Origin of the sequence: Pseudalkalibacillus sp. R45, from assembly GCF_052246725.1 — a bacterium.
Taxonomy (GTDB): domain Bacteria; phylum Bacillota; class Bacilli; order Bacillales; family Fictibacillaceae; genus Pseudalkalibacillus.
In genome coordinates this window covers 1-57,671 of record NZ_JBQQCL010000022.1, presented here as the reverse complement: position 1 = coordinate 57,671, position 57,671 = coordinate 1, and the positions used below count along the sequence as shown (strand labels likewise).

Annotated in this window: 51 protein-coding genes, 10 pseudogenes and 1 riboswitch (1 of these 62 running past the window's edge); of the genes and pseudogenes, 17 read left to right on the top strand and 44 right to left on the bottom strand. The window is 38.7% G+C overall.

What is annotated here, in order from left to right:
• The 3 genes from ACTWQL_RS22225 to ACTWQL_RS22215 all read left to right on the top strand — a co-directional run.
• On the top strand, positions 1 to 40 hold the end of the coding sequence (locus ACTWQL_RS22225; protein ID WP_443144561.1) for a GNAT family N-acetyltransferase. Its footprint begins 524 nt before the window's first position; only the last 40 of its 564 coding nucleotides appear in the window; its start codon lies off the left edge, out of view; it ends in the stop codon at positions 38 to 40.
• A gap of 473 nt (positions 41 to 513) precedes the next feature.
• Positions 514 to 975, top strand: coding sequence for a hypothetical protein (locus ACTWQL_RS22220; RefSeq protein WP_443144560.1), 462 nt, complete (start codon positions 514 to 516; stop codon positions 973 to 975).
• Positions 976 to 1,250: 275 nt separating this feature from the next.
• A complete protein-coding gene (locus ACTWQL_RS22215) occupies positions 1,251 to 2,504 on the top strand; it encodes an MDR family MFS transporter (RefSeq protein WP_443144559.1) in 1,254 nt (417 codons plus the stop codon).
• 288 nt (positions 2,505 to 2,792) lie between these two features.
• Here the strand turns inward: ACTWQL_RS22215 and ACTWQL_RS22210 are convergent, their stop codons facing one another.
• The 4 genes and pseudogenes from ACTWQL_RS22210 to ACTWQL_RS22195 all read right to left on the bottom strand — a co-directional run.
• Positions 2,793 to 3,617: an inositol monophosphatase family protein gene (locus ACTWQL_RS22210; protein WP_443144570.1), complete on the bottom strand. Its 825-nt coding sequence runs from the start codon at positions 3,615 to 3,617 to the stop codon at positions 2,793 to 2,795.
• A 73-nt stretch (positions 3,618 to 3,690) separates the two neighbouring features.
• A pseudogene (locus tag ACTWQL_RS22205) lies at positions 3,691 to 4,521 on the bottom strand (IS256 family transposase).
• Positions 4,509 to 4,940 (bottom strand): transposase, encoded by a 432-nt coding sequence (locus tag ACTWQL_RS22200; RefSeq protein ID WP_443144558.1) that lies wholly within the window; start codon positions 4,938 to 4,940, stop codon positions 4,509 to 4,511. The pseudogene ACTWQL_RS22205 and the gene ACTWQL_RS22200 overlap by 13 nt, the downstream one beginning before the upstream one ends.
• Positions 4,941 to 5,052: 112 nt before the next feature.
• A pseudogene (locus ACTWQL_RS22195) lies at positions 5,053 to 6,090 on the bottom strand (oxidoreductase); the annotation flags it as partial.
• A 210-nt stretch (positions 6,091 to 6,300) separates the two neighbouring features.
• On the opposite strand from ACTWQL_RS22195, the gene ACTWQL_RS22190 reads away from it, so the two are divergent.
• Complete coding sequence (locus ACTWQL_RS22190) at positions 6,301 to 6,738, top strand: Lrp/AsnC family transcriptional regulator (protein ID WP_443144557.1); 438 nt, start codon at positions 6,301 to 6,303, stop codon at positions 6,736 to 6,738.
• A 243-nt stretch (positions 6,739 to 6,981) separates the two neighbouring features.
• Here the strand turns inward: ACTWQL_RS22190 and ACTWQL_RS22185 are convergent.
• Positions 6,982 to 7,272: pseudogene (locus ACTWQL_RS22185) on the bottom strand (group II intron maturase-specific domain-containing protein); the annotation flags it as partial.
• 1,250 nt (positions 7,273 to 8,522) lie between these two features.
• Positions 8,523 to 8,741: an MFS transporter gene (locus ACTWQL_RS22180; RefSeq protein WP_443144569.1), complete on the bottom strand. Its 219-nt coding sequence runs from the start codon at positions 8,739 to 8,741 to the stop codon at positions 8,523 to 8,525.
• Positions 8,742 to 8,778: 37 nt separating this feature from the next.
• Here ACTWQL_RS22180 and ACTWQL_RS22175 point away from each other — a divergent pair.
• Positions 8,779 to 9,077 (top strand): annotated as a pseudogene (locus ACTWQL_RS22175) (MFS transporter); the annotation flags it as partial.
• On the opposite strand, the pseudogene ACTWQL_RS22170 reads toward ACTWQL_RS22175, so the two are convergent.
• The 4 genes and pseudogenes from ACTWQL_RS22170 to ACTWQL_RS22155 all read right to left on the bottom strand — a co-directional run.
• Positions 9,072 to 9,212, bottom strand: a pseudogene (locus ACTWQL_RS22170) (MFS transporter); the annotation flags it as partial. The pseudogenes ACTWQL_RS22175 and ACTWQL_RS22170 sit on opposite strands and share 6 nt — an antisense overlap.
• A gap of 168 nt (positions 9,213 to 9,380) precedes the next feature.
• Positions 9,381 to 10,097 (bottom strand): SDR family oxidoreductase, encoded by a 717-nt coding sequence (locus ACTWQL_RS22165; RefSeq protein ID WP_443144556.1) that lies wholly within the window; start codon positions 10,095 to 10,097, stop codon positions 9,381 to 9,383.
• A 536-nt stretch (positions 10,098 to 10,633) separates the two neighbouring features.
• Positions 10,634 to 11,073, bottom strand: a pseudogene (locus ACTWQL_RS22160) (hypothetical protein); the annotation flags it as partial.
• A 384-nt stretch (positions 11,074 to 11,457) separates the two neighbouring features.
• The gene (locus tag ACTWQL_RS22155) at positions 11,458 to 12,831 is read right to left on the bottom strand and encodes a lipid II:glycine glycyltransferase FemX (protein WP_443144555.1); all 1,374 of its coding nucleotides are present in this window, start codon (positions 12,829 to 12,831) and stop codon (positions 11,458 to 11,460) included.
• Between the two features lie 159 nt (positions 12,832 to 12,990).
• Here ACTWQL_RS22155 and ACTWQL_RS22150 point away from each other — a divergent pair, with 159 nt between their 5' ends.
• Positions 12,991 to 13,668 (top strand): response regulator transcription factor, encoded by a 678-nt coding sequence (locus ACTWQL_RS22150; protein WP_443144554.1) that lies wholly within the window; start codon positions 12,991 to 12,993, stop codon positions 13,666 to 13,668.
• Positions 13,665 to 15,602 carry a HAMP domain-containing sensor histidine kinase gene (locus tag ACTWQL_RS22145; RefSeq protein WP_443144553.1) on the top strand — a complete coding sequence of 646 codons (1,938 nt, stop codon included), beginning with the start codon at positions 13,665 to 13,667 and terminating at the stop codon, positions 15,600 to 15,602. The genes ACTWQL_RS22150 and ACTWQL_RS22145 overlap by 4 nt, the downstream gene beginning before the upstream one ends.
• A gap of 213 nt (positions 15,603 to 15,815) precedes the next feature.
• Here ACTWQL_RS22145 and ACTWQL_RS22140 read toward each other — a convergent pair.
• Positions 15,816 to 16,103: pseudogene (locus ACTWQL_RS22140) on the bottom strand (transposase); the annotation flags it as partial.
• Positions 16,104 to 17,166: 1,063 nt separating this feature from the next.
• On the opposite strand from ACTWQL_RS22140, the gene ACTWQL_RS22135 reads away from it, so the two are divergent.
• Complete coding sequence (locus tag ACTWQL_RS22135) at positions 17,167 to 18,366, top strand: IS4 family transposase (protein WP_443144552.1); 1,200 nt, start codon at positions 17,167 to 17,169, stop codon at positions 18,364 to 18,366.
• Positions 18,367 to 18,511: 145 nt separating this feature from the next.
• On the opposite strand, the gene ACTWQL_RS22130 is transcribed toward ACTWQL_RS22135, so the two are convergent.
• Positions 18,512 to 18,787: a hypothetical protein gene (locus ACTWQL_RS22130; RefSeq protein ID WP_443144551.1), complete on the bottom strand. Its 276-nt coding sequence runs from the start codon at positions 18,785 to 18,787 to the stop codon at positions 18,512 to 18,514.
• A gap of 210 nt (positions 18,788 to 18,997) precedes the next feature.
• On the opposite strand from ACTWQL_RS22130, the gene ACTWQL_RS22125 reads away from it, so the two are divergent.
• Entirely contained in the window at positions 18,998 to 19,192 is a 195-nt protein-coding gene (locus ACTWQL_RS22125) for a hypothetical protein (RefSeq protein WP_443144550.1), read from the top strand.
• Positions 19,193 to 19,241: 49 nt separating this feature from the next.
• On the opposite strand, the gene ACTWQL_RS22120 is transcribed toward ACTWQL_RS22125, so the two are convergent.
• Positions 19,242 to 19,379, bottom strand: coding sequence for a JAB domain-containing protein (locus tag ACTWQL_RS22120; RefSeq protein WP_443144549.1), 138 nt, complete (start codon positions 19,377 to 19,379; stop codon positions 19,242 to 19,244).
• 61 nt (positions 19,380 to 19,440) lie between these two features.
• Positions 19,441 to 21,135 carry a dihydroxy-acid dehydratase gene (ilvD, locus tag ACTWQL_RS22115; protein WP_443144548.1) on the bottom strand — a complete coding sequence of 565 codons (1,695 nt, stop codon included), beginning with the start codon at positions 21,133 to 21,135 and terminating at the stop codon, positions 19,441 to 19,443.
• Positions 21,136 to 21,290: 155 nt separating this feature from the next.
• Here ilvD and ACTWQL_RS22110 point away from each other — a divergent pair, with 155 nt between their 5' ends.
• Both ACTWQL_RS22110 and ACTWQL_RS22105 read left to right on the top strand, forming a co-directional pair.
• Positions 21,291 to 21,497: a hypothetical protein gene (locus ACTWQL_RS22110; RefSeq protein WP_443144547.1), complete on the top strand. Its 207-nt coding sequence runs from the start codon at positions 21,291 to 21,293 to the stop codon at positions 21,495 to 21,497.
• A 310-nt stretch (positions 21,498 to 21,807) separates the two neighbouring features.
• A riboswitch (SAM riboswitch) is annotated at positions 21,808 to 21,918 on the top strand.
• 86 nt (positions 21,919 to 22,004) lie between these two features.
• Positions 22,005 to 22,466, top strand: a complete 462-nt coding sequence (locus tag ACTWQL_RS22105; protein WP_443144546.1) for an OsmC family protein — start codon at positions 22,005 to 22,007, stop codon at positions 22,464 to 22,466.
• Between the two features lie 66 nt (positions 22,467 to 22,532).
• On the opposite strand, the gene ACTWQL_RS22100 is transcribed toward ACTWQL_RS22105, so the two are convergent.
• From ACTWQL_RS22100 to ACTWQL_RS22090, 3 genes are all read right to left on the bottom strand, one after another.
• On the bottom strand, positions 22,533 to 23,045 hold the full coding sequence (locus ACTWQL_RS22100) for a YbaK/EbsC family protein (RefSeq protein WP_443144545.1): 513 nt from the start codon (positions 23,043 to 23,045) through the stop codon (positions 22,533 to 22,535).
• 141 nt (positions 23,046 to 23,186) lie between these two features.
• Positions 23,187 to 24,698: an acetyl-CoA hydrolase/transferase family protein gene (locus tag ACTWQL_RS22095; RefSeq protein WP_443144544.1), complete on the bottom strand. Its 1,512-nt coding sequence runs from the start codon at positions 24,696 to 24,698 to the stop codon at positions 23,187 to 23,189.
• 163 nt (positions 24,699 to 24,861) lie between these two features.
• Positions 24,862 to 25,506 (bottom strand): LytTR family DNA-binding domain-containing protein, encoded by a 645-nt coding sequence (locus ACTWQL_RS22090; RefSeq protein ID WP_443144543.1) that lies wholly within the window; start codon positions 25,504 to 25,506, stop codon positions 24,862 to 24,864.
• Between the two features lie 1,506 nt (positions 25,507 to 27,012).
• On the opposite strand from ACTWQL_RS22090, the pseudogene ACTWQL_RS22085 reads away from it, so the two are divergent.
• Positions 27,013 to 28,178, top strand: a pseudogene (locus tag ACTWQL_RS22085) (oxalate decarboxylase family bicupin).
• A gap of 480 nt (positions 28,179 to 28,658) precedes the next feature.
• Here ACTWQL_RS22085 and ACTWQL_RS22080 read toward each other — a convergent pair.
• From ACTWQL_RS22080 to ACTWQL_RS22070, 3 genes are all read right to left on the bottom strand, one after another.
• Complete coding sequence (locus ACTWQL_RS22080; RefSeq protein WP_443144542.1) at positions 28,659 to 29,030, bottom strand: PaaI family thioesterase; 372 nt, start codon at positions 29,028 to 29,030, stop codon at positions 28,659 to 28,661.
• A gap of 122 nt (positions 29,031 to 29,152) precedes the next feature.
• On the bottom strand, positions 29,153 to 29,437 hold the full coding sequence (locus ACTWQL_RS22075; RefSeq protein ID WP_443144541.1) for a hypothetical protein: 285 nt from the start codon (positions 29,435 to 29,437) through the stop codon (positions 29,153 to 29,155).
• Between the two features lie 567 nt (positions 29,438 to 30,004).
• Entirely contained in the window at positions 30,005 to 30,256 is a 252-nt protein-coding gene (locus tag ACTWQL_RS22070; RefSeq protein WP_443144540.1) for a hypothetical protein, read from the bottom strand.
• Positions 30,257 to 30,472: 216 nt separating this feature from the next.
• Here ACTWQL_RS22070 and ACTWQL_RS22065 point away from each other — a divergent pair, with 216 nt between their 5' ends.
• Together ACTWQL_RS22065 and ACTWQL_RS22060 are read left to right on the top strand one after the other, a co-directional pair.
• A complete protein-coding gene (locus ACTWQL_RS22065; protein ID WP_443144539.1) occupies positions 30,473 to 30,706 on the top strand; it encodes a DUF3891 family protein in 234 nt (77 codons plus the stop codon).
• A 29-nt stretch (positions 30,707 to 30,735) separates the two neighbouring features.
• A pseudogene (locus tag ACTWQL_RS22060) lies at positions 30,736 to 31,236 on the top strand (DUF3891 family protein).
• Between the two features lie 652 nt (positions 31,237 to 31,888).
• Here the strand turns inward: ACTWQL_RS22060 and purU are convergent.
• Complete coding sequence (gene purU, locus ACTWQL_RS22055; protein WP_443144538.1) at positions 31,889 to 32,788, bottom strand: formyltetrahydrofolate deformylase; 900 nt, start codon at positions 32,786 to 32,788, stop codon at positions 31,889 to 31,891.
• A 40-nt stretch (positions 32,789 to 32,828) separates the two neighbouring features.
• Between purU and ACTWQL_RS22050 the strand changes: the two genes are divergently transcribed.
• Positions 32,829 to 33,038 carry an iron-containing alcohol dehydrogenase gene (locus ACTWQL_RS22050; protein ID WP_443144537.1) on the top strand — a complete coding sequence of 70 codons (210 nt, stop codon included), beginning with the start codon at positions 32,829 to 32,831 and terminating at the stop codon, positions 33,036 to 33,038.
• Between the two features lie 357 nt (positions 33,039 to 33,395).
• Here the strand turns inward: ACTWQL_RS22050 and ACTWQL_RS22045 are convergent, their stop codons facing one another.
• The 9 genes from ACTWQL_RS22045 to ACTWQL_RS22005 form a co-directional block, all read right to left on the bottom strand.
• On the bottom strand, positions 33,396 to 34,367 hold the full coding sequence (locus ACTWQL_RS22045) for an NAD(P)H-dependent flavin oxidoreductase (protein ID WP_443144536.1): 972 nt from the start codon (positions 34,365 to 34,367) through the stop codon (positions 33,396 to 33,398).
• 498 nt (positions 34,368 to 34,865) lie between these two features.
• Positions 34,866 to 35,621 (bottom strand): response regulator transcription factor, encoded by a 756-nt coding sequence (locus tag ACTWQL_RS22040; RefSeq protein ID WP_443144568.1) that lies wholly within the window; start codon positions 35,619 to 35,621, stop codon positions 34,866 to 34,868.
• Positions 35,622 to 35,626: 5 nt separating this feature from the next.
• Positions 35,627 to 36,862, bottom strand: coding sequence for a sensor histidine kinase (locus ACTWQL_RS22035; protein WP_443144535.1), 1,236 nt, complete (start codon positions 36,860 to 36,862; stop codon positions 35,627 to 35,629).
• A 198-nt stretch (positions 36,863 to 37,060) separates the two neighbouring features.
• Positions 37,061 to 37,495: a GlcG/HbpS family heme-binding protein gene (locus tag ACTWQL_RS22030; protein WP_443144534.1), complete on the bottom strand. Its 435-nt coding sequence runs from the start codon at positions 37,493 to 37,495 to the stop codon at positions 37,061 to 37,063.
• Between the two features lie 18 nt (positions 37,496 to 37,513).
• Entirely contained in the window at positions 37,514 to 37,846 is a 333-nt protein-coding gene (locus ACTWQL_RS22025) for a glycerol dehydratase reactivase beta/small subunit family protein (protein WP_443144533.1), read from the bottom strand.
• Complete coding sequence (locus ACTWQL_RS22020; RefSeq protein WP_443144532.1) at positions 37,843 to 39,681, bottom strand: diol dehydratase reactivase subunit alpha; 1,839 nt, start codon at positions 39,679 to 39,681, stop codon at positions 37,843 to 37,845. Before ACTWQL_RS22020 ends, ACTWQL_RS22025 begins: the two co-directional genes overlap by 4 nt.
• A gap of 3 nt (positions 39,682 to 39,684) precedes the next feature.
• The gene (locus ACTWQL_RS22015; RefSeq protein ID WP_443144531.1) at positions 39,685 to 40,131 is read right to left on the bottom strand and encodes a diol dehydratase small subunit; all 447 of its coding nucleotides are present in this window, start codon (positions 40,129 to 40,131) and stop codon (positions 39,685 to 39,687) included.
• Positions 40,128 to 40,718, bottom strand: a complete 591-nt coding sequence (locus ACTWQL_RS22010) for a propanediol/glycerol family dehydratase medium subunit (RefSeq protein ID WP_443144530.1) — start codon at positions 40,716 to 40,718, stop codon at positions 40,128 to 40,130. Before ACTWQL_RS22010 ends, ACTWQL_RS22015 begins: the two co-directional genes overlap by 4 nt.
• Before the next feature lie 14 nt (positions 40,719 to 40,732).
• Positions 40,733 to 42,400 (bottom strand): propanediol/glycerol family dehydratase large subunit, encoded by a 1,668-nt coding sequence (locus ACTWQL_RS22005; protein WP_443144529.1) that lies wholly within the window; start codon positions 42,398 to 42,400, stop codon positions 40,733 to 40,735.
• 647 nt (positions 42,401 to 43,047) lie between these two features.
• Here ACTWQL_RS22005 and ACTWQL_RS22000 point away from each other — a divergent pair.
• Positions 43,048 to 44,001, top strand: a complete 954-nt coding sequence (locus ACTWQL_RS22000; protein ID WP_443144528.1) for a DNA/RNA non-specific endonuclease — start codon at positions 43,048 to 43,050, stop codon at positions 43,999 to 44,001.
• A gap of 233 nt (positions 44,002 to 44,234) precedes the next feature.
• Here ACTWQL_RS22000 and ACTWQL_RS21995 read toward each other — a convergent pair whose 3' ends face one another.
• From ACTWQL_RS21995 to ACTWQL_RS21945, 11 genes are all read right to left on the bottom strand, one after another.
• Positions 44,235 to 44,387, bottom strand: coding sequence for a hypothetical protein (locus ACTWQL_RS21995; protein ID WP_443144527.1), 153 nt, complete (start codon positions 44,385 to 44,387; stop codon positions 44,235 to 44,237).
• Between the two features lie 6 nt (positions 44,388 to 44,393).
• Positions 44,394 to 44,621 (bottom strand): hypothetical protein, encoded by a 228-nt coding sequence (locus ACTWQL_RS21990; protein ID WP_443144526.1) that lies wholly within the window; start codon positions 44,619 to 44,621, stop codon positions 44,394 to 44,396.
• Positions 44,622 to 45,194: 573 nt separating this feature from the next.
• Positions 45,195 to 45,689, bottom strand: coding sequence for a DinB family protein (locus ACTWQL_RS21985; RefSeq protein WP_443144525.1), 495 nt, complete (start codon positions 45,687 to 45,689; stop codon positions 45,195 to 45,197).
• A gap of 441 nt (positions 45,690 to 46,130) precedes the next feature.
• On the bottom strand, positions 46,131 to 46,598 hold the full coding sequence (locus tag ACTWQL_RS21980; protein ID WP_443144567.1) for an ArsI/CadI family heavy metal resistance metalloenzyme: 468 nt from the start codon (positions 46,596 to 46,598) through the stop codon (positions 46,131 to 46,133).
• A 17-nt stretch (positions 46,599 to 46,615) separates the two neighbouring features.
• A complete protein-coding gene (locus ACTWQL_RS21975; protein WP_443144524.1) occupies positions 46,616 to 47,173 on the bottom strand; it encodes an NAD(P)H-dependent oxidoreductase in 558 nt (185 codons plus the stop codon).
• A gap of 52 nt (positions 47,174 to 47,225) precedes the next feature.
• Complete coding sequence (locus ACTWQL_RS21970; protein WP_443144523.1) at positions 47,226 to 48,284, bottom strand: flavin-containing monooxygenase; 1,059 nt, start codon at positions 48,282 to 48,284, stop codon at positions 47,226 to 47,228.
• Positions 48,285 to 48,337: 53 nt separating this feature from the next.
• Positions 48,338 to 48,793: a MarR family winged helix-turn-helix transcriptional regulator gene (locus ACTWQL_RS21965; RefSeq protein ID WP_443144522.1), complete on the bottom strand. Its 456-nt coding sequence runs from the start codon at positions 48,791 to 48,793 to the stop codon at positions 48,338 to 48,340.
• A gap of 275 nt (positions 48,794 to 49,068) precedes the next feature.
• Positions 49,069 to 50,103, bottom strand: a complete 1,035-nt coding sequence (locus ACTWQL_RS21960) for a zinc-binding dehydrogenase (protein WP_443144521.1) — start codon at positions 50,101 to 50,103, stop codon at positions 49,069 to 49,071.
• A gap of 195 nt (positions 50,104 to 50,298) precedes the next feature.
• Complete coding sequence (locus ACTWQL_RS21955; protein WP_443144566.1) at positions 50,299 to 51,123, bottom strand: inositol monophosphatase family protein; 825 nt, start codon at positions 51,121 to 51,123, stop codon at positions 50,299 to 50,301.
• A gap of 168 nt (positions 51,124 to 51,291) precedes the next feature.
• Complete coding sequence (locus ACTWQL_RS21950; protein ID WP_443144520.1) at positions 51,292 to 51,477, bottom strand: PspC domain-containing protein; 186 nt, start codon at positions 51,475 to 51,477, stop codon at positions 51,292 to 51,294.
• Between the two features lie 194 nt (positions 51,478 to 51,671).
• Entirely contained in the window at positions 51,672 to 51,902 is a 231-nt protein-coding gene (locus ACTWQL_RS21945) for a hypothetical protein (protein ID WP_443144519.1), read from the bottom strand.
• 570 nt (positions 51,903 to 52,472) lie between these two features.
• Between ACTWQL_RS21945 and tatC the strand changes: the two are divergent.
• Positions 52,473 to 52,853 (top strand): annotated as a pseudogene (gene tatC / locus ACTWQL_RS21940) (twin-arginine translocase subunit TatC); the annotation flags it as partial.
• Positions 52,854 to 53,252: 399 nt separating this feature from the next.
• Here tatC and ACTWQL_RS21935 read toward each other — a convergent pair.
• Genes ACTWQL_RS21935 through ACTWQL_RS21925 form a run of 3 tightly spaced genes read right to left on the bottom strand, consistent with a single transcriptional unit; the run spans position 53,253 to position 57,184 of the window.
• Positions 53,253 to 53,423, bottom strand: coding sequence for a hypothetical protein (locus ACTWQL_RS21935; RefSeq protein ID WP_443144518.1), 171 nt, complete (start codon positions 53,421 to 53,423; stop codon positions 53,253 to 53,255).
• A 46-nt stretch (positions 53,424 to 53,469) separates the two neighbouring features.
• Positions 53,470 to 55,308 (bottom strand): ABC transporter ATP-binding protein, encoded by a 1,839-nt coding sequence (locus ACTWQL_RS21930; protein ID WP_443144517.1) that lies wholly within the window; start codon positions 55,306 to 55,308, stop codon positions 53,470 to 53,472.
• Positions 55,309 to 55,312: 4 nt separating this feature from the next.
• On the bottom strand, positions 55,313 to 57,184 hold the full coding sequence (locus ACTWQL_RS21925) for an ABC transporter ATP-binding protein (protein ID WP_443144516.1): 1,872 nt from the start codon (positions 57,182 to 57,184) through the stop codon (positions 55,313 to 55,315).
• Positions 57,185 to 57,671 lie beyond the last annotated feature (487 nt).

Genomic DNA, 57,671 nt, shown 5'->3' with positions numbered 1-57,671 from the left:
CCATCCAAAACGCCCCATAATGAGGTATGAAATAACCTGATTTCTTATGGAAGTGTACCGCTTTATGAAAACTGTGAAGACCGATTCCCTCGCTCTGGAAAAACGACTATGCACCGAGGAGGGTTTTTCATGAATGATGACTATCAATATCGAATAGAAAGTTTAACACGAAAACTTGAATTTATTAATCGCGAGGCTTGGAAATACGAGTCATTAAATAAATATAAGCATCCTTTTTATAAAACGTTATTCACAAAACTTTTTTCAAAAAAATTATAGCTAACCGTCATCTTGAAGACGGACTTGAATTTCAAAGTAATGGGAAGAAGAGAGGATTATGGTGACCAAAATTTTTGACCAACACCTACTTGATTTTTCGAGCATCAAAATGACTTCGTGGGAATAAGGAATTCTACGGAAGACGGTGATACGGATCACCATTATTTGACCTAACCGGTTTGATTCACTTGGCTGTTGTGATTATGCATAACAAAATTTATTGGAGGGATTAAGATGAGTGAAACATTAAGAAATTCGATTAAAACGATGGTAAAGGAAACATTCGAGGGACGGCTTAGTGAAGGAAGTATGTTCACAGAGTCACAGCCAAACAGCGGACTTTTCGGGACTCTTGATCAGTTAACTGCAAATGAGGCTTCAATTGCGGTTAAGGGGACGACGGTTGCCGCTCACGCTGACCATACCCGGTTTTATTTATGGGGAACGAATGCCATTCTGAAAGATGGCAAGCAGCCAAAAATGGATTGGGGAGAAAGTTGGAAAATTAATTTAGTGGATGAAAAGGGATGGAGTCGGATTCGGGAAGAATTACTACATGAATACTTAACATTTTTGGAAACACTCGATGTTATTGAATGGAATGAACTACTTACAAAAGAGGTATTAGGTTCTTTGGCTCATTCAGCATATCATCTTGGAGCTATTCGACAAATGTTAAAAGTAATCAAGGTGTAGCTTTTAAAATAATCCAACCGCCATTGTTCAACACATAGCCAAGGAAATGGTTGCAGATCCATCCCTGTATGCCCAGTTTTTGATTGGGATGGTCGGACGATTAAATACCATCGCACCCAAATTTGATTTCCTTTGGTTTCGGAATTTAAGGACTTAGAAGTCAACAGAAACTCAAGCAACAGGAATTACTGAAGAGTTGGTCTATCGTAAGTTGCTTGGAATCCTTAATCATGATGACTCCTAAAGCAAAATGACAAATAGAGAGAAGGTATACTATGCGATTCAGAGATTTTCACAAGAACATTAAGATCCGGATCGTTGAAACGTTCATGAGCGGCTTTGTCGGCAGTATGATTTTTCCGTTCATGTCCATTTATCTGGCTGTACATTTTGGCACCAAAATGGCGGGTCTGTTATTACTGTTCAATGTCTTCATAGGGCTCGGGAACAATTTCATCGGCGGCTATTTTGCTGAACAGTTCGGTCGAAAAAAGATCATGTTGTTTGCGGAAATATTCCGATTCGTCGCGTTTTTCATCATGATGATCTGTAACTCTCCATGGTTCTTTTCACCTATCATCACATTCATGATGATGACTGTGAACAGCATCTGTTGGGGGCTCGCAAGACCTGCCAATCAGGCGATGCTCATCGATGTGAGCACCCCGGAACAGCGAAAGCTGATGTACTCGATCACCTTCTGGGCAAGTAACCTATCCATCGCGATCGGTGGGATATTAGGCGCGTTCTTATTCAGAGATTACTTGTTCGAACTGTTCCTTGCACTAAGTTTTGTAACGGCGATCATAGTCGTTCTAGTCGCTTTCTTCATATCCGAGAGTTATGCACCAGTGAGTACGGTTCTGACACCTCAAGAGCATGTCCTACAGCTCTTTTCCAGTTATCAAAAAGTCCTTCAAGACCGACTGTTCGTTTTGTACGTCATTGCAGGGGTCCTGATTTTATCGATGGAATTCCAGTTGATGAACTACGTAGGAATTCGACTGAGTGAGGAAATGCCGACCCAGCAGTTTCTTTTCTGGAATATCGATGGAGTTCAGGCTATGGGCTTCTTACGAAGTGAAAATACGATCCTGGTTGTGTTGATGGCGCTTTTTGCAACAAGGCTGATCGAGCCATTCAAGGACAAATCCGTTTTAGTATGGAGCTGTTTCTTTTTTACAATAGGCTATGGAGTCATCGCTTACTCTAACAACATGACGCTTCTCTTGATCATGATGGTCGTCCTTACGGTCGGGGAAGTTTGCCGGGTACCGATTGAGCAATCTTATATGGCATCGATCCCTCCTAAAGATGCAAGAAGTTCATACATGGCGTTCGACGGGTTGAAGTATAACCTGGCGATGTTTATCGTTTCCATTACCGTTACGTTAGGAGCAATTCTTCCGACTGTCGTTATGGCGATTCTGATTACTGCCATCGGACTGACAGGAACACTCATCTACTTTTTCATCTCACCAGGACTCGATGCACGTAAAGAAGATGGGAAAATGAAGCAAGTAGTTTGATGGAAAGGCTCTTATAGTTAGACAGAACTCGTTTCAAGAAGCAGCCAAAATCAAATCCCCCGAGGGATTTTACCTCGGGAATAACATGAAAATTGGTACCAGAATGACTAAGGCTGATCTCGTTTTTCCTGCGATTTTTTTATGGTATAATTCAATTCAGACTCCGTAATAAATTTTCAAACTTAGAATTATATCTGATTAAATGTTGTTCAACAAAACTTTAAATAAAGAAAGAACTTTCCTTGTTACAGAAAAGCTCCCTTTAGTGGAATAAATCCTCTATGTTCTTTACGGTTCTTTTGTATTTGGCAAACGGAGTAAATGTAAAAGATCAATAAAGATATTTGGTGCTGAAAACAAGACATCATCACCATATAATTCTATCGGTATTCCATCGGGAACAGCGTTTACATGACCGGTTAATGCCCCAGCCTCACGGGCAATAAGTCCAGAAGCAGCCACATCCCATGGAGCGAGGCTCTCAGTATGACCATGCAGTTTTCCAGATGCCACATAGCAAATATCTATCGTAGGAGCTGCAAATCGTCTAATATCACGACAATTCGTACTTAGTATATTTACTCGGGATAGGGCAGACTTCAAATCATTTTTGTTATGCGGGAATCCAGTGCCAATTATCGCATCAGTTATTGACTCAGGGCTGTTGCATATTTTCAGCAATTCACCGTTACAGTAAGCACCTTGGTTCCGTATTCCTACGTATGTACAATTCAGATCGGGTGCGTATACTGCTCCTGCCCAAACAATGCCATCAAATGCAATTGCTATGGAAATACCGAAATGAGGAAGGTTATTAGCATAGTTCACTGTTCCGCCTAAAGGATCAATGATCCAAAGGGGACCATCAAAAGTAATATCCCCCCACCCATTTACTCGACTCTCTTCAGAGAGTATACGATGTTCAGGATAACACTGAGTAATCGCTTCTCGTATTATTTTATCTGACTCTAAATCTGCTGATGTTACAAGTTCACCATCATTTTTAAACATTTTATCCACAATACCTTCTTCACGAATCTCTACAACACGTTTACCAGCATTTCTTACAACCTTTTCAGCAAAATTCGCCCATTCATTAGCTTTTTGATTCATCAATTATGCACATTCCTCTCATTAGTTGGTTGTGTCAATAATTATTTGTAAACTGAGAACCCCCTGGAGTTATCTATTCATTTTTGACTGAGTTTGCCTTGTCCCTCAGGAGGCCTCCTGAGGGACAAGGCAATTTACTTTTTCGAAACCTCTGACATCTCCAGCGCATCGGTCGAACCGTAACGGAAGGTAAACTTCTTTTGAATTTGATCATGGGCGTTTTAAAACCATTCAACTTCCTGGAAGCCCATTCATCGTTATATTCACTCGCTGTCAGGTAGATGATTTTTTCAGCTGCCTCAAGGTTTGGGAGACTGTTCATCGTTTTGAGTCGTTTCCGTACTTCCTTATTTGTACGTTCGTTTAAGTTTGTCGTATAAATATATCGTTGAATTTCTTTTGGGTAATCCAAAAATATCAGGAAAACAGATACGTTTTCTTCCCAACCTTCTATTTCCCGAATATAGCGTTTTCCCCCATTTGTCCTTTACGGCTTGAAAAGCTTTTAGCGCTTCGTCGTAGTCTTGTGATTGAAAATAGTCTTTAGATCTTTACTAAAGGCAGACTGAGCCTTCTTACGTACCTTACTCAATGTCGTTCTCATTTGATGGACAATACATCGTTGCACATCAGCTTTTGGAAAGTAGGAACGGAAAGCCTCTTCGAGCCCAGGTACTCCTAATAGGATTTTCTGGATACCTCTTTGATTAAGATCATTTAAAATATCTCGCCAACCATTTGATGTTTCCCGACCGCCTACATAAAAACCAAGAATCTCCCGATGTCCATCTGGGGTGATTCCTAACGAGATATAAACAGCCTCTTTCCCTACCGTGTCTCGACGCACCTTCACAAACAAGGCATCAAGATAAAGGGCGAAGTATCGCTTCTTTAGGGGGGCCATGTTTTGACGTCATCCATGACTGCACATGTTACATTAGAGACTGTTCCTTGGGAATATTGATCACCCAAAAGGCTTTTCATGATCTTTCCCACTTGGCGTACACCTACACCGTGTTGATAGAGCTGGATAATTAATTCGTCAACAGCTACCATACGACGGTTATAGGGCTGAAACATCGCTGTTTGAAAGTCTCCATTACGGTCACGGGGGACTTCGAGATTTTCCACCTTCCCATACATTGTGTCTAGGGTTCGAGAGTAGTAGCCATTCCGTGCGTTGTTTTCTCCAATAGGTTCATTCTTCAATGCATTTTGAATTTCTTCTCGAAGAATCAATTCCGTTTTTTCTTTGAGTACTTCTTGTATCGCGATCTTAAGGATATTGGCAGTGTCTAAGTTCTCTGTGTTAGAATAAGACATGGACAAAGTGCTCCTCTCGTTAGGTTATTGTGGTGATAACTCAGAGAGTACTTTGTCCTTTTTTGTTTGTCAAAGACCTTACACATACTTTTATAAACCATCTGGCACTCTTTTATATAAGCACTGCAAGATGTTTTTTGCCATCATAGACTTCCAAAGATGATCCCATTTTCACTTTGGATACAAAGTCAGGATTGGCAAGTAGTGGCCGGCCGAATGCTGCAAGGTTGATGATACCCTTCTCAAGCGCATTATCTGCAAGAGAGGGATTTAGATTTCCTACTCCAATGATCGGGTCCTCCCAATACTTTCTAACAAGTTCATGTAGTGTTTGCCCATTTTTCAATACATTGTCAAAGTGATGGACGGAGGGGTGGAGAATTTTTATCCCCACTTCCCGGAACGCATCAATAAATGTTTGAACGGCAGTTTCTGGATCCTCCCACTTATACTCTGGTGCATCGTCTTTCAATTCCGAAAACCGGATAACGGTCCTGTCAGTCCCTGCTTCTTCCAGGACAGCATGAAGGACCTCTTTCATAAATATTAATCTTTGTGCTAAATCTCCGCCATACTCGTCAGTTCGTATATTGGAAATTTCTGAATTGAACTGATCGATCAGGTACCCATGAGCCCCGTGTACTTCCACACCGTCAAATCCAGCTTTCATCGTATTTTTAGCCGCTTTTGCGTATTGGCGTATGGTTTCTTTAATATCCGCTTTTGTCATTTCCTCAGGCACATCAAATGGTTTCCCATAACGATGCACATGTCCGTTTGCTTTGATGGCAGATGGAGCCTGCGGAGGGAAACCACCTGTCAGGTCAGAATGAGTCAATCTGCCAACATGCCACAATTGAGCGATTTTAGTACCGCCTTTTTCGTGAATAGCCTCCGTCACTTTCCTCCATCCTTTAACTTGTTCCTCAGTGTATAAACCCGGGAGATTGAAAGTACCGTTAGCACGAGGGCTGATGATGATTCCTTCGGTAATGATAAGGCCAATTCCATCAGCGGCTCTCTTTCTGTAATATTCAACTACATCTTTTCCTACCACTCCCGTTTTTTCATCTGCAAAACAGCGTGTCATTGGCGCCATCGTAATTCTATTTCTAAGTCTCCATCCACCGATTTGGATGGGTTTTAGTAAAGATGGATACATGTTCAGCATTGGATCTCCCCTCTTCATCATGGATTACATCAATAATAATGAAATCAGGGGGGATTTTACAGGTAATATTCAATAAATTTTACTTAGATTTGTTATAAAATATAGGAAATAATAAATTTTTACAAATGAATTATAGGTTCATAAAGTGCAAAGAAAGCTTTCATTAGGATATGAAAAGGAGGAAGAAATATGGATCAGACTGATAAGGATATTTTACTTACTCTCCAAAAACAAGCTCGACTTTCCATGACCGAATTAGGGAAGAAAGTCGCGATGTCACAGCCAGCGGTGACAGAGAGAGTGAAAAGACTTGAAGAAAATGAGGTGATTGACCATTACCGAGCGATGGTAAACCCTCAAAAAGTAAATAGACACACAACAGCTTTTTTATTGTTTCATACCAAAGACTGTGAGAAGTTCATTCAATTTTGTCAGGATTCCGATGATGTGATTGAAGTACATCGGATCAGTGGTCAATATAATTATCTGCTCAAGGTAGTTGCAGAATCCACGGAAACACTGGAATCCTTCATCAATGCAAGTGGCAAACACGGCGATTCCACGACTCTGATCGTTTTATCCTCACCTGTTAAAAACAAAAGTATCATGCCTATTACCAAGGAATAATGGTTATCAAAATTCAGCCCTCCATAACACAGCATTTAATAATATGAGCCCGACAGTTCCAAAACGGATGGTGTGCTACTGTTATTGGAGGGATTTTCTTGTGATTCAGTGTGAAAGGCGGGACAAGGATCTGATAGTTAATTTCTGTACGAAAGTAAACATGATGAAAATCGAGTAGGAGGGGGTGACTAACCCCCGACCTCTCACACCACCGTACGTACGGACACGTATATGGCGGTTTCTCTAAGATTGACATAAGAATTGATATCTTTGATGTAAGCTACGCAACCCTAGTCGACTCCAGTAGGAATTGTCTAGGGTTTTCTTGAGTACTGGACTACCGGCAATACGCCAATATGCTTTTCTGGAGTTAGCCCATTCATGAGCCTTCTCTTTTGGCACACCGATACCGATAAGTTTCCTCTTGTGGGTCTTTGGTCGTTTCCAGTCTTTCCACACACATCCTCAACCGGCTTCGAATCCACTCATCCATTAGAACACACTATGCGTGTCCGCTAATGCGAAGTATCCGCACGGGACCCACCGATATTTATATTTATCCGTATGGAAGCAGAGTAGAGACAGGTAGTGATTAATTTATGTATTTAATGGAGGGGGATTTGAGATTCTTTGTTCAGTAGGACCTGAACCTTATCTCAAAGAATTCAATAAAAAAGCAGTGATGATGGATTGCCGACATATAGATGGTATAGCCTTACAAACACAAAAAGTACGTTTATCACCTCTTCTTGATGCAGACAAGTATTAGAGAGTGAAGTTAGACCTTAAATTAAATAGGAATGATGCTATGTAGATGATTAGTATAGGGTTTCCTTAGTCTTCCTTGAAAACATAAATTTACATGTCAATTTCGTCAAATAACCCTGGAGAATAATATCTGCTTCTCCCCAATAAAATTGAAACTGTTGGCCGGATTGAAATTCATAGTTCTTGCATCTTTTTCAATCATTGTATAGGATTATAACTGGATAAGAAACTGGAATTACGAGCTATCCATTTCGTCCGCTACACTGATTATTGCCACACTCGAAAACATGGTACCTCGAATAAAAACTGATAGTCAACCGGGAGAAAAGTTCTCCATTTACCAACCATGGAAATGAAATTCCTCGGTTTTAGTTTTTATAAATCCACACAAAAGATGAATACATTTTCAGCTTGGGGAACTACTTCGAGCTCGTAAACACCTTCAGTCCTTAAAACATGAGATTTTAAGGAGAAAGGTACGAATGGTTCGATGGAATGAATGGAAACTTAAGAAAACATGAATACGAAACCTCAGCAAAATGGAACTTTCAGAAGAAAAAACATACGAATGGGAAATACAAGAAAAAAAGCTTCTGGCAAGTTACTAGAAGCCCGGTCCAAAGCCGCACACTCAATAACGAGTATTTACGGACTGAAAACATTGGAAGTACATTAGACTTTTATGAAACCACGGTATAGGTATTCATAGGGTTGTGTGTGAGAGGTCGGGGGTTAGTCACCTCCTCCTACTCATTTTAATTTTGACGATTTTTTATAAAATTAAATGTCCTTGAATTCTATTAATTTGTTCTAGTAATTTTTAATATACAAACTGGGTGTATATAAAGTATTGATTTAGAAGGACTGCGAGTAGCTTTTGCGTTTATGCTTGTTCGATAGCAAAAGGAGAATAGTTATAGTTAAAAGGAAATATCCAATAAAATGAAAATAATTAAAATCAGTAGAGTATTGTATAAATAATCCGCGTAAATACTGCCCTAACAGGCTGCCGATACTCAAATTATATTCCCCGTCGGTAAGAGGCTTTTGGGCGTGGAATCTGTCATATAACTAATACCCATAGTAAACATGGAACCTAACACCATTCCGGTAAAAATGATGATCATTAGCAACAAACTTAAAAACTCTGTTATAAAACCACTTATGAAAAAAGTCATAGTACCAAGTGATAGAATGGTAATGAGTGTCTTTTTTCTACCATATTTATCGCTAATGATTCCTAGTGGATATTGAAATATGCCAGTTCCAATTTTAAATGCAACTAGCTTTTATATAGGGTTAATTTTGGTTTCCCCATTTATAGACCAATTATTATTGTTAGTTTGCTTTTAGCATGTCTTCTTTTATTTCCTGTATGGAACAGTTTTTGGTTTTGGTTTATTTTAAGATTGATGATAGGTGTTGGTGATTCCGCACTCCATTTTGCCATCCAAACATGGATTACTTCATTTTCAGGTGTCCATCAACGTGGTAGAAATATAGCGCTATATGGAATGTTATTTAGTGTTGGTTTTGCTGCCGGTCCCCTGATGACAAGACTAATCACCATTAAGAGACGAGGACATCCCATCTTTTTCAAAGATAATAGCAATTACAGGAAGCAACATCCCTTGTATAAAACCGGATATGCCAGCAAAGCAAATTAATATACAAAAGAGAACGGTTTTATTATCATGTGATTTCATACATATACCTCTTAGAAGACTTTAATTTCTTGAAGATTATCTACTTGATTATAGATTGTTAATAGTGTCATTATCTTCTTCTATGAATATTCATTGTTAGGAAAAGTGAAATCAAGTTATTCGTAGATCCCTACCCGTTATAATGGTTTTTACTCTTTATTACAGTTATTACGCATTTGTATCCCACATCGCCGGCATAGTTATCTCTTTAACACAGGATGCTTTGGAAAGGGTGGTGATCGTCTTTACCAATGACACGATATCCTGCACAGGGATTCTTCTATTATTAAAAGTAGCTAAGGGCTTTTCGCGCCCTTCCTCAAAAGGAATTGTAGCTGCGATTTCACCGGGGTTAATACAAGTCACGGCAATCTCGTGTTCCCTCAGATTCTCTCTTAAGGAATTCCCAATACCACGTATCCCGAACTTAGAAGCAACATAAGTTACTTGTCTACTTTCGTTATTTTCGTTACCATCATTGGAACCTATCAAAACCACCTTTGCGTTTTCGGATTTTTTTAAGTTAGGGAGCAGTTTTTGAGTGCATAAGATGGCAGATGTCGTATTTACATAGAGGATGTTTTCGATATCGTTTGGTTCATCCTTTTCAAAATCATAATGCTCCTTATACCCTTCCTTTTCCCATATTCCTGCATTATAGATGAACACATCAATTGGTACATCTTTTAAAGCTACCGCTATTTGTTCGCTTGACGTGCTTTGTGATAAGTCAGCTTGTATCCAGGTTCGGTGAACACCATTCTCAAGGTTCAAACTTCTAGGACGGCTTCTGGAAACAATCCATACATGATCCCCTTTTTCAGGTAGTCCTTTTACGAAAGCATCACCTAATCCTTTACTCGCCCCAATAATAACAAAATTCATTTTTGACCCCTCCAATAATTTAATAGTAAATGGTTCAAAACAAATCTTTTTCATGTGAGTAACTTCTTTAATTTTTGGCTTGCTTAAATAATAACGTTGATTATCTGGATAATCTTCCGTAAATATGCTGACAAATCCTACAACTTTAGACTGGATTAAATTCTCAACTTTAGAATGAAATAGATCGTAACCTTTTATACGAATCGTACCCCTTTAGCTGCGAACCGATTTTAATGCGTCAGATTCACTGATTACTTGGTGCAACATTTCGATACATATGAAATGTGTAATTCTGCTCTGAAAATAGTACATAATGTAAATAAGAATGGGTACCCAAGCCCAAGTACTGAGTAACTAAACCTTGGCTCCCAGCCCAATCCCTAAATCTAAGGCCGTGAAAAAAGATGCGTCGGCTGAGCTGATCCGAAACTAATCCTATGCAGAATTTCGGATTCAATAACTTTGCCGTTTTGAAAAAGCCCTCAATGTCTAAGCGAATTCCATAAATACGAACAATTTCTTGCTCGCCCAATTGTTTAAGACGATTGGTTAAACTTCAAAAATGTGTTTTTTGATCTGATGAGTTTCTTCCTATTTATATTAGCTGATTCATACTCCTTTACCAATTTGTAAAACGTCGTCTTTTTTAATCCCACTTCCTGCATAGCCTTTACCGCAGTTATCTCCCTTATTTCCAATGTTTATGAACTTGTTTGAACTCTTCCGTTATATTAGCTTTCGGTCTGCCGAAGATAACACTATTCTTGATAGCTGCATCAATACCTTCACGTTCTCGTTCCTCTTGTGCCATCCAAGAAAGAATCTGTAACACTAAATCGGCAATAAAGGTCCCCAATCTGTCTTTAAATTGGATTGTATTTAATAAAGGCACATCCATAACCACGATGTCCGACTCAATGTTCTTCGTAATATCATTCCATTCCTTTAAAATCTCTTCTTTATTTCGACCGAAGCGAACTGAGGCATATCCAACTTCGGATAACCACAAATATTATTTTGTATGTGGGCGTAATCCTTCAATAAAAAGCACCAATGTCAGTGTGCTTGCGTTTATTCTTTATTATCTCTCTTTGTAAATTTGTTCAATTATAGGTTTGTGTATTTCTTTTTTGTTTTCTTTTATGGAAGAAAGACCGGTTTTAGCTTATTGGCTTCGGTTCAAGCTCCTTTGATTATTTTCATCGGAGCTTTTTTTATAAATTCATGTATCCAGTCTAGATGAAAAAGGGAGGGTCTCAAATGGCTAAATTTGATGTTCTTTAAAACTTGATCATCATTAAATACTATAGAAAACAATCGCTTACGGATCCTGACAATTGTTTTCCGAATTTACAACCCATCATTTCGTGATAAAGATCAGTCTATTGATGGCTTCCCTCCATAACACAGGTATTTTGTAGCGGGTTATTTTTTCTTTCACCTGGAGTCGTTTGGATCGAAACCATTTTCTTAACGGCAATGCTTTTGTGAAGATGTAATAGTGAAATGGTGATATCACAAGGTCAAATTCTCCAACAAATTCAGTGAACTCAGGCAGGAAACCGCGTTTGAACTTGTAAATTCCATAAAGAGGGTTTTTGGGGGTCAAATCACCAGACATGCCATAAAAATCATAGATTTCGCACCCTGCGTCGTGTGCCTCCTGAATCATATGCCATTGTAACAGATAGTTGGCCATATAATTACGAAGGACATTATGACTCGCCCCATATAAATACCATGCCTTATTGCCATGTTTCATAAATATAGCGGCCGATAAGATGATACCATCAGGATGCTCACTTTTTAGTTTTTTCAAATATTTTACTTCTTCTTTTAATTTACTTAATTGTTCACTAATAAGCTGGAGATTTTGTTGGAGTTTATCCACTTTTGTACTTGCCGGCTTTTTTTGAATTTTTTTGAAGGTTGAAAGCTGTTCCTGATCCTTCGTTCGAATCAGGTCCTCCACATATGCTACTGAGGTTTTTAAATTACATTTTGAAAAAAATAACTTGAATTGATCCCTCGGAGTGAAAATTTCGTACATCTTTTCAAAATAGGATAGTGGACGCATTGTAAATTGTTGCCTTTCAGCTGTTATATCACTGAGCTCGTCAAATAGAGTCAAGTGTTCCCGCCCACCTTCAAAAATTTCAATGCCACGACGCTGTGCATAACGAATTTTATACTGGGTTTGCCTATGAAACTTTCGGAATACTTCCTCTTTCGAATCTTTGAGCTTCAGACGGAAGGTGAACCGTGGTTGGAATCCGCCATAATTCAATTCTTTGCCTCGATGTACATACCCGATCTGTTTCAAATACTGTATTGTATTAAGGTTGTCATTTCCATCTTCAACGGCCAAGCCATCGATGTCACGTTCCCTGTACAATATATCGGGGTCAATCCTGAACATAAACACATTTTGCATAGATAAATATTCCTTCAAATGACTGGTGAATAGCTGAACCACATCCTTGTTTTCAAAACCGAATAGAAATCCTCTTGGTGCATAGGCGACCTTTTTGTTTACAATCGGAATGAACTTCAACAAAATCAAAGCAGCAGCAATCAAATCCCCATTTTCTTCGAGACCGACTGTTTTTACTTCCCAGCCAGAATTTGATTTTAATTCTCCCCACTCATAACTTTGAAAGAGATGGGAATCTGGGTAATGTTCTAAAAACTTTTTATAATGGGCTTTTTCGATATCGGAAATGAACTTGATCATCATAAAACTCCCTTATCTTTTTTCTTTCTCAGTATAGAAAATCGATCAAAAGATAAAGACAATGTGAGATAAAGATGAGATCAAGATTTTCCATTTATAAAAACATCTTCATTCATTTTTGATAAAATCAAGATTACAATATGCAAAGGAGAATTTGCCATGGCTCCAACAGTCCTCCTCATAGAAGACGAGTTGATTTTATCCGAAGTCATTAAGGATTTCTTTGAAAACGATGGGTATTCTGTGTTGACTGCCCAAGATGGAAAAGAAGGGTTGCAAAGCTTCTGTGATCATAAGGTTGATATCGTCATCCTTGATATTATGATGCCTGAGACGGATGGGTGGTCTGTTTGCAGACGTATTCGGAAGCACTCTGATGTACCAGTCATCATTGTCACTGCACGAGATGAGGATGAAGATACGTTATTAGGATTCGAACTCGGTGCAGATGACTATGTAACAAAACCATTCAATCCTTCCATATTGGTAGCACGAGCGAAAGCGTTATTGAAAAGAGGAAAGTCCTCTAGTAAAAAGGAGAGCCTCCTTGAAATAGAGGGTATCGAAATCGATTTTTCGTCAAGGACATTAAAGGTCGATGGAAAGGAAATCAGATTGACACATACTGAATTCGAAATTCTCTCCTATTTGATGATGAATAGAGGGAGGGTGATGAAACGTGAAGCGATTGCAGACCATGTATGGAATTATGATTTTTTTGGTGACGATAGAGCAATCAACACGCATATTAGTAACCTGCGAAACAAAATCGGTGATAAAGGAAAGTATATCCAAACTATTATTCGTTCGGGATACATTTTTGAGGTGTCCAAGTGAAGAAGCTGAGAATCACCCATAAACTGTTTATCATCACACTGTGCATGTTTTTATTGGTCATCGCCATATTTTTAGGAGCCCAGTCCTTCTTCATTGAAAAATACTATCTTCATGAGAAAGAAAGGAAAGTCGCCTCTAACCTTGATCATTTTATCGAAGATTACAAAAAACGCGGGGATGATTTTACTTCTTTCCAGAATGAGAAAACCCAATTTTATGAACAAAATAATACTTGGATTGCGGTTCTTGATGAAAACGGGAACCTTAAGAATGAATCAGAGTATTTTATTGAAATCGAAATGCCTGTTCCAAGTATTTCTCCCTTTCCGGAAAGTGGTGATGAGAAAAGCCAAGTTCCAAGTGTTTTTCCTCTGCCAGAAAGCGACAATTCAGGTGAAATGAAAAATGCTCTTCCAGAACCCCCCCCTCTGGAGAAACCGATTGAAGTTGAATTGAAATCGTTTAAAATTCCATTGAATAATATACTGGCTACTGAAAAGAAGAATCCGTTCGTCTATTCAGGTTCTAAACGTGACTTTCAAGCAAATTCCATCATCAGCATATCTTGCATCAATCTTGAGGACACGCTCATTCCTCTTGGCATTTATAATACTGATTTCAGATGGCAGAATTCAGCGGTTCTCCGTCATATGGATGTAGATCAATTGAAAACCCTGGAACTGAATGGAAAGGTGAAGGATTTTAATTTTCCTGAAACAGGCGATCCGATTTATGAGAATTACAATGATCTCTTTATGAATCGCATCAATCAGTTCCAGGCTCAAAAGCTGTTGGAAAGAAGTGGCTATCCAGACCTGATTGGGGAACAGGAAAACATCGAATCAGGTTGGAAAAACAAGTTTTTTGTTAAAAAAATACTAGATGATGATTCAACAGAATACATTTATGCCATGACTTATCTGCAGCCGGTCAATGAGTTGATTGAAATGATGGTCCCTTATTATTGGGTATTAGCTTTGATCCTTTTTATTTTAATCTTGCTGGTATCTTTCTATTATTCCAAGCTGATATCAAAGCCCTTGATCCGTATGCAAAAAATCACCGAAAAAATGGCGAAGTTCAATTTTTCTGAAAAAATCCCAGTGACAACTAGAGATGAAATCGGAAGCTTGTCTAACAGTATCAATTCTCTTTCAGCCAATTTACAAGAACGTATGAGTCAACTTTATCTCGCCAATGAAAAGCTGAAGAAAGATATTGAAAAAGAAAAAAAGCTCGAAAAAATAAGGAAAGAATTCGTTTCGAATGTTTCCCATGAACTGAAAACGCCTTTAAGTGTATTGAAAGGGTGTTTAGCAGCGGTTCATAGCGGAGTAGCCACTCATAAAAAAGACCTTTATTATCAAGCGATGGATAAAGAAATCGACAAAATGAATACATTGATCGTCGATATGCTTGAGCTTGCCAAAATGGAATCCGGTACTTATGAAATGGCACAAGAAACTTTCTCACTTTCCATACTAGTGAAGAAGATCGTCCATGATTTGGAATTGTCCAACGATAAAAAAGATTTAAATGTCATGATGGACTTGGAGGATGTCGACGTACTCGGCGAAAAAAAGTATATCCAGCAAGCGATTGTAAATTTAGTTACAAACGCTATTTTATACTCTCCTTGCCAAGGTGAATTGTCCATTGTGGTTCAAAAGGAAGGTCAATTTGTCAAATTTGAAGTGAAAAATGAAGGAGCTATACCATTTGAACATTTTGACAGGATATGGGATCGTTTCTATCGATTGGATAGATCGCGGAATCGGAAAAGCGGCAATACGGGTCTTGGTCTTGCGATTGTCAAAAATATTCTCGATTTACATGGCGCTCAATATGGTGTAAGGAATACAGGTGATCATGTTCAATTTTACTTTTACCTTCGTAAAGATGAATCTCAATTGAGAAGTTCTATAAATCAATAAATCTGTTGAAATTCAATATATGGAAACTAAATTGTCTGTTCTTTTGTCATATAAGATGGGGAAGTAAAATATTTCTATAAGTTTTCTCGCTGTCCTCATTTTAACCGGTTGTGTCACTAATTATGTGTAAACCGAGAACCCCCTGAAGTTATCTATTCATTTTTGACTGAGTCTGCCTTGTCCCTCAGGGTGCCTCCTGAGGGACAAGGAAATTTACTTTTTCGAAACCTCTGACATCTCCAGCGCATCGGTAGAACCGTAACGGAAGGTAAACTTCTTTTGAATTTGATCATGGACGTTATTAAAACCATTCAACTTCCTGGAAGCCCATTCATCGTTATATTCACTCGCTGTCAGGTAGATGATTTTTTCAGCTGCCTCAAGGTTTGGGAGACTGTTCATCGTTTTGAGTCGTTTCCATACTTCCTTATTTGTACGCTCGATTAAGTTTGTCGTATAAATATATCGTTGAATTTCTTTTGGGTAATCCAAAAATGTCAGGAAAAAACTAAATATACAATTAGAAAATAAACACCAATTATCTGCTTTTGTAGCAATTGGAGATTTGCACCCTAATTTAGGGATTAATGAGGTAGTAAAATCTTATCAAGATGTTCTCAAAACACTAGATGCGGGGAAAAAAATAAACAGTGATATCAATTTTTATAATTACAATCTCACTGTCCTATTAATTTAATTAAATGAGCTACCTCAAAAACCTTTTAATAAACTACATGAAAAGTTCTTTCCATTTTTTGAACATAAAAGCTTTGATATATTATATCAAATTTTGAACATTGTTTGCTTTTGTATATGATAATTAAGTATAATCAAGCAATCGAAAACACCTTAAACTAGGTAGGTTGACCTCGGAAATGAAAAATTAAAACCTCTCATAAGTTCTTTGAACTCGTGAGAGGTTTTATATTTGGTACTGTAGGTGTAGGATTAAGGGATCCACTGGGATATTGCCATTGAAGTAAAAAAATCCCACCTTATTTTCAACTTTTTTTGCCATTATTTATGGTACGGTTCATCTAACTTTTAAAAAACAATAGTTATTCATCCCACAATCTAGCCTTTTCCAAAAGGACTTTCCTTGCTGCAGAAAAGCCCCCCTTTCTCTGAACAATGGACGCAATCCGATTTTCTTGAATTTCGCCCTTTTCTTTTACAATAGGTGAAAGGTTCACCGCATCTTTAAAAGGAATAGAGGATCGACTTTTTAAATGGATTCGAAATCATTATTGTTTAGAAAAAGATTAAGTTATATGTATTTTGTTAGATAGGAGTGACATTGAGACAGAGAATCGGCCTGATCTTCTGTTATAGGGTGACTATGAGCAATTCGATTCCGAATGGGATATAAGTCATGTAAGTGCGAAAAGAATGTGGGGGTTAGTTCCTCAAATGGGGGATAGACACACTAGCTTTGCACATAGGTTCCACAAATCACCAGTTAGTTCAAAATTGTGAGTAAAGTTAGATTGAATGGCATAAAAAAATCTCCTAATGTAATGGGTGTAGGCATGTTACCCAAACCAATACAAAAGGAGAAAACAGTGTGGGTAACATTATATCAGATTATCCCGTATTTCAGAAGTGTCTAAGTACATTGGAAGTAGAAAAGTATCGATGTCCTTTCCATGATCATGGTGCAAAGAAATTACTGTCAGGACAAACGATTGTGCTTCTCATTGAAGCACAGCTTCAACAACGAGATTCATTAGAAAATATTTCTGAAAACCTGCGAGCAAGGAAGGACTTTCAAGAATACCTTCTTCTTGATTGTGTCCATCCTTCTACCATTCACCGAAAGCTCGAAAAGTTACCGACGAACTATTTGAAGAGCTTATATACAGAAGTCGTCAAACAGATTGGAAACAAACATGCCTCCAAATGTGAGTTCCCTGATTTTGGACTCCTAGGCATCATCGATGCCACGGAAGTGAGCCTTCCAGGGAGAGCGAAATGGGCTTATTCCACGAAAGATAAAAACGGTGTGAAACTTCACACACGTTTGAAATTATTGGACTTGGATACCTCCCTAGCTGATAAAGTGATTCCCTCTACGGCAGCTGTTTCTGATAAAGAAGCTGTGGAGTATCTCGTTGACGACAAAGATGTCACGTATGTCTTTGACCGAGGCTATATCAAATATCATTTGTACAATCAGTGGACTAAAAATGACATCAACTTTGTCGCCCGTGTAAACGCAAATTCAAAGCTCACTGTACTCAGTAAACAAGTTACTGAAGAAGGGGCTATCTTAACGGATGCCGATGTTGAAGTTAGAGACCCTGTTGAAGACGAGACTTTTATCCTCCGGCTTATTGAATATATCGATGACAAAAAAAGAAAATATCGAGTGGTAACGAATCGATGGGATTTAAATGCATCTGACATCGCTGAAATTTATCGTCTTCGTTGGCGAATCGAGCTCTTCTTTAAATGGATCAAGCAGCACTTGAAGGTAGTAAAGTGGTTCAATTCTAAACCCGAAGCCGTATGGAATCAAATCTATCTCATCATGATTGCCTATGCGATATGTGAATGGATCAAGCTTCTTCTAGATACCCCAAAAACCACTTGGGAAGTACTCAAACTGTTACGCCATTATTGGTTCGGTCCATGGGATCAGTTAATAGATGTATTAAATCGAAAACCTATTCGATCATCAAACGGACGCAGAAAGAAAGGGAAACCAGGACGACCCAGAAAGTATCCAAAGAAGTATAAGTCGGTAAAGATCATTAACATATAAACGGTGGATAAAAATGGTAACACGTCTACATTTAAGACTGTGTTCCTCATTTTTCATTGCCAGCAAAAAGTATTTGGTTAAATATTGTATAAAGGTAAAAATGTTCTATATCCATTTATACATTTTCAACTAAGCTTAGTGAGTTTTAGGCGACGAGCTCTAAATTAGTTAAAAACAGGTAGTTCTTCGCAAAGTTAATGGGATAGACACGGAGAAACGAGCGTTCTAATTCATGGAGATACAGATTTTCGATCGGTGCTCTGGGAGGTTTTCTTCGAAGAAGTTTAGGGGCTTTGATAAACCAGAATGGACCATACTCTTCCTTCATCCGTTTTAAAATAAATTTCCGTAATGTGTTTTCAATCTCATATAATTGCTGGTAAGCAACATTCATCATTTCAATTTCTTTTCGTTCAATCAAACAAATCACCTCTCAATGATTATATTTTCGATTTATTAGACCATAATCCTTTTAACCAATTAAAACCGGTAGAGAAAACATCCATTTCCTATAGAGAAGTGATCGATTTCTACTTTCAAACCATGTACTTATTAAGAATAACGCAATTATATTCTTTCCTCGATACTCGATATAGTGGTATCAATCAAACATAAGGAGATGATGAATGAAATGAAAGAACAAATTTATGTAGAAGAAGGAATACCAGCGGTTGGTTATGTTTTCAATGGTGATGGTGAGAACATGCCAGTAGAAATGGTGAAGGTATTTAACGGAAGAAAAGCAGAAGATTTTTTTAATGAATTTCAAGGAAAGAAAATAAGAATTACAATTGAAATATTAGCTGAAGACACAACCAACGAATGATAAGAAATTTTTAAGTAAGAAGGGAAGGAGCTAAGCTCCTTCCAAAGTTTTATACATATCCTTTTTCTTTTAAGCTGGTATATCCAGCTTCTGCATTGACGATCAGATGATCCAGAACCTCAACTCCAATCATATGCCCTGCTTCAACCCGCGTTCGACAGTCTCTTTGTTCATCGACTCCGCTCACGCCCTAAACATCAACAAAAAACCGGACGCCCCGTAACAACGGGACGCCCGCTCATTTAAACCTACTCTTCTCCCAGATCCGTTACCGCACCTTTTGAGGCGCAGGATACAAGTCTTGCATATTTGTTCAGCACGCCACGGGAGTAGCGTAGCGGCGGTGCCTGCCAGTCTGCGAGGCGGGCTCTCATTTCTTCTGCGCTCACATCAACGTTCAGCTCCTGTGTTTCACTGTCGATGGTTACCAAGTCGCCTTCTTTCAATAAAGCAATCGGACCGCCCACCTGTGCTTCAGGTGCTACGTGGCCAACGACAAGACCATGGGTTCCTCCTGAGAAACGGCCGTCAGTTAACAAGCCGACTTTCTCTCCAAGTCCTTTACCGATGATGATTGCTGAGATGGAGAGCATCTCGCTCATTCCCGGACCGCCTTTAGGACCGGCGTAGCGGATCACCAGCACGTCCCCCGGATTGATCTGATTTGCCAATACCGCTTTTGTCGCCTCTTTTTCCGAATCAAATACCCGGGCGGGACCGGTGAGTTTGCTTACTTTCAGTCCGCTCATCTTGGCAACAGCTCCAGCCGGTGCCAGGTTCCCTTTTAATACATATAGTGGACCGCATTCCTTAAACGCCTCGCTTACAGGACGGATGATTTCCTGGCCTTCGTTCAGCGGAGGAACTTCCGCCAGGTTCTCTGCCAGTGTTTTACCCGTAACCGTGAGACAGTCACCGCTCAAAAGCCCTTCCTCAAAAAGAAGCTTCATTACAGCGGAAACACCGCCTACCTGGTGAAGATTTTCCATGACGTATTTTCCGCTCGGCTTCAGGTCCGCAATGTGCGGTACACGCTCGCGGATACGCTCGAAGTCGTCATACGAGAGGTCCACATCAACCGAGTGAGCCATCGCCAGCAGATGAAGGAAGGCGTTTGTAGATCCACCCAGTGCCATAACAACCGTAATGGCATTTTCAAATGCCTCTTTTGTCATAATGTCCCGCGGATAGATTTCTTTACGAAGAAGTTCCACAACAGCGTCGCCTGCTTTGTAGCAGTCTTCCTGCTTGTTGCCGGTCTCTGCCGGGTTTGACGCGCTGCCGGGCGGGCTCATTCCGAGGGCTTCAATAGCGGACGCCATCGTGTTTGCTGTGTACATGCCTCCGCATGAACCGGCGCCCGGACAGGCATGACATTCGATGTCGTGGAGTCCGTCCTTATTCATGGACCCTGCGTTATGTTTACCGACCGCTTCAAATACAGAAACGATGTCGATGTCTTTATCTTCTCTTGATCTACCTGGTGAAATTGTACCACCGTATACAAATACAGCGGGTAAATTTAAGCGGCCGATGGCAATCATACAGCCTGGCATATTTTTATCACAGCCACCAATAGCCACAACTCCGTCAAGGCGCTCGGCTCCTACTACGGTTTCAATGGAGTCTGCGATTACTTCCCGGCTCGGAAGGGAATAGCGCATGCCTTCGTGTCCCATGGAAATGCCGTCAGCAACGGTGATGGTGTTAAAAATCATCGGTGCTCCGCCACCGTCGCGGGCTCCGCGTTTTGCTTCAATGGCGAGTTTGTCTATATGTACGTTGCAGGGTGTAACCTCGCTCCACGTACTGGCAACACCGATCATCGGCTTTTGAAAGTCCTCGTCGTCAAATCCTACTGCTCTGAGCATCGCCCGGTTCGGCGCGCGGTTGTCTCCTTCACTGATGTCTTTACTGCGTATTCTCAGATCTTTGTCTGCCATTAGTCAAACTCCTCTCTCGTACTGTGCTGAATGAAAGTTTTAGATGAATTATCTCCACATTATACAGAAATAAAATAATATTTCTATATTATATTATTTAAAAATTCATAGTAATTTTTTTATTCGCTTCGTTTTTTGACAGAAATACATAGATTTTGGTCAAAATTATCCCTGTTTATGTAGAAGAAGGAATACCAGAAGTCAGATATAACTTCAATGATGTTAGTGAGTATGGAAACATGCCAGTGAAAATTGTGAAGGTTTTTAACGGAAGGAAGGTGGAAGATTTTTTCAATGAATTTCAAGGAAAGAAAATAAGAATTACAATTGAAGTATTAGCTGCAGACCCAACCGAATGGTAAGAAGTTTTCATTAATAAACATTCTTTTCAGCTGGGATATTCTGCACTGTTTTAGAAAGTTAAGATAGATTCTAATCCTTATATTCTTCTTTCACCAAATCTTCGCAATACTCCCGTATAAACGGGCACAACTAGAAAAAGTCGGTTACCTCTTACAGGTGGCACCGACTTTTTCAAATTGATTACCAGTCTAGCAATTTTTCAATGTAGCCCTCTGATCCGTTTATGCATATCAACTTAAAAACTTTCTCTTTAACTATTTAACGTAGTATGGTATTATCGTGCTAATATTTTAAAAGTTTATAAGAAACTTCTTATCCAGAGAGGTTGAGGGACTGACCCGATGAAGCCTCGGCAACCGCATGAGTCCATGTAAGGTGCCAATTTCAGTGTGGATGTGCTGCACATTCCGAAGATGAGAAGGATTTTTTCTTATTGATGAATCCTTTCTCTTATTTGGAGAAAGGATTTTTATTTTTCACCAAAAATTTTAAGGAGGCATGATTGTATGAGTCAACAATTGATCAATGTAGCAACAAAAGGAAAATGGGTGGAAGGTATGAAGACGAATGTTCAGGCAAGGGATTTTGCATTTATTGTAGACGAGCCAGAGGCATTGGGCGGTACCGATCAGGGCGCAAACCCGGTTGAATACGTATTAGCCGCTTTATCTGGATGCACGTCGGTGGTCATCGCGTTGATCGCCAAAGAGCTTGATTTCAAATACGAGGATGCAACGTTTGAAAATGAGGGTACTTTGGATCTTCGAGGATTGAATGGCGTTGAAGGTGTTTCTCCACACTTTCAAACCGTGACGTTCAACGTAACGATCGTAACTGACGAAAGTGAAGAGCGATTGGATGAGCTTAAATCCAAAGTCGAAAAAAGATGTCCTGTATATAATCTCTTGAAGGATGCAGGTATTGCATTAGAATCAAATTGGGTGAAAAAAGCAACCGTCTCGGCTTAGAATATAACCCTATAAATAAAGGACGCTTCCTCATAGATAGCGTCCTTTCTATTCTTTTACAGAAGCTCAGTCCGTATTGGCTACAACCATTTTGTCAGCATATTCTTCCTCCCACCCTTTACACACATCAACCCACTCTTTGGCAGATGAATAGTGGAAAAGTTCCCCTGGCGTCAATTTGATTGCAGAGTTGGTGCTTCCACATGCAGGGAAAAGGTTCTCGAAGCGTTTCATCGAAATATCCAGATAGACGTCCATTTCATTCGCTAATCCGAACGGACAGACACCACCGACGACATGGCCGGTTTGCTCCAATACTTCATCAGGCTTCAGCATGCGTGCTTTGATCCCTGTGAATTGGCGGAACTTCTTGTTATCGATCTTCGCATCTCCTGCCGCAACAATCAGGATATCTTTGTCTTCCGGTCCCCTGAATGACAGCGTTTTTGCAATCTGCGCAGGCATGACACCGATTGTTTCTGCCGCTTCTTCAACCGTAGCACTCGATGTTTCGAACTCCATCACGTCATTTTCGCGGTTCCACTGTTTAAAATGGGCTTTTACACTTTCCAATGACATATGTATGCATCCTCCTTCCGATATTACGTTAGATGATACCATCCTTTAACACAGCAGAGCAATGATCTTGTATCATCACCTCTGATGAATAAAACCGGATACCCCCTCTTTCAGGAAATACCCGGTATCTTTTGTTTGCCTTTAAACCGTCTCCATTACAGTCCTAAGCATTGTACCATTCTCGGCAAGGTTCGTATGCCAGGATAGTGCTTTTTCTAAGACATGCGGGGTTTGTCCACCTCTTGTCAACGCTTCCTGATAATACTCACGAAGCTGGTCGCGGTATATAGGATGAGCACAACGCTCGATGATCAGCTCTACACGCTCTCTTGGTGCTAACCCGCGCAGGTCGGCATAACCTTGCTCAGTGACGATAACGTCGACATCATGTTCAGTGTGGTCGACATGTGAGACGAACGGGACAATGCTTGAAATTTTGCCGTCTTTCGCTATAGACTTTGTCACAAAGATCGCGAGACGGGCATTCCTCGCAAAATCACCGGAGCCGCCAATTCCGTTCATCATTTTCGTACCGAGTACGTGAGTCGAATTGACATTGCCATAGATATCTAATTCCAATGCTGTATTGATCGAAATCAATCCAAGACGGCGAATGATTTCAGGATGGTTGGAAATTTCCTGAGGTCTCATGATCAATAGGTCCCTATATTTATCAAAATCTGAAAATACCTGTTTCATTTTCGCATCCGAAAGTGTAATCGAGCAGCAGGAGGCAAAGCGTACTTTTCCTGCATCCATCAGGTCGAATACCGCATCCTGCAATACCTCCGAATAGACTTCCAAATCCTCGAATTCAGAATCGAGCATTCCATGAAGGACAGCATTTGCGACTGAACCGATTCCTGACTGCAGTGGCGCAAGACGTTCAGTCAACCTTCCTGCTTGCACTTCCTTCCGCAGGAAATCCATCAAATGATGAGCCATGATCACTGTTTCCTCATCTGGAGGTACGATCGTCGAAGGCGAATCCTGTTGATCCGTAAAAACAATTCCTTTTATCTTATCTGGATCCACCTTTATTCCAACGTCACCAATTCGGTCATCAGGTTTTCTCAATGGAATCGGATCCCTCTCCCCTTGTTTTCCTGGCGAATATAAATCATGCAATCCTTCCAGCTCTGCAGACTGGGACAGATTGATTTCGATGATGATCGATTTAGCGTGCTGGGCAAAGTTCAACGAGTTACCGATAGAGGTGGTTGGAATGATCATGCCGTCTTCCGTAATTGCAACCGCTTCCAAAATTGCGATGTCTACCTCCATTACGTTTGCTCGCAGCAGTTCAGCCGTATGGGACAAATGCTGGTCTACAAATAAGAAGTCACCATGGTTGATCCCTTTTCGCATAGTCGGATCGGCCTGGAAAGGAAGTCTCTTACCAAGGATTCCAGCTTCAGCAAACAATTTATCAACATCTGAACCTAATGAGGCTCCAGTATACACGTTCACTTTAAACGACTCTTTTTCGGCACGGTCGACCAAGGCGAATGGAACCGCTTTCACATCACCTGCACGTGTAAAGCCACTTAATCCTAAAGTCATTCCATCTTCAATCCAGGATGCTGCTGTTTTTGGTGTTATCACACGGTCTCGGAGACATGTGTCTCTAATGCAATCAAGTTTATTCTCCATAAATCCCATCCCTCTCAAAATAATGAATATTACAATAATTCTAACGTTGATCGGGGGTGGGATTGGCTTTTTTAGAATAAGATACAAGAACTTCGGATGAACGACCGGATTGTGAGACTGAAACAGAATCGTAAGGAACCACCCTTAGCTTTTTCGTCTTCGCTTAAAACCCGAGCAATTTACGAAAATAGCTGGAATAGGTTTGGCTCACGGAAACCTGGGCACCATTCTTCATCGAAAGCATGAACGTAGAATGGGTATCCGGGTAAATCTCCCTGATATGATTGACATTCACAATAAAGGAACGATGGCAACGTATGAATGATTCCTTCGGCAATAAGTATTCGAATTCTTGCAACGAATACTTATGAGTACCTGAAAACCCTTCAGTATACACATAAGTCTTCTTTTCCTTTGCCTCAAGATACATCACTTGTGAAAATGGAATCGGAATCCATCCATCAGGAGATTTGACGGTCACGACAGATTTCCCCTCGGTCAATGCAGGAAAAATTGCGGTGACACATCCTTCCAGCTGACCTTCATGGAGAAATGGAACAGCCATGCCGTGATATGGAACACCGAATATATCCCGATCAATGAATTCAGAGACTTTTTGTTTTGTTACCAAAGCTTTATGAGCAATCGTACCGTTTTTTACAGGATCTCCTGGCTTGATCTTCAAATCAATCCGCTTACTAGGCCGATAATAAATATATTCCTCTGTATTCGATACAGCGATTGAGATTTCATCAGAAAACAATTCCCCGATCACATCTAAAAGAGAAACGACAGTTATGCTTTCCATCTTGACACATCCTTAGCAAATCTATTCTCACCTTATTTTATCCCTTATCTATAATGTTTTCTATGGCTACAGAGTACCTCGGTTCATCATGAGGCTTCTTATTTCCCGTTTCTTCCGTCCACAAAGGAATAATCCTTCTTTTCTAGAAAAAGAAATGCATGTACTTTTTAAAAAAGTCTCTCTTAATGTTCATTGGTGATATATGCAAAATTCACTCCTTCTGCGGGCTAAAGAAAGCGGACGCAACCCGCTTAGTCACGTAGGTCACTGGAAGACTGACGAGGAGGCTCGAACCAAACAAAGTTCGGTTCTGCCGTGGGTAAACACTCCGAACTAAATCAATGTGTCGACCGCCGCAGGAGGTCTGAAGTGATCCAAGTGGTTGGGCGATGGAGCTAGACACCCTCCTCTGCACCCAAACTTTTTACAGACTTAGCCTAATTCCGAAAGCCTCCTCGATCGCTTTTCTCGCTGGAGTGTCTCGAATTAGAAAATTTCCTGCAAATATCAACATAACTGTTTAACCAAGCCTTTTAAAAAGGAGCAAATGAAATGATTTCGATCCAGGATATTCGAAATGCACGTAAAAACATTCAGGCCACATGCTTGTGAACGCTACGAACATTGTGGATTTGTTCGCTTGTATTCAACATGTGAAGTGTTTTCCTCTTCATTGGTAGGAAAAGAGGAATCGATTTTTAAGTGGATTCGAAATCATAAACGGTTATAAAAAATTAAGACATGTATCCTGTTAAATAGTAATGACATTAGACAAAGAATCGGCCTGATCTCCTGTTATAGGGTGACTATGAGCAATTCGATTTCGAATGGGATATAAGTTATGTAGGTGCGAAAAGAATGTGGGGGTCAGATCCTCAAATGGTGGATAGACGGAGAAAAGAGCGTTCCAACTCATGGAGTTATAGATTTTCAATCGGTGCTCTCGGAGGTTTTCTTTGAAGAAGTTTGGGAGCTTTGTAGACCAGAATGGACCATAGTGTTGAATCATGCGTTTTGATATTTAATTTCGTAATGCGTTTTCGATCTCATATAATTGCTGGTAAGCAACTTTCATCATTTCAATTTCTTTTAATTTAATCAAACAAATCACCTCTCAATGATTATATTTTCGATTTATTGTGACCGCTTGAAAGAGATGACACAGTTTTTGTTTGATAAATTGGGACTCTTCCAGTTAGAGACGGGCATTTTCACATGGACGAGCGAGTGAGATAGCCTTAGTCAATCATGCAGACCATTGTTTCGCTGTTTCTAGCAATTAATTTTACGTATGCCTTTGCAGTATTTTATTAATCTATATGACTCAATACTCATGAAAGAATGTATATAGGCTAATATTTATACAAATTTGTGAAGTAATGCTTACTGCACTAACTAGGCATTATTAAGAGGACAATTTTTCAAATCATTTTTTTATTCATAACTTATATTAATCACATTTACCATCTATTACGAAATGTATAGGGTGTGGGGAGGAGTTTATTTTTGGAAAAAGAAACACGTAATGGAAATATACCGCAGCCAATAAGGCAGGATGGTGCCGGTTTTGTCGATATTGGACCGCGGAACGTCATGCTAGACCTTCAGAACCCTGACTTGCTGGTTTCGCCGGTTACCGATGCAGAAACGATCCCAAACTTAAAGTTTTCATTTTCCCATGCTCCAATGACGTTAAAGCATGGCGGATGGTCAAGACAAGTGACGACCAGAGAATTGCCAATTGCAACGACACTTGCGGGAGTCAATATGGCTCTAACACCGGGTGGAGTTCGTGAGTTACATTGGCATAAGGAATCTGAATGGGCTTACATGATTTTGGGAAAGGCCCGTATCACTGCAGTCGATCAGGACGGAAGGAACTTTATCGCCGATGTCGGCCAAGGGGATTTATGGTATTTCCCCCCGGGGTTCCGCACTCGATTCAAGGACTTGAGGGAGGTTGCGAGTTTTTGCTCGTCTTTGATGACGGCAGTTTCTCTGATCTCGATACTTTTTCTATCTCCGATTACTTCGCACATACACCAAAAAATGTACTGTCGGCTAATTTCGGTGTACCGAAAAGTGCCTTTGCCCATATCCCGAAACAACAGGTATACATTTTTCAGGGAAAGGTTCCCGGCTCACTTGAGAGCCAACAAGTACCAGATCCCTATGGTAGTGTACCAAAGAGTTTCACACATCGGCTGCTTGCGCAGGAGCCGATGGTTTTTCCGGGCGGTTCTGTGCGCATAGTTGATTCCAGCAACTTTCCCGTTTCGGTTACAACTGCCGCAGCTTTGGTAGAAGTCAAGCCGGGCGCAATGAGGGGAATGCATTGGCACTTTGCAGATGAGTGGCAGTATTACCTGACAGGGACCGCTCGAATGACGGTATACGCGGCCAATGGTCAGGCTCGAACTTTCGATTACCGTGCAGGTGATGTTGGATATGCACCAAAACCTTGGGGACATTACATCCAGAACACCGGTAATACATCTCTATGGTATCTGGCGATTTTCAGAACTGATCGCTATGCTGACGTCTCGCTAAATCAATGGATGGCGCTTACACCTCATGAGTTGGTACAGCAGAACTTAAATGTAGGGCCGGAGCTGATGAACGCACTACGAAAAGAAAAAGTTCAAGTAGTAAAATATCCGGGATTTTCCTAGGGTGTTGTTACACTATAGGGTTGCTTTACTGAAACAATTAATAAACATAAAAAAAGCCTAAATTATGCAAGTTTTTATATACCCTTGTATATTTCGGCTCTTTTTACATAAATAAAACATACTGCCATAAATAGCATTTTTAAATTACCATAACAGTTTGGCTTTGTTTAATAAGAGAATAATGGTTCGTAGAGGCTCCATGGTAAATGACATTGTTTTTAATCTTATTTCCATTTATGCGTGTCACTTTAAATGAGCAAAAACTGTATCATTTTCTTGACGGTCACATATGACCAATTATCAACAATTTCATTATATCCTTGTGTTTTAGTCGGCTTTAATTTAATTGCATTTTCCTCACTATTATCTTGGATGTTGGTATTTCAACTTGATCATTTTCATCTAGAGAGAATATTGCAAATTTACATTTGGATATGTAATGTCATCAATTGTTTCTTGATAAATACCCTGCTCTATGTTTTAGGAATTAAAAAAAACACCCCTAGCTTTTGCAATCATATGATGCTCATCATCATAAATTAAACAATCGGCATGCGTAAGGTTTTTCCCTTTCTTGAATACATGTGCATGCGCGAGTAAACAATCCCCTTTTGCGCCTTTTAAAAAGGTGACATTAAGGTCCACTGTCACTACTTTTTGTATATTGTTTTCATCAGCCTCAATTGTATTGCACATCGCTACATCAGCGAGTGATGATATGATCCCCCCATGTACCACTCCTACGCTATTTAAATATAGTTCTTTAATTGGTAAAACCACTTTAACACTCTTTTCGTCAATTCTTTCGTATTTAAGACCTAAGAATTCGTCAAATGGTTGTTGGATAAACACTGTCCTCACTCCAATTAACTAGGCGTTTGATTTTAATACTTTCATATAGCATAGCATAAAGTCTTTTAAAATGGATTCAACGTTTTTGAAAGGAAAAGAATAGAAGATAAACTTTTTAAGTCTTAGAGAATCGCTTCCGCCAGTAAGGAGTAAGATTGAATCTTATCTTGAAAATCATAGATATTGGTCAGGATCATGAATTCGTCCGTTTGATACAATTCACTTAATCGAAGGATTTCCTCTCTTACCTTTTCAGAAGTTCCGATTACCATTCGATTCCGATTTTCTATTACTTTTTCCCGGTCTTCTTTTGATAATGATATATTCTTTGACTCTTGCTTAGAGGGAATGGGGGTATCCCTCCCCTTCTCGACAGCTAACAGCCACAGGTCCTGGCTTAGCGCCATTTCTTCTGCTTGTTATGGATTTCTATCATTGATGGTATTTTATTGATTGGATTTAGTGTTTATTTTGGATACGAATTTATTTCGGAATTACAAAGAAAGTTAGATTTTAATCGTGATGAGAATGACCCAAAACTTACGGTTGAATGACTGAAATTTTGATGCGAAACTCCTTATACCACAAGTTAAAGAAAAAAAGGATGAAAATAAAAAACAAGAATCGCTCTAGATTAGAACAATTTCTTGTTTAAGGAATTCTATATGGCCATTTACAATTAATGGCGATGACAATTACTGTTCTTCTTTCGCTTCTAGAAAAGAATCGATTGATTCATCCAATAATCTTTCCCGATTTGGGTCTTCATTAACATCTGTATCCACTTCCATTTCTTGTTTGAATATGCCGTATGTATCATCTTCTTTATCTAATCGATTAATTTTTTTATTTTTTTATGTCTCATGTAATCTCCTTCTTTTACAGGTATTTTGATTTAGTATGACCAATTGATCTTAAGTACTACATATGATTTTTCGTATGATCTGTTTATTTTATTTTCTACCCATTCGCTCTTATTCCCAATCATCAAGATAATCCAGGCATACTTCTTTTAATCCTTGCAACTTTGTTATAAGTCCATCAATATCATACGTATGTATTGTATCAACCATCACGTTATCTTCTTCCGTTATTGAATGTATGTGTATTTCCATAGATCCGTCCCATCTGACATTGGCATCGAATGTGCCATCTTCATCCTCCAATTCTAATCCAATAATCTTTTCTTCCTCATTCAAATGCTTTGATTTGATGACCCACTTCATTTTTACACCACCTTAGATAATAACAACTCGGATTATGAGGTTTATTTATAGTTTGTCCCTTTTTGCAAACGGCCATTATAAATTCGGGGTAATCTTTCGGAAACCATAAAGCAAAAGATCGATCATTATGCTGTCTATTCATTCGTAAACCTTACTGTAAATATATGAAAAATAGTAGAGGTAACAAAACAAAAACCGTAGACTAGGGGTGATAGCTTGGTCATCTATGAGCGAGAAGTGGATTGGGTAATGATTCCGCAGCATCATCACGGCCTGCTTTCGGGTGATATAGCCCGACATTGGAATTCTGCTTATATCAAAGGAACTGAAAGATGGAGTGAGGTGATTTTTGCGATCGCACAACATGACCGTGGCTGGATCGATCTGGATGCAACTCCTTTTTGGATGATAGGGCCAATAAGCCTTATTCCTTCATCGATTTTCCTCTGAATCCCTAAGCTTACATTTTATAAAAAAGAATCGCTGAAGTAGAAAGACAGTCCTCGTACGCCGGATTGCTGTGCAGCCTCCACTACCATTCCTTTTTGATTGTGGACAAGGAGCCTGCTGCCATTGAATTCTCTAGACAGGAAAAAGCCAGGTAGCACCGTTTGAGGGAACAATTGAACCTCATTGGAGCGCATAATAAAGATCTATTAAAAAATCACTTTCTGATGGTCCAATTTTGTGATGATCTCTCTTTATATTTGTGTATACAAGAACCCGGAACCCCCAAGTTGGAAGAATTTCCTTGGTTTAAAGACGGATTTCGTCAAATCTTTCCATTTACAGACGAACAAAATATCACGGCAGAGTGGATCGACTCGAAGCAGGTATCTCTGAGTCCATTTCCTTTAGCTTCTACGGCAGTTGTATCCATTAAAGTAAAGGATGTAAAGAAAGCAGATATCCGTCATTGGGGGATAGCGAAAGCCTATAGGGATACGGAATGGAAAGAAAGAACATTTACTTTGATATAGACCTGTCATCACCATCGAGACATGACAAAGAAAATCACACGTTAACTAAATCCGTTATATCCGACCATAGTGAGTCCTATTTTGAAGCAATAAAATAAAGACAACATGGTTATGCAGTTGTATAAAAGAATGAAGGATTTTGATGAAAGTTAGTAAGTATCGTCAAGGTTCTTTTTTATGCTTCGAATACTGTATTGCAATTTAGATAACTTTTTAGAGTAAGACTTCATGGTTATTCGACAAAGTTAAATTATAACAGGGGATATAAATGATCAAAGAATGGAACCTACTATTAGCCTTTTAGTTTCAATATCAATTATCAAGATTGTATCTTTACTTCAATACAGCTCCTTTATAGTAGGAAATGTAAAGAGAAAGAAAAAATATCCCAGCATACCTCGAACCCAGAGCGATTCAATAAACTCACCTGCTTGATACTGCAAGGTGGTGTCCAAAAGCTATTTAAAATGAGAACAACCATGGAGAAAATGAAATACTCCATGGTTGTTTTCCCTTTTTGAGCTTTTTTTCGGAAACAGGCGGTTATGTTCAGTTTTTCTCAGGAGGAAGGGGATGATGATCCCTAATTAAATAGGTGGGTTCTAGACAAAAAGTGTGCGGGCTCTTCCGTGCACACTTTTCATAATCATTATTAAAATACAATCGTCTTATTTCCATCTACAATGATACGGTCTTCTAAATGCCATTTAACAGCACGAGTCAGAACACTTCTTTCAATCGATTGACCAATTTTCTTCAATGCTGCAACACTATCCCGGTGATCCACACGTATCGTGTCCTGTTCAATGATCGGGCCTTCATCAAGATCATTTGTTACATAATGCGATGTTGCGCCAATCAGCTTGACCCCCCTCTGATAGGCGCGATCATATGGTCTTGCACCGACAAATGCAGGTAAAAATGAGTGATGAATATTAATAATTTTATTTGGGTTAGCTTCGACAAAAGTTGGTGTTAAAATCTGCATATATCGTGCCAAGACAATAAGATCGACATCGTATTCCTTCAGCAGGTCCAGCTGTTTTGTTTCCACTTCCCTCCGATTTTCTTTATTTGCTGGAATATGATAAAAAGGAATGCCCAATGATTCTACACTCTCCTTCGAATCTTCGTGATTACTAATGACAAGAGCAATCTCAGTCATTAGATCGCCGTTTTGCCATTCCCACAGCAGTTCGCGAAGACAATGCAGCTCTTTAGATACGAAAATTGCGGTCTTCTTTACTTCTGAAGAAAACGTTATTTTCCAATTCATTTCAAAATTATCGGCAATGGTTTGGAATGAAGTGGTGATTGCTTCTTTTTTCGACTGCAAATCAGGGCATTCAAACTCAATTCGAATGAAAAAATCCCCGCCCTCAGGGTTTGTTGAATATTGGCTTGATTCAATAATATTGGCATTGTACTGGAACAAAAATCGTGAAACAGTTGCAACAATTCCAGGCTGATCAGAACAGTTAATCAGTAAGCACCCTCTGTTTTTCCTATTTTCCCTAAACTTATTTAGCACGTCTGAAATAAATGTACTCATGTCAATCTCCTTTTTGCCTGTATAGGGGATAAAGATAAAAGTGAATAATCTAGATACTAGTATAAAAAGAGGATTTAATAAAGGATTTTGTCCGGGCAATACGGAGCCCACTACAAAAATGGTAAAAGAAGGAGCGAAGGATCTGGAAGCATACCAGTTTGATTGGATTATTGGTATAGGAGGCGGCTCCGCAATGGACGTTGCTAAAGCAATCTGGCTCATTTTACGAGCACCCGGACCTTTCATTTGAGGAAACCACAGTTATGAAAAAACTGAGCTTAGTGGAATTGAACTGTATTGCGGATGATAGACACTTTTAAAAAAGTCCACTATCCTGTATAGGAATTTCAGGAGTAGTTATGACTTCAATTGGATCACATGGCACAATTTAATAAACCCTGACCTAAAATCAGCTAAAAATTATTGAACGTGATGACGTAATCGAGATTGCTAAAAAATGGGTATAATTTAATTAAGGTATTACTAATTCTCTGTAGGTTCGTTAATGCACTTTTAAAACGATGGTATATATCATCACCTAATTTTCGTAAGTAAATCGGATGAAATAACATAAGAGCCCGGAACATTCCAGGCTCTATTTTACTACTCATGAGGTAGTTACGACCACTCTTTCTTGTGCTTGTTCATATTCTTCCTTAAGCTCTTTGACGATTTCTGTGACGGATTGGACGTGGCGGATTTGGTTAACACCCTGCCCGGCGGACCATATATCCTTCCATGCCTTAGAATCAGATTGATTGAGAGAGGAGAGATCTACCTTCTCCTTAGATTTTAATTGTTCGATATCAATACCTGCTTTGGTGATGCTGCTTTTTAAGTAATTGGCTTTTACACCTGTGAACGTATCCGTGTAGATGAGATCATCTAACTTGGAATCAATGAGCATATCCTTATATTCAGCAGGTGCAAAGCTTTCTTTTGCGGGGATGAACCTCGTCCCCATGTAAGCCATATCCATCCCTAACGCCTGTGAAGCCAGAATATCTCGTCCGCTTGAAATACAGCCCGCCAGTATCGTAATTCCATCCCAAAACTCTCTTACCGCACCAGCGAAAGCAAAACTGTTTATCGTACCTGCATGCCCTCCCGCTCCTGAGCAGACGAGGATTAGTCCGTCTACCCCGGTTTTGGAAGCCTTCCGAGCATGCAACACAGTAGCTACATCAGAAAAAACGAGCCCTCCATAGCCATGGACGATTTCTACCACAGCAGAGGGATTACCTAATGACGTAATAACAATGGGTGGCTCATACTTTTTTACTAATTCAAGATCCGTTTCGTACCGTTTATTTGAACTGTGGACGATCAGATTTACTGCCCATGGGGCTACCTTTCTAGCGGGATTGTTTTCTTTGGCAGATACCAATTCAAAACGAATTCTTTCCATCCATTCTTCTAAAGTAGCTTCTGTTCGGGCATTCAATGATGGAAACGAACCGATGATCCCTGCTTTACAGCTTTCGATGACAAGTTCTGGGCTAGATACGAGAAACATTGGTGCGGAAATCACAGGCAGTGTCAGTTCTTTGACAATGTGCTCTGGCAGTTTTGTTTTCATAGGTAAAACTCCTTTCACGAAGCATAGTGAGTGTTCACAGGTCGTCGCCTTTTATGGAATCGAAAAGCTTCGTTTTATCAGGCCTACTTTTATCAACGATACGATTTCAGTCAACCAGAACTGAAAAACCGCTGTCGATGGATTATTAAGTCTAGCTATAAATAAAACAAAAAGCTACTATATAAGATTATCATTTTATAAGACTTTGAAAATATGACGCTTATATTTTTGAGAAAATCCCTCCCACTCTTAAATCCTTCGAATGGTTTATATATATCCTTTTTCTTTTAAGCTAGTATATCCAGATTCAGTATTAACGACCAGGTGATTTAGAACTTCTATTCCCATTATAGGACGCCAGCCTTAGATGACGTCTCGTTCCGTCAAATATCTTCCTCCTCATTACGGGTTAAAGATTTAATAAGGATGATTTGCTACAATAGCTGCACTGTTATTTAGGACGCATTTTTGAATACTTCTCTCATCATTTCGTCAACTCTACATTATAAAATTATTGAAAGAGTTGATTCTTTTTTTCCTTCCTATAAAAGATTGCTGCTGATATTGTGTTGGTGTAACTCCTTCGTATTTTTTGAACACCCTTGCAAAGTAATTGGGATCGGAAAAACCACATTTCTCGCTTACTTCCATTATGTTTTCACGGCTGTATAAACATTTTTTCGCTTTTTCAAGCCGACAGATTGTGATGTATTGAGTAATCGTATAACCAGTTTCTTGTTTAAAAAGTCTACTAAGATATTGTCCTGAAAGATGGACCAAACTAGATAAAGTATCTAAATTTAAATCTAAATAAAGGTTGTTTTCTATGTATTCTATGAGTGTTAAAATATCTTCATGTTCACAGGGTGCTTTTAAAGATGATGAAAACGATCGTTTTACTTCAGGTATATATTTTTTTAAGGCTTGCTTGACTTCACTAGGGTGAGCAGGTTTTAATAAATAATCATGTGTTCCTGAATTAATGGTTTTATAGACAGGGTCAGATTTATCGTAGGCCGTTAGAAGGATAACGTTGCATTCCGGAACATCTTTTTTGATCTTTTCTGCCGCTACCAAGCCATCCATAATAGGCATTTTTACATCCATAAGAACAACATCTATTCGCTTATTCTTAGCAAGGTCCAAAGCGTCCGCCCCGTTTGTTGCTTCAAATAATTCACTTATGCCGAGGTTTTCTCTTTTAATGATCATAGTCAACACTTCTCGTTCTAATGGTTCATCATCGACTATCATTAACTTCAAGACAAAACACATCCTTGTTTTGGAATGACCATCTGTACCTTAGTGCCAATTCCAGGTTGGCTTTCGATAGCTGTAATACCGTATTCTTCCCCAAAATAATATTGAATTCGCTTCTGGACATTATTCAAACCGATACCTGTAGTATGACTATACTTTTTCACACTTGAAGGTGAAAATATCGAGGATAAAATTTCCTTGGTCATCCCCACACCAGTATCCGATATTTCTATTACTACATTATCATTTTTTATAAATGCATGAAGTTTAATAACAACCGTACTATTCTGTGGTTCAAATCCATGTATGACAGCGTTTTCAATTATAGGCTGTAAAGATAGAATAGGCATTTTTAATGCTTCGCCATCAACTTCTATTTGTATTTCGTACTTTATTCGGTTACGGAAGCGAGATTTCTGGATATTTATGTAATTATTTGTGTAATCCAGCTCTTCCTTTAAAGTTACCAGCTGATCTATATTACGTAGGCTGTACCTCATGATTTTTGCCAGTGCATACGTTACATTTTGTGTTTGTTCAGCGTTTTCTAAATAAGCAAGTCTGGAAATAGTATTTAGTGTGTTAAATAAAAAATGTGGATTGATCTGGGATTGCAGTACCTTTAATTGTGTTTCCTGAAGTAGGTTTTCCAGCGTTGTACGAGCTTCCATCTCTTCAAACAGCTTTTTATTCTTCTCATTTAAATTTTGTTGTGCAAGATAATTAGAACCTATTTTAGTAATATAATTGGCTACGAGTTGAAGCATTTCTGTCGCTGCATCAATCCGCTGTTGACTTGTAAATTCAATCTTTTCAAAATAAAGCTGTAGGAGTTCTTGATCAATTGCTAAATGTTTTGTTTTCTCTCGGATCTCGTCCACAAGGATTTCATCACGATTTTTCACCAACACCTGTCCACATAGAACAGATCCAAGATATTTGCCATTAAGAATAATAGGTGCAGCTACATCAACTAGACCAGAATGACAATAATGCATCATGGGCTTTTCTTGTTCTGCTGCACTCTGTCCCACCTTTCGATCAGACAATACACATCGTTGCGAACCTTCTTCGGAGGAACGGATTTGCATACAAAAGCTCGTGAAATTAGATGGCTCAGTGACAGGAATGCCATGCTGATCCGCAATAATGACTGCCAAACCCATAGCATCTGAAAAGCGCTTTTGTATTTCCTGAAGAACCTCTACGTTCACAACATCACGTAATGTCAACATAGTCAATGTTAACCTCCACGTCTTTTATATTGAAAATTCACAATTGAAAGTCAGTTAACTTTATTATAGCTTATTCATTTTTCGTATAAAGGTCCAGCAAAAAGGATCACTTCAGTCACATCGTATTAAGAAGCGGTCCTGAAAAGCTCAGTTGGTTTCAGTGGAGGATGAAGATCCTCCACTGATTGTAGCGTTACTTTATTCAGGGAGACTGCCACTCAATATTGAATCATTTAGTTCATCAACTGCACACTGGGCTACTCGTACATCTTCTTCAACGGAACCACCACTTACACCTACCGACCCGATAATTTGACCGTTTTTATATAATGGAATACCCCCTCCGAATATAACAACTCGTCCGTTATTAGTGGTATTGATACCATAAAGTTCTTTTTCGTTTGCAGCTATCTGGGCCAAATCCGATGTCGGCATTTTCAAGGCAACTGATGTCCATGCTTTATTTTGCGCAAGCTCGACGCTTACTAATAAAGCATCATCCATTCGGTGGCATGCTATGAAATTTCCACCTTCGTCTACAATACTGATGACCATAGGAACTCCAATTTTCTTAGCTTCCATTTCAGCACTCTCAATCAGTTTTTTCGCTAATTCTAAATTCATAACACTCATTTTCCCCATCCTCTCTTACTAAATAGATAACAGTAGACCTTTAACTAAGCGGGCTGCATTCTTACCTAATCGGCGAGCATTTTGAAGGGTATCTTGTAAATAGGGCTCCTCTTGCTTCAATTTTTGGTGATGCACACACGATTTTCCATCTTTATCAATACCTATTCCCACTTGTAAGGGAGACATAGATGCAGCTTCATTCCCTAATTGAATAAAATCTCTTACATCATTCAACTTTTGAAGTAAGAATGGAACCCCTTCTTCTTCCAAACCTGCACAGACCTCTTGAAGCTGATCAGGGTCAACAGAGCTGTTATATAGAATAGTAATGTGAATTTTACGTTTATTCATTTTAATACCTCATGTTTAGCAGAGGATAAAACCAGTCCAGTAGCTACTGCATTTCGCGGACCTTCTGTGCCGCGTACATTGGCAAAACCTGCTACTATGCCGTACTTCCCCAATTCCTCTGTTAACATTTGCGGAATTTCAAAATCAAGTGCCGATCCCCCCACCATAACGACAAAAGACAGATGTTTTAAATTGCCTGTCGGGACTATCCGCTTAAGGGCTCGTAGCGCATTCGTCACAAACACTCTCCGCTTTGCACTTCGGCGGATATCTCTAATTTTCTCCATCGATGCTTTGATTGATAAAGGGGTAAGGTCTTCTTCTTCCCTGATGACCACTTTCCCGAATGTATACGGCGGGAAAGGAATTTCAGAAAATAACATCGTTCCATCCTCTAACTGCATATGGAATAAACTTAACACTTTGCCTAAAGAATGCTTTTTAATTTTTTCAGCCAGTTCTTTGTCCCCTAAAGCGAGTTCTGAATTTATGAGCATCGTGACCATGTCCCCGGCCCCGGCCAAGTGACTTGTTTTGATTTTGCCAGCTTCATTTATCATGGCAGCATCAGTTGATCCCCCACCCATATCAAGTATAACAATCGGTTTTCTCGTACCAGGCGTCGTTAAAGCTCCGCCAATTGCCATTTCTGCTTCAATACCTCCAACTTCAACTTCGCCCCCAACTTCTTTTTCCAATAAAGAAGCGACTCTTTGAACAGGAACTTTATCTGTTTTCACCATTGAGGCTAAAGCAACACCGCTTTCCATGGATAGCTCACCTGCCATTGACCCATTAATAGAAGTAGGGATTACTGCATCAACGGCGAGAAAATCAGAAATGGTAATTTCATTTGGTAATTGTCCTGTAAGTTGAGCCAAATCATGGCGAAGACCGTTGAACATCCCCCCCACATTGGTACCTGTTTCTCCAGTGACGTCTACTAATGCTTCGAGCTTTTCGTACTTGTTCATAATTGTATCAGCTCCATCATTAATGGGCACTTCATGCTTCTGATTGTTTTTTCCTATTAAAATGAGTCGGCCCGCTTCAATTTTACGTTCGACCACTTCCCCTTGTGGTGTCCGGATGACTACGGCGGACCGGTTGCCGACTAAGGCTTTAGCAACTAACGCTATTTGTATCGTCTGATCAGGATCTAAATGAAAGACAGTAGAAAGGCCATATGGATTGCTTAACATCCGAATCACGTGACCTGGTAAGGCAACTTCTACTGCAGCTAATTTCATAAGAGGAACTTTTTCAATCAATGCAACCTCGTCCACAATCGGAATCTTTTTCTTCAGGCGGTTGTGTACCAAGACTCCATCATCTTTTTGAACAATGGCACCAGTGATAGAAATTCCTTGACTTTCTGCCTGATTCAAGCGGTGAGCAACCCATTCATAATCAAAGCATTCAGGTATAACAGTAATATAATCTTGATCTTTTTTTTCTACGTCTAATAATTGATCGATCATCACCGTAATTCCTACACCTAAGCCAGCCCCACCTGGTGTATCAGGATTATGGCCTATCATGGACGATTCTGTGATAACCGTTTCACTAATGAGATCCATGGCCAAATCACCAATAACTGGCACAGCATCATTTAACCGAATCAAATCAATGTTCCTTATCTCTATGTTCGCTTTTTGTACTGCTCCCATCAATGCAAGGCGTATACCTTTTACGTTATCAACCGTTCCTTTTATTCCTGTTGTTTTGACTAAATGCTGGGAAATAAATTCCGTATGCTCTCCATCTACTCTCGCGATTGCCACTTCCGTTGATGAATTGCCAATGTCTACACCGGCTACAATCTTTTTTACCACTTTTTAATCCTCATACTTTTTTAATCTCCCACGTCTTTCGTACACATCCGTAGCTTCCCGGATTAATTTAGCGTTCTCTGACGCTCCAAATTCCTCTTCTAGTTCATCGGCAATCGCCAAAAGCTCTGCTTTAGTAGAACGGTTAGGGCGCAAAGCATTATAAATTTCTAAAATACGAACATCTGATATATTAATCATTTCAGCAGCTCTGCGGAAGTTTTTCGCAAGTTGAATTCTTCCTAAGTTTTCACTAATATTAGCATGCATTTCGAGTGTTTCTGGGCTGATACGTAAATCTGCACCTGTTATCTCACCATTTAACGCCGCATCCAATGTTAAGTCTTTATAGGCTTTTTTTGTGTGACTCAACAATAACTCAGGTTTTTTTGAACCAAGCGGATAATCTTCCTTTGTTAAATGTTTCTTTTTTTCTTGCGTAAGATGTTTCATTTTTCTCCCCCTTCTTTTATTAAAAATTCTGCTTTTAGTTCAACAGGCTTCTGATCCTGTACAAGCGACTGGCACTCTTTTAAATGAAGAAGTGCTGCTGCCGCTTGGTATTTTGGCCGTGTCATTTCATCATTCAACACAGGTACAGGATTCGGACTTTCTCCAAATGCATACATAGCAGCATTTCGTCCAATTGCACGATACATGTCTAATGTAATTAATGGGGATTGAGGGAATAATTCAAGATTGGTCAGCGGATCCAAATCTCGTTGGTGAATCACTGCTGTTCCCCGTGACTGCAAGCCGATACTGATACCTGAACCACTTATTTGGGCTGCTCCATGCGCCATAAAAGCCAAGTCCGCCGTGCGTAAGCTGCGAATGACACGTGGAACGGCTCCTTGCTCTTCGATTCCAGCAAGGATTTCACGCAGAACAGTACCGTGTTCAACTTTCACAATAGTTTTATTCATTTCTTTTCCAAAAGCAGGACCTACCGCTACGACAACTTCCCTTGGATTCGTTCCTTTGGTTGCTGGCCCAATTTCCGTTAATTTCATCTCAATTGAAAACATTTCGGTAATCATGTCGTATTCCTCCCTCAATCAAAATCTTGCGGACTAATGGCTTGACGAATGTTTTTGATTTCTTCCCACCTCTCAGAACTAAGACGATAGCCGGTTCCAGGTCCCTTATAATCGTTTTCATCATTTACCGCACTGATCACCACATTATCTTTATTAATAATGGCAGATGTATGCAAATAGTCGCCTGCTACCCTTTGTTTCAACATATTGAAAATTCGTTCAGCTGTCTCCCGATAACCACGCTTAGCCAAGATGAGAGCTACATCAAATCCCGATATCCCATCCCGTATAATTCGCTCTGCTGCTTTTAAATCCTCAACAACGTTTCGCTGTGGCATATCTTCACTACTATTGGCATAAGTGGCAGCTTCGATTTCTTCGTCTGTAATCAGAGGAAATCCCAGCTCTTCAAAAATAGCCTGTAACGATTTAGCCGCTTGAAAACGTGTTTTGATAAGGCTTTCTTCATCCACCGGTTTCAATCCACCGTCCACCATCATATCCCGTTGAATAATCAAGTAATCATCCAAATCACTAGAATCCATATTAGAACCTGCAAACATATCTTCGTTGTTTGGTACAGCAGCGAATCCGGCAAAAATGAAATCTGTCCCAGGTAGCATTTGACACAACATTTTGGCGCTGCGTCGGATTTCCGAATGTGAGAAAGTTTGGTCATTACCTGAAGCTACTTCCATATCAAACAATGTCGTAGCTAAGTTTTCTGCCAAGACGGCGCGAATCCCGCTCGGTACTGAGGCTGGTATGCCAATACAACTGATAGAACCATTTTGCAGCCCTTGAACACCTGCTCCTTTCGCCATCATGACACAGCGAATTTCTAAATAAAGCATCGATTTTCCTTCTGCTCCTGCCATTTGCACCTCGGAACCGGTACCTGATGTAAAGCGCATTTTAGCACCGCGTGAAGCGTAGGCCGAAGCTAAAAATGATTTTGACCAAGGTGTATCATCTCCGTCCATAAAAACAGATTCCGTACCATAAATAGAAACAGTCTCCGCATAGGAAGTCATTCCAAGCATTGCTAAACGCAATTCAGTCGCTTCTTCTAACGAATCTTGGGTTAAGACTCCGTTCCTGGCTGTTTGGGAACCTACGAGTAATGCTAACGCATTAAAAGGAGCATAACGGGCTACTCCAACCGTTGTTTCTTGTTCATCAAACCCATACATTGCGGCTTCGGCGGCATCCGCCGCCATTAAAACAGGATTATCGCGTACATTTGTGACATGGCATTGGTTGGATGGGGTTTTCCTTGCTCTCATCTTTTGTAGAGCCATCATCATTTCTACTACATTCATATGATTGAGGACCTCCAGCACTTTTGCAGGTGTGAGTCCTCTTGACAGGTCTACTATTTCTGATCGAGACACATTAATGTCCACCAATTTCCTCGCAATCTCTAAACTGTCAAGAGCCATTACTTCTTCTGCGACACTGGCATCGATCGTATAATCTGCAATAAACTGGTCCAACATATCAAAGTCTTCTCGTTTTTTACCATCTAACTCTACTATTTGACCACTTTCTATCCTAATAGAAGGCTTGGGATCATTAGGGCTGGACATGGCGACGAATCCCATTTCTGGCCATTCTGTTACAAATCCATCTTGGTTCACCGGTCTTTCTTCTAAAATCTCAAATCGTTTTGAACGTAACATAGGATATTCCCTCTTTCCTATAATGGATTAATAGGTTTCCGGTCTATAACATTTCCATCTACAACACATACTTTGAACTTTGTACGAGACTCCTCAAAAACAGATAGATCAATAGGACGTCCAAGGTGAACAATGTTACTAACGTAATAATTGAATAGAACTTCCTTAGATAATTCCCCTCCCTTATTAATTATGATTATATTTATTTTAATTTTCTGAAATCATTATGTCCCTAGACAAAATCTACATTCACTAGCATTTTATATACTTTTTAAATGATCACAACTCCAGATGTGAAGCCAGAAACAAAGGAAACTTCATCCAAAATGGTGGCAAAAACAGGTCAAATGAGGATTCACACGGGGTTGAAGTAAAGGTTACGAGAGTCGTCGATGGGGATACGATCGAAGTTCTCTACAACGGGAAAGAAGAGGACGTTCGATTGCTCCTGATCGATACACCAGAAACCGTCCAAGGATTCGACTTGAATTCTCCCTTTTTTTCAAGGGATTTTCATAACCTTTTAATTCGATATTCAGCGTTTATTCAGATTAGTGAAAACTCAAAGGATTACTAACAATATGTGGTAAAATAAACGAAATGATCTCGGTCATTCAGAAACAAATTATAGGGGGTATCCAAAAAGAATGAAAAAGAAAGTAAACGGCTTAATCTTGCTTTTAATGGCCATCTTTATCGTTGGTTGCACCATCGGAGAAGATCCATCCACTGCAGATAAAGAAACAGAACCGAATGTTGAAGCCGCAGAGAATACCGATACGAATCGTGAAACGGAAAAAACTGCTACAGAGGTGGTCGATGAACCAGACACAGAGGAACCAGAAGCAGAAGAAACCTCAACCGAAACAAAGGATGATCGGTTTTCAGGATACGATCGCCTTGAGGTTGATGGTGGTGATTTGTCTGGGCATCGTGAACCTAATGTCGTCGTTGACATTGGTTATGGAGACCGCGAATATTGGGCATTCACGAATGAACACGGACAGTTAGTGAGAGTCATTGCAGATGAAATCATTCTACAAGATGACAGCACGGAACCGGTATCATCGTCTGGAAGATACTACTCTGATGAGGCGAAGGTTCCTGGCGTCGAAAGTGCTATTTTAGATGAAGGACATATTATTGCTGATTCTCTCGGAGGCGTATCGAATGCTTATAATATCACGCCTCAAGAAAGCACGCTCAACCGGCACGGCGACCAAGCGTATATGGAAAGAAGCATCCGTGACGCAGGTGGGGCCACTCATTTTGAAGCCATTATCACCTATCCGTATACAGAAACGCAGATCCCTTCAAGTTATCAGTACACCTATACGTTGATGGGGAACGAAATCGTTGATACCTTCGACAATGTGAATCCTGATGAAGTTAACGAATCACTCGGCTTAACAGATAGCAAGCCTTCCGATTCAACGAGTTCTGACACAGAACAGGATCTTTCAAGCATTGATACGAACGGTAATGGACTGGTGACAATTAAAGAAGCGAAAGCAGCGGGCTTCAGTATGCCAATCACGAGCGATCATTGGTTGTACCCTCACATGCGAGATAATGATGGCGACGGGATGGTTGGAGAATAACGTTCGAGAAATTTGATACAAAACCATAACAAAAAGGCTCGGGACTTCCTAACGGGTTCGGTTTTGAGGTACAAAATCGGAAATCGAAGCTAAAATCGCAATGTAAATCACACGTTTTTCACAGGCAGTTTCTCATAAGAAAAAGAGCTCAGAGATCTGAGTCTTTTTTGTGTTATATGGGCTGAGGAGTTTACTCCATTAAAGCCCCCTTTTATTGAATAACATTAAGTTGATTAACCTTCAACGATTGCAAGGTATTTCAAAACTTTTCCATTAGTTTCCACCAGTAATATATCTCCTCTTCCCTTTGCTGAGAAAATCTTTGTACCGACGGGAAGTTTATTAGACATTCCATCTTTAAAATCGGTATTAGCCTTATTAATCATTTTTATTTAACCAACTTGTTCATTTTTTGTTAAAGTTAATTCTTCTACCCATTCAATATTAGTCTTGTAGATTACGCCATCATACTGAAAAATATCTGCATTTGGGTTCAATGTCAAAACTTCATCTGCATCAATACTACCACTTGATACTTTAATTGTTTCTCCTTCGGTTGAGCAACCATTTGTTAGACATATTGCTAACACAGCCAAAAAACAAAACAACTTTTGAAGCACATCATTCCCCCCTTTATTACATAGACGGTTATAGTTCTTTCTTCAACTAAACTACTTATTCTTAGGTACTAAACAAATGAGGGTGGAATCCTTTTTAGATCAACGCCCCCTTATACAGAGTAAGCATATTAAAGAGTCAAAATTGCAAATGGGTAGAACAACCAATAATCATCGATGAACGTTATAGATAATAACCAAATTGGAATAGCTATGAAAGAGTAAATTAATTGATGATATGGCTTTTTTAAAAGCTTAAAGAATTTCACTATGGCTAATGTCCACAATATAAAGGTGAACACAAGTAAATAAAGACCAATTGAAAAGCTACCTAAAAAACTTACGATATAGAACAACAATCCACCTACAATGAATAATTTCATTGAAGGCTTCATCATTGCAACCACAAATAGACATATCCCAATTATTAAGAATAAATAAAAAATAATTGTGTACATTTTCACCTCCTTAATCCAGACTCCTGCCTAATACTTACATATTATGCAAAAAGAGGCGTAATCCTTCTTGGATTATCGCCCCCTATAATTGAATAACTGTAAAGCTAATGAAGCTTTTTTAAAAACTTCGTTTCTCTGGCCAAGCTCCTTGCATTTTACTAAGGAACACAATTTGCCCAATATGATATGCGTCGTGCATTGCTAAACTCTTCAGTTCAAGTACTAATGGATAATCTTCTTTTGGGATTTGTCTATACATATCATCATGGTCTGATTTTGCTAGTATTTTTCCAAGTTCACGGTGAACATAAAAGTATTCTTGTTTTGTTTCCTTCCAATTTTCTAACGTCTCATTTGGTAATTGAAATGTAGAATCATTATTTTCTGCGTGTGGTTCATTCTCTGTTTCGCCAAGAAAGCGCATCAGAAATCTCTTTTCAAAGAAAAGCAAATGACACACTAATTCCCAAATGGAATTCATTGACCCATCAGCTGGTTTCCAAATTGCCTGTTCAAAAGTAATATCCTCTAGCACTTTTTCAAGTGGTGGAAACCAGTCTTCTTCATCTAAGCAGCTTGCCCATTGTTGTAACAAAAGTGTCTTTACATCCATTTTCTATTCCCTCCAATTTAATCCCTTTAATAGATAATCCCTTTGGTCAAAATTCATTTGCGGCGTGTTGTAAATAGCTCACTTATCAAGGTGTCATGCCAATCCTTAAACTTCTTTCAACAATCAGCCGGACTTTTGCATATATAAAATTACTTTTCAAAGTTTCTATCTCCTCAACCCTTACTTCCATAAAAAAGAGCATTTCTCCTTCTTAGAGAAATGCACCTTTAAATGGAATAAACGAGCGCAACCCAATACTTTAGAATTGCGCCCGATTACGGTAGATCATGTTTTTATATATACTACAACATTTTAACGTAAAATCCACGTTAAGACACATTTTCTCCACAGAAAAACCGGTATCCCTTACTCTAAGGATACCGGTACAGGAGTTTTTTAAAGGGTACAATCAGGACACTACAATGTTTTATAATTTTTTCATTAGTTATTGCAGCATGAGCTTGATGTGGAAATTGGTGTAGAGGTTCTGCTAGAGTGGACATCGGCATCTGCCTTTGTAAAAAAGAACTCCCACTCATTCCTATCTGGATCAGTAATCCAAAATTTATCTTGAACAGCGTAACAACAAGTTGTATCCATTTCATCTCGTGCAAAGAAACCTTCTTTTTCAAGTCTTTCTTTATGAAATAATACTTCGTCTTCCGAATTTAATTGAAAACCAAAGTGACCAACTTGATTGCCTTCGACTTTATTACTTTGATTTAAGGTAAAGTTTAATCCTGGTTGTTCGAGTAAAAATTTCGCATAGCCTTCTTTAACCTTTGCAGGTTTAATACCGAAAGCCTTTGTATAGAACTCAATACTATCCTTCAAATTTGTTACGTTTAACCCAACATGTACGTTTAACTTTAATAACTCCTCCTTAACATAATTAGGTAATAAGGAAATTTGATACAACAAGAACTTTATGCTTTGTTAGTGATTCGGACTAATGGATTGAGCCTTTCATTGGAAATATGCTTCACATACGCATCAGCACTTCTATTGATATCTTCGTCTTTGATAATGACCGTATCGTGTTGTACAAAATGAGGCAGAAAAAACATTCCAGTCAAATTCGCGGTTGCTTGTATCGGCCTCGTCAACTCACTGATTGTGAACTGATTTTTCCCTCCAGCTCGATAAGAATTCTCTGCTCCTCCAATCGATATGGCCAACACCAATTCTTTTCCTTGCAACGCTCTACCTCCAGGACCATATGCCCAGCCATACAATAATACTTGGTCCATCCACTTTTTTAATAGGGGTGGCGTACTGTACCAGTAAAATGGGAATTGAAATACGATTCGATCATGTGAAGATAATAACTCTTGTTCCCACCTTACATTGATTCGCTCATCTGGATACTCTCCATAAAGATTATGGACGGTTACTTTGTGACTTCGTTCAAGCTCCTGCATCCACCTAGCATTAACTCGTGACTTTTTCAAGTTAGGGTGAACAATCAAAACAAGTATTTTCATGAGACAAACTTTCACTTCCTTCAATACAGAATCGTGATAATTTGCTGTAAATTCAATTTTTCAAATAACGTAAAATCCTTTTCACAACAAATTGAGCGTCTGGTCCCACCCCCCTTAGTGTTGCAGAAGAAAATGAACGCTGACCTTCCAATCCAACATAGTAAATACCAGGGACAGATGTACTGATTCCTGCTACCTGTAAAGGAATCCCTTCCGAATCTAATGCCCCAATAGGTTTCAGGTAAGGAAGGTTAACCTGATAACCCGTCGCAAAGATAACCGTATCCACTACTTCTCTTTTTCCGTCTGACCAAATTACACCATCGGAATAAAAGGATGTAAACATGGGAAGTTGATCCGGTTTTCTCGCAGCTATTCGCTCCTTGTAATCACCCAAATCGGCAGCTCCACCGGGAATTGGAACCTCTTTTCCAAATCGCCAAAACGGAAAGGTATCCAAACCGATTACTCGAATCCAAAAATGTAAATCCTGCCCCCATACCCGTTGTTTCACGAGTTGAACCGGCTGACGTACGACTAAGGATGTTCGACTGTACTCGGAAAGTTCGATGGCAAGTTGTACAGCCGAATTTCTACGTCCTACTATCAGGATTCTTTGATTGGCAAACCCTTCTGGATTTCGGTACTCAGAAGAATGTAGAATTTGACCTCGGAAGTTTTCTTGTCCCTTTATGTCAGGGGTAAATGGACTATGAAAAGAACCTGTTGCATTAATGATGGTTTTGGTTTGATAAATGTCTCCAGAACCTGTTTGGATTCTAAAGAATCCGTTTTCCTTCTCAACAAGCACAACTTTCTGATTTGTCCTCACTGGTAACTCAAATTTCTTTCGATAAGATTCTAAATAATGAATCACTTCTTCTCGTGACGGATACTGATCGGGGATTCCTGGGAATTTCATGCCAGGTAGTGACGAAAAACGTGTCGGAGAAAACAATTTCAAACTTTCATAATAAAGAGGCCACGATCCTGTAGCCTGCTTACCTGCTTCCAAAATCAAAAATTGTAGCCCCTTCTTTTGCAAATGATATCCCGATGCAAGCCCAGCTTGCCCCCCTCCAATCACAATAGAATCCAATACTTTATCCATATTGCTTCCTCCTTTATAATTATTTGCATTTTGCAAATATAAAATGAAAGATATCACCCCAATGGAGGGGTGCAGCAAATGCTGGATTTTGCCATTGCATTGTTCAATAGCTTAATGGAGCGAATGACAGTCTCTTGTTCAAATTCATTCATATGGGAAAAAACTTCATCTAAGTAGGCATTAATTTGCTGATTAATTGATGTTGCTACATAGGTTCCTTCCGTTGTTAAAGAAAGTATGTAGACTCTTCGGTCATCTGGATCAGGCGTCTTTTTGATTAGATTCATCTTGATTAACGATTGGATTTGTCGGCTAAAGGTTGTGATATCTGTCCCCAATGCATTTGCAACTTGTTGCACAGAAGGCTTATGCCGGTGGTCAATTTCATATAGGATATGACTTTGTATTAAAGAAATATCAAACCCACCAGCAGAACAGCAGCTTTTATTAAGAAAGCCAAAGCGCCGAGTCATTATTTGAAATAATTCACGAAGATCTTCGTTTTTCATTTTCGTTCCCCCCTAATTTATTTATACAATAGGTATTTGTAAAATGCAAATAATTAAAATGAAACTAAACTTTTTAATGCCCTAACTTGTTCGATAAATGGCCCAATAGATAAAGAAATGGTACATCCCTTATTCAAGATATGCCCCCTTAACCGGAAGACTTGAAGTTGAGATAATACTTAATAGATCTCCTACTTACTACAAATAAACTTTCTATTCAAGACTCATTAGATTTCTGATTCTGATGTGCTTTGATTTTGGTAATTTTTATACTTTTAAGGGAGTAATAATATCTTTCCTAATTTCCCTTTATTTTTAAAATAAACTTGAGCTTCTTTCGCTTTCTCCAAAGGAAAAGTCTTATCAATGACTGGTTTGATTTTGCCTTCGGAAATAGCATTTAGCATATCTTTAAACTCTGCTCTAGTCCCCATCACAGAGCCGTACACAGTAATATGTTTTAAATATAACGTTCTAAAATCCAGACTTGTCTTCTGGCCACCAGCAGATCCAGAAATACAGAACTTTCCTCCTTTTTTCAGAACCTGAAGAGATATTGAAAACAAAGCATCTCCTACCACATCTAAGACCGAGTCAATCTGACCACCATTCACTTCTAAAATTTCTTCTTGAAGACTATCTGATCTGTAAGATAATACGTGTGTTGCTCCTAATTCTTTCATTCTTTCTTCACCCTCTAAATCACCTATTATGGCAATAACCTTAGCTCCAAAAACTTTAGAGGCAATTTGCACATTTAAGGATCCAACTCCACCATTGGCTCCTGTTACCATAACCGTTTCTCCAGGTTGGACATGAATTTGTTTGACCATATGCCAAGCTGTGAGCCCGCTAACTGAAAAAACTGCACTTTCTGAATAGCTTGATAGGGGCATATCAAAACAAAGATCAGCTGGCCACACTACGTATTCAGCATAACCCCCATCATATTCTGACCCTATAAAGGACATATCCTCAGAGATATGTTCAGTCCCTTCTTCACCACTAGATGTAAAAGGAAACAAAACTACACGTTTCCCTAACATGGCTTCGTCTGTTTGGCCTCCAACTTTAACTATTTCTCCAGTTATGTCTGATCCGGGAGTACGTGGGAATTGCACGCCTTCTGGTCGCCAACCAGACTTAGAACCGGTACCGTAAGCACCTTCTCTCATCCAGATTTCCGTATTATTAATGGCACATGCTTTTACTTTCACAAGAACTTCATTTTCTTTGGGTTCAGGTATAGGAGCGTCTATTACTTTTAACTTATCTACGTTGCCATACCCTGTTACTTGTACAGCTCTCATTAAATTATCACCTTTCCCTAAATAAATTCTATTTTTATATTGCTCTCGTGGGTTGTTTACGATTCATAAAGACCATAGTGCATCAAATATTATTGTTCAACCATTTAGCATATAAAAAAGCCAGCATAAAATGCTGACTTAAAATCGTACTTATTCAGTTAAACCCGCTTTTCTAAAACAAATCCTCTAAGATTTTTACGGTTCTTTTGTATTTGGCAAACGGAGTAAATGTAAAAGATCTTTAAAGATATTTGGTGCTGAAAACAAGACATCATCACCATATAATTCTATCGGTATTCCATCGGGGACAGCATTTACATGACCTGTTAATGCCCCAGCCTCACGGGCAATAAGTCCTGAAGCAGCCACATCCCATGGAGCGAGGCTCTCAGTATGACCATGCAGTTTTCCAGATGCCACATAGCAAATATCTATCGTAGGAGCTGCAAATCGTCTAATATCTCGACAATGTGTACTTAGTATATTTACTCGCGATAGGGCAGACTTCAAATCTTTTTTGTTATGTGGGAATCCAGTGCCAATTACAGCATCAGCTATTGACTCTGAGCTGTTGTATACTTTCAGCAATTCACCGTTACAGTAAGCACCTTGGTTTCGTATTCCCACGTATGTACAGTTCAGATCGGGTGCATATACCGCTCCTGCCCAAACAATGCCATCAAATGCAATTGCTATGGAGATACCGAAATGAGGAAGATTATTAGCATAGTTCACTGTTCCGTCTAAGGGATCAATGATCCAAAGAGGACCATCAAATGTAATATCCCCCCAACCATTTACCCGACTCTCTTCAGAGAGTATACGATGTTCAGGATAACACTGAGTAATCGCTTCTCGTATTATTTTATCTGACTCTAAATCTGCTGATGTTACAAGTTCACCAGCATTTTTAAACATTTTATCTACAATACCTTCTTCACGAAGCTCTACAACACGTTTACCAGCATCTCTTACGACCTTTTCAGCAAAATTCGCCCATTCATTAGCTTTTTGATTCATCAATTATGCACATTCCTCTCATTAGTTTTGAATGTGTTTTAATTTCCATCATTCAATTGAACATTAGATTGTTAAAAAGGTGAGTAAATAACACTCTGAATGTTCAACAACAAGATGCATTTTTCCTTCTTGAAGAAATGCCCCCTTATATGGAAGACGATAATTGTATTAAAGTGATGAGGGTTTATCTCTTAATTCCCTAGTGAGAAATATATAAATCCAAATAGAAACAGAGGAAGTTAACAAAAATAGTAGTCTTACAATAAAAGAAGATACACCTAACAAATTTGCTATACCACCACATATTCCGAATAATGCTTTATACGTTGATGATATTGTTAACTTTTGTAACATTTCAACCCTACTTTTGTCTGTTATTAATCAAATTTTTTATATGTTCTTTGTAAGAATGCTCTTATACCATTTAACTGTCCAACTCTTGAGTATGTAAGGGTACCAGTCGCTTTTTCAGCAAGTGCCATCCGTTCGTTATAAATAAAGACTTACACAATAATTGCATATTATATAAATGAAGTGACAATAAGTAATTATTTCTTACCTTTTAGTTCTAAAAGTATAGGTGCTATATTTAGTAAGATAGAAACAATTGTCAAAAACCATAATGCCCTTGCCATACCAGGTACTACATCCGATAAAGCCGCCCAATCTTCCACTTTTACCCACCGAGATACATAACTGTAATCTGCACAAAGTGTTAATGCTGTAAATGATAATCCCATCGCCATAGCAAGCTTATAATCCTTTCCTGCTTTATACATTTAAAGATTTATAAAAGTTGCTACTATAGCAATAACCCCTAATATTACCCACATAACTATACCTCCATATATTTTTTTATGTCCTGTAATAATACTAATGTGCTTCATTTTTTGCATTACTTTTTTATTAGACATTAATATGTCTAATCTTATTTCACAGTAAACGCTCATACCTTTTGTGATTTCTTATTGAACAAATCTGCCCTCTAGCTTAATACCAATTATTTCAAATTATAGGATTTAACTCAATCATTAATTTCATAATAAAAAGACATACCCTTACTTCAGATATGCCCCCGATTGCTGAATAAAGTAAAAATAGATTTATTTTCCTCTTGGTTGGATTGGAATAAGTTTAGACATCACAAAATGTCCCACCGCTATTGTAAGTAAAAAATCTGTATATGGAGTATTAGTAGTCATCCATCCTGCAAACAAACTAAAAAATATGTACGAAATAACAAGTAAAATAATAACGTATATCTCTGCTTTTATAGTAATTCCTCCCCTTTTAAAGTAATTTCTTCTTAAGTACATTAAATACCTGTCTTAAATTAAGCTCTCTTTAGTTATTTTCTTGTTTTTCCTGCTGTCTTTCAATTTATGACCTCTTTTTCTGAGCGAATAGGAGCCTCTGAAGTCTATGGCATCAATCAATACTTTTCATTTATGTTTCGGTTGATTCTCCCGGTTGGGATTGTTTTTGAGTTACCTCTTCTCGTCATGTTTTTAACCCATTTAGGGCTTTTAACACCATTAAAATTAAAACAGACGAGGAAAACCGCTTATATCATTCTATTGATTTTGGCAGCTATGATAACGCCTCCTGATATCGTATCGCATCTATTGGTAACTACTCCTTTGCTCATGTTGTATGAAATCAGTATTTTTTGTTCAAAGATCGTGTTCTCAAAGAAACAGGGTTATGAGTCCAAAGATCTTCAATCATAGTTTTGAACTTTTTTACTGCAAGGGATGTGAGCATCTTAATATGACAATGTCTAAACTTTCTCATATTTATAAAAAATCGTGTTGAATTTGTTACGATATGTTTGAAGGAGATGGCAAGCATCTCCAACTACTTCCCCCCTTTTATATAGATGGAATGAACCCTCTACTTTATTTGTAGGGGGTTCACTTGTGAGGTGCAAAATGCAAAAACGCAGACCAAATCACAAGGTAAATCACATAAAATTCGTTTAATAATTCACATTACAAAGGCTTAGAGGAGAATCTCCTTTAAGCCCATTTCTTTATATTACTTATTCAATTAAAGCGCCCTTTAGCTGAAGATCGGTCAATAGGTATTTTTTTCGATTTCTTATTGAATCTACTCTTTCGTTTAAACCTTTATCCCATAGATAGCCGTAAACTTTGAGCAATCCGTACACTTTTTATAGAATAGTTTGACTTAACTTCCTTTACCAATTGATAAGCAGTTAATAATAATGTTTCGTTTTCTATTTTTGAGTTAAAATTAGTCTTACTCATAAACTCATCGAGAGCCAAAGCTGCATTCATCAGAATTTCACCCCATTTCTTATCACTATATGAACATCAATGTAAATCATTTATACCACTGTGCCTGAATACCGAGCATATCGAAATATCGTCCTTTTTCCTTCATTAATTCAGAATGAGTTCCTTGTTCAACTACTTTTCCATTGTCTAAAACAATAATACGGTCAGCAAGTTTAGCTACCCCAAGCCTGTGTGATATGAGCAACACCATTCTTCCGTATGACATATCTTGAAATTGTTTATATATCTCTACTTCAGATTTTGGATCCAGAGAAGCGGTTGGTTCATCAAGCACCATGACTTCTGCATTTCTTAAGTATGCGCGAGCTATCGCAATCTTTTGCCACTGTCCTTGTGATAAATCATATCCGTTTTCAAATTCCTTCCCTAAAAAGGTATCGTATCCTTCCGGAAGTGAGGCAGCGACACCGTCTGCTCCTGATAACCGTGACGCATATTCTACTTCCTTTAGATTGTCTAATCCAATTTTTCCAATCGCTATATTATCCCTAACAGACAGATGGTACTTCTGAAAATCCTGAAAAATAGCTGATGTTTTCTTACGCCAATCATGCATCTTTAATTCTTTTAAATCGTGTTCATCAACAAGTATTCTTCCATTAGAAGGGGAATATAACCCTAACAGTAGTTTTACTAAAGTCGTTTTCCCTGAACCATTTGCACCTACTAAAGCTATCCGTTCACCAGGTTTGATGTGAAAGGTTATATCTTGAAGGACAGGTTTTTTGCTTCCAGGATAATAAAAACTAACACTTTCAAAATTGATACCCTTTTGAAGTTTAGTAGATTGTAGGGATACTCCGTCTATATTTTCTTCCTCGAGGTCCATGTATTGAAAAAAGTCCTGGACGTATCTTAAATCATTATCAATAAGTACAGTATCCCAAAACAGCATAGAAAAATTTTGCTGAAACTGTAAAATGGCCGTTAGAAAAGCTGCGTACATTCCTGCCGTTAATACGCTATTATCACTAAAAAGGATTACCACCGATAAAGTTAAGCCAAGTGTCATAATAAGTCCAATCGAACTACTTATATCCATGATGAATCTTCTACGCACAAGATTCAGACGTTCATTTCGTAATTTTCTATTTAATGAAGTCCAAGTACCCAAAAGATGATCTCCTAATCCAAACAAACGAATCTCTCCAGCAGCTTTTCGTCCCGACATCAGTTCTGCCAAATATCCCAGACGTCTTTGGTCATTCGTCTGTTCTTTTTGAAGGAGATATTGTTCTCTCAATGAACGCACACGTATAGATGTAAATACTATGGTGCCAAGTAACAAAACTAACGGGATTAACCAATTAGTTAATCCTAAATAAATAAAGAGTGAAATAATGGTTGTTAAAGTACTTATGATTCGAAATATAAAATGCATGGTTGAAAATAGACGTTGATCAATGCCTTGTTGTGCCCTTTGTAATTGGTCATAAAACTCAGGATGTTCAAAGTTTTCAAGAGACATTGATTGTGCTTTTATCAGCATTTTTTCCTGAATCGTAGCTTTTATTTTTTCTTGAATATGATCTGTGGTGGCTCCACCATAAATTCGTGTAAAATGATGAAGGAACATCGATAAAATAAAAAGTGATGTCCAACTAATGACAAAAATTAGTTCGCCAGCTTGAGACTGAACCGCCTTTACCACTTCATCTACAAGGTGCCGAAGAGAAAAAAGCGTAAGTAAAGGCATGAATCCACTTATCATCATCATGATAAAAATGATTAGTACTTCTTTTCGAGACAGTGAAAGGAGTAAATGTATTAGGCGAAATAAGTAAAACCATCTTATTCGAAATGAATCTCTTTCCACTCGAATTTCTTTACTCTTTTCACGCTGTTGGTTTTTCTTATACCTCAAAAATTCACTCCCTTTCATATACTTGTTCTTTATACCATTCAGCCTGTTGCTCATACATTTCTGCATAAGGACCACCGACAGCTATTAATTCTTCATGTGTACCCTCTTGAATAACTTGTCCTTTATGTAAATAGATTACGCGGTTTGCTATACGAGCTGAACCTAAACGGTGTGAAATAAGTAAAACTGTTCTTCCTTGAGATACGTCACTAAATTGACTGTACACTTCCAGCTCAGAATTGGCATCTAAGGCTGCAGCAGGTTCATCCAAGACTAAAAGTTCAGCATCACGAAAATAGGACCTAGCAATTGCTAGCTTCTGCCACTCTCCACCTGATAAATCGATAGACTTTTCATATTCTTTACCTAATAACGTTTTGTAACTGTTTGGAAGGTTTGTAATCACTTCATGTACTCCACTTTTTTGAGCTGCCTGCACAATCTCTTCTTGATTTTCCAGTCGGGCAACATCACCGTTCCCTATGTTCTCCTTAACAGTTAGATGGTATCGTATATAGTTCTGAAATACAGCAGCTGTTTTTATTCGCCACGAATTAGGGGGAATTTCACTTAAATCTAACCCATCTATTAAAATCACTCCTTCTGTAGGCTGAAATAACCCGAGCAACAAACAAGTTAAGGTTGTTTTTCCGGAACCATTTTCACCCACTAAGGCAAGTCGTTCCCCTTGTTTTATATGCAAGTTAATACTTTGAAGAGCCGGCTCCTTTTTTCCTGGATAGGTAAAACTAACATTTTTAAACTCGATCTCTTTTTGAAAGGTAATAGGGGGCATTGATTCTGATAGGACTTCTTCATGCTCAAGTTTCAAATACTTTGGAACATTTTTAAAATCTGCATAAAAATGATTTAATACATCTCCTCCCTGATACCCAAGCGTAATTAATACCCGTTCATATTGATTTAACAAATAGAGCGTGGCAACCAGAAGCCCAATGGTTATAGATCCTTGTAAGCCGATATATATGGTCCATACAATAACGAAACCTATAAGTATATAAATTGCAAAATTCGATTGAATCCTTATATGGGCCATTTTCCTACGCGCTATAAAGAGTTCATCAATCAATTCATTATTCATTGAATGCCATTTCTTTAAGAAAAAATTCCCTAGACCAAATAAACGTAGTTCAGTAGCACTTTCTCTGGTTGTGGATTGATTGCGCCAGTAAATCATCTTTCGTCTAAAAGGAGAATGACGATAATTTACTTCCGTAAAAATTTTATTGCTGTTAGCAATTGAAATGACCAATGGTATTGTGCCTAAAAGTAAAATAATGGATGGAACGATACCGATTTTTCCTACCATATAGATAATGATAATAAGTTGAAATATTGCTGTTACTAAATTTCCTAATCCTTCTAATGCCCTAACAAGTCTATTTCCGGTAGCTTTTTGTGCTCTTTCCAATTGATCATAGTATTTTGGTGTTTCGAACATTTCCAATTTAAGAGAAAGTGCTTTTTGATACAACTGTTGACTAAGACTTTCATTTAATTGTTCATTTAAATTAGCAGCTAGAAAGGGTTGAAACGATTCAATTGAATGACGTAAAAATAATCCCATCACTAAAAGAGAGAGCCACGGTAGTAACTGGATTACGTTTCGTTCCAAAGTTCCATTCGAGCCCATTCCCTGAATTAGTTCATTTACTAAACCTGTGATTGCCCATACCTCTAATAGGGGAGCTAAGCCTCCAATCCCACTTAAAATAAAAAGACTAATAGTATGTAGCTTTGATGTCGTCCATAAGGTTCTTAATCCAAATAGAATGACATTCAAAAATTCCGAAAAATCATCTTGATTAAAAATGGTATTTTTCTTGATATTTAACTTATCTCTTATTAGGTTCAACTAATTTAATCCCCCTTAGGTTTCCTTAAATGTATCCATAAAGAAACCATATAAAATTATAAGTCTTTTTCATGTTACCCTAGAAACAATATTTAAAATAGTCTGAAATTAATTAGCCGATTATATACAATATATATATAGGGATGTAATATGGAATCATGGTGCATCCCTTTTTCTTTTTTTAGTACAACTCTTTACAATTTCTCTGACGTAAATAGTGTTTGCCATTTAAATATACTCTTAGAACAAATTGCTCATTAGGTGTTTGTATTACATAGTGATCATTAAAACTACTCCGTAAAAATTTACAACCAATAGGTGCGGTCAAATTATATGTATCGGATAAAAATGAAACCAGATATATAAATGTCAATGATAATATGTACACTTTTGACGATTTTAGAATGTACACTTTTGTTCATTTTCTTAAGGGTTGATGATCCCTACCTAACGTTTAAAGTTAGGCAGGGGGTTCCTTTGAGACTAG

Bases quoted from the DNA above. Each gene is read 5' to 3' on its own strand.
- ACTWQL_RS22220 (WP_443144560.1), top strand. From the start codon at position 514: ATGAGTGAAACATTAAGAAATTCGATTAAAACGATGGTAAAGGAAACA.
- ACTWQL_RS22215 (WP_443144559.1), top strand. From the start codon at position 1,251: ATGCGATTCAGAGATTTTCACAAGAACATTAAGATCCGGATCGTTGAA.
- ACTWQL_RS22210 (WP_443144570.1), bottom strand. From the start codon at position 3,617: ATGAATCAAAAAGCTAATGAATGGGCGAATTTTGCTGAAAAGGTTGTA.
- ACTWQL_RS22200 (WP_443144558.1), bottom strand. From the start codon at position 4,940: ATGTCTTATTCTAACACAGAGAACTTAGACACTGCCAATATCCTTAAG.
- ACTWQL_RS22190 (WP_443144557.1), top strand. From the start codon at position 6,301: ATGGATCAGACTGATAAGGATATTTTACTTACTCTCCAAAAACAAGCT.
- ACTWQL_RS22165 (WP_443144556.1), bottom strand. From the start codon at position 10,097: ATGAATTTTGTTATTATTGGGGCGAGTAAAGGATTAGGTGATGCTTTC.
- ACTWQL_RS22155 (WP_443144555.1), bottom strand. From the start codon at position 12,831: ATGATCAAGTTCATTTCCGATATCGAAAAAGCCCATTATAAAAAGTTT.
- ACTWQL_RS22150 (WP_443144554.1), top strand. From the start codon at position 12,991: ATGGCTCCAACAGTCCTCCTCATAGAAGACGAGTTGATTTTATCCGAA.
- ACTWQL_RS22125 (WP_443144550.1), top strand. From the start codon at position 18,998: ATGAAAGAACAAATTTATGTAGAAGAAGGAATACCAGCGGTTGGTTAT.
- ilvD (WP_443144548.1), bottom strand. From the start codon at position 21,135: ATGGCAGACAAAGATCTGAGAATACGCAGTAAAGACATCAGTGAAGGA.
- ACTWQL_RS22105 (WP_443144546.1), top strand. From the start codon at position 22,005: ATGAGTCAACAATTGATCAATGTAGCAACAAAAGGAAAATGGGTGGAA.
- ACTWQL_RS22100 (WP_443144545.1), bottom strand. From the start codon at position 23,045: ATGTCATTGGAAAGTGTAAAAGCCCATTTTAAACAGTGGAACCGCGAA.
- ACTWQL_RS22095 (WP_443144544.1), bottom strand. From the start codon at position 24,698: ATGGAGAATAAACTTGATTGCATTAGAGACACATGTCTCCGAGACCGT.
- ACTWQL_RS22090 (WP_443144543.1), bottom strand. From the start codon at position 25,506: ATGGAAAGCATAACTGTCGTTTCTCTTTTAGATGTGATCGGGGAATTG.
- ACTWQL_RS22075 (WP_443144541.1), bottom strand. From the start codon at position 29,437: ATGGCGCTAAGCCAGGACCTGTGGCTGTTAGCTGTCGAGAAGGGGAGG.
- ACTWQL_RS22070 (WP_443144540.1), bottom strand. From the start codon at position 30,256: ATGAAGTGGGTCATCAAATCAAAGCATTTGAATGAGGAAGAAAAGATT.
- purU (WP_443144538.1), bottom strand. From the start codon at position 32,788: ATGAGTACATTTATTTCAGACGTGCTAAATAAGTTTAGGGAAAATAGG.
- ACTWQL_RS22045 (WP_443144536.1), bottom strand. From the start codon at position 34,367: ATGAAAACAAAACTGCCAGAGCACATTGTCAAAGAACTGACACTGCCT.
- ACTWQL_RS22040 (WP_443144568.1), bottom strand. From the start codon at position 35,621: ATGATAGTCGATGATGAACCATTAGAACGAGAAGTGTTGACTATGATC.
- ACTWQL_RS22035 (WP_443144535.1), bottom strand. From the start codon at position 36,862: ATGTTGACATTACGTGATGTTGTGAACGTAGAGGTTCTTCAGGAAATA.
- ACTWQL_RS22030 (WP_443144534.1), bottom strand. From the start codon at position 37,495: ATGAGTGTTATGAATTTAGAATTAGCGAAAAAACTGATTGAGAGTGCT.
- ACTWQL_RS22025 (WP_443144533.1), bottom strand. From the start codon at position 37,846: ATGAATAAACGTAAAATTCACATTACTATTCTATATAACAGCTCTGTT.
- ACTWQL_RS22015 (WP_443144531.1), bottom strand. From the start codon at position 40,131: ATGAAACATCTTACGCAAGAAAAAAAGAAACATTTAACAAAGGAAGAT.
- ACTWQL_RS22010 (WP_443144530.1), bottom strand. From the start codon at position 40,718: ATGATTACCGAAATGTTTTCAATTGAGATGAAATTAACGGAAATTGGG.
- ACTWQL_RS22005 (WP_443144529.1), bottom strand. From the start codon at position 42,400: ATGTTACGTTCAAAACGATTTGAGATTTTAGAAGAAAGACCGGTGAAC.
- ACTWQL_RS22000 (WP_443144528.1), top strand. From the start codon at position 43,048: ATGAAAAAGAAAGTAAACGGCTTAATCTTGCTTTTAATGGCCATCTTT.
- ACTWQL_RS21995 (WP_443144527.1), bottom strand. From the start codon at position 44,387: ATGATTAATAAGGCTAATACCGATTTTAAAGATGGAATGTCTAATAAA.
- ACTWQL_RS21985 (WP_443144525.1), bottom strand. From the start codon at position 45,689: ATGGATGTAAAGACACTTTTGTTACAACAATGGGCAAGCTGCTTAGAT.
- ACTWQL_RS21975 (WP_443144524.1), bottom strand. From the start codon at position 47,173: ATGAAAATACTTGTTTTGATTGTTCACCCTAACTTGAAAAAGTCACGA.
- ACTWQL_RS21970 (WP_443144523.1), bottom strand. From the start codon at position 48,284: ATGGATAAAGTATTGGATTCTATTGTGATTGGAGGGGGGCAAGCTGGG.
- ACTWQL_RS21965 (WP_443144522.1), bottom strand. From the start codon at position 48,793: ATGAAAAACGAAGATCTTCGTGAATTATTTCAAATAATGACTCGGCGC.
- ACTWQL_RS21960 (WP_443144521.1), bottom strand. From the start codon at position 50,103: ATGAGAGCTGTACAAGTAACAGGGTATGGCAACGTAGATAAGTTAAAA.
- ACTWQL_RS21955 (WP_443144566.1), bottom strand. From the start codon at position 51,123: ATGAATCAAAAAGCTAATGAATGGGCGAATTTTGCTGAAAAGGTCGTA.
- ACTWQL_RS21950 (WP_443144520.1), bottom strand. From the start codon at position 51,477: ATGTTACAAAAGTTAACAATATCATCAACGTATAAAGCATTATTCGGA.
- ACTWQL_RS21945 (WP_443144519.1), bottom strand. From the start codon at position 51,902: ATGTATAAAGCAGGAAAGGATTATAAGCTTGCTATGGCGATGGGATTA.
- ACTWQL_RS21935 (WP_443144518.1), bottom strand. From the start codon at position 53,423: ATGAATGCAGCTTTGGCTCTCGATGAGTTTATGAGTAAGACTAATTTT.